Origin of the sequence: Nocardia sp. NPDC058640 (assembly GCF_042716995.1) — a bacterium.
GTDB lineage: Bacteria > Actinomycetota > Actinomycetes > Mycobacteriales > Mycobacteriaceae > Nocardia.
In genome coordinates, this window is the sequence record NZ_JBHXRG010000019.1 from 1 (window position 1) to 56,191 (window position 56,191).

Consider the following 56,191-nt stretch of genomic DNA (forward strand, 5'->3'; position numbering starts at 1 on the left):
GTCCGAGGCGAAGCCTCAAGCAACGGTGGCTAACTCGCGGCCCCTCAGGGGCCGCGCTCGAGCGCGCCAGCGCTCCAAAAACACAGCCTCAAACAACCCGGGACCACTCAAACCCCGTGGCTCTGCCAGACCAACCCGCCCCGGCCCCACCCAAACCCCAACCTCTAAACCTTCACCAGATCATCCGCATGAATCACCGGACGCTGCATAGTCTCCGGCAAATCCGCAGTAGACCGCCCGATCATCGCAGCAACCTCAGCACTGTCGTACTCGACAACCCCCCGAGCAACAACAACACCCTCAGGACTCACCAAATCCACCACATCCCCCCCGAAGAACCGCCCCCGAATCCCCGTGATCCCCGCAGCCAACAGCGAATGCCGCCCAGCCACCGCGTCCACGGCACCGGCATCCAACAGCACCGCCCCCCGCGGATCAGCAGCATGTCGCACCCAGAACTTGCGGCCAGACAACCGAACTGCGCGAGCAGCGAACGCAGTCCCCACAGCACCGTCGGTCAGCGCGGACGAAGCGTCACCGGCCGAGGCCAACAGCACCGGAATCCCCGCATCGGCGGCCAGCCGCGCAGCGGATAGTTTCGATGCCATTCCCCCGGTACCCAGCGCCCCACCGCTACCGGCGATCACACCGTCGAGGTCAGCGCTGCTGCGCACCTCGGGAATGAAGTTGGCGGCACCTTTACGCGGGTCACCGTCGTACAACCCCGCCACATCGGACAGCAGAATCAACGCGTCGGCCCCCACCAGATGCGCGACCAGGGCAGCCAGCCGGTCGTTGTCGCCGAACCGGATCTCCTCGGTAGCTACAGTGTCGTTCTCGTTCACCACTGCGATCGCACCGAGCGCACGCAACCGATCCAGCGTCCGCTGGGCATTGCGATGATGTTCTCGACGCGCGAAATCGTCTGCGGAGAGCAGGATTTGGCCGACTGTTCGGTCATAACGAGCGAAGGAGGTCCCCCAGGCGTGCGCGAGAGCCAGCTGCCCCACACTGGCCGCGGCCTGCTTGGTCGCCAGGTCCTTGGGCCGTTTCGACAGGCCCAGCGGTGCCAGCCCGGCACCGATCGCGCCCGAGGACACGACCACCACATCCGAACCCGCTCGCATCCGCGCTTCGACCGCGTCGGCGAGCAGATCCAGTCGCGCGGTGTCCAGCCCACCTTCGAGGCTGGTCAGCGCCGACGAACCGATCTTCACCACCACGGTGCGCGCCGACACGATCGCCGCGCGGCCCTGACTCACCTGCATCGCTTCACTCCCTGCACCACGATCACCGACGTACTACCGAACCCGCAGTATGCCGATCCCACGGTCGCGCCCGACACCGAATTTCGCCGGGCGCGACCGGTTTTCACTCTTTTCGTTCGCCGTTCTCGTCGAGCAGACCACGCCGTGCCTGCGAGGCGAGCTTGCGCTCGGCCGCACCGATGCGGTCGTTGGTCTCCAGGCGCAGGTCGGTGCCACGGCCGGTCGGCTGCATGTCCACACCCGCAGAGATCATCGGCTCCCATTCGAACGTGACGTTGGCGATGGTGACCGGGCAACCCGGCTGCGCACCCTGCTTGACCAGCTCGGCTTCGACACCCAGGCGTGCCAATCGGTCGGCCAGGTAGCCCACGGCCTCGTCGTTGTTGAAGTCGGTCTGCTTGATCCAGCGCTCGGGGCGGGTGCCGCGCACGATGAAACCGCCTGCCTCCTCCGGATCGGCGATGACGCTGAAGCCGGTCTCGTCGGTGGCGATCGGGCGGATGATGGGGCGCTTGGGCGCGGCCTTGGGGTGATCCTCGCGATACTGGCGAACCATGTCGGCCAGCGCGAACGTCAACGGGCGCAGGCCCGCCCGGCTCACAGCGGAGATCTCGAACACGGGCCAGCCACGTTCGGCGAACTCGGCGGACACCATTTCAGCCAGCTCGGCCGCATCGGGCACGTCGGTCTTGTTCAGGATGACCACGCGCGGGCGGTCGGCGAGGTCACCGAGGCTGGCGTCACCGGACAAGGCAGGCTTGTAGGCGGCGAGCTCGGCTTCCAGGGCGTCGACGTCGGAGACCGGGTCGCGGCCGGGTTCCAGGGTCGCGCAGTCCACGACGTGGGCCAGCACCGCGCAGCGTTCGATGTGGCGCAGGAAGTCCAGGCCAAGGCCTCGGCCTTCGCTGGCGCCGGGGATCAGGCCGGGCACGTCGGCGATGGTGAAGGTCGTGTCACCCGACAGCACGACGCCCAGGTTCGGGACCAGCGTGGTGAACGGGTAGTCGGCGATCTTCGGCTTGGCCGCGGACAGCACCGAGACCAGCGAGGACTTGCCCGCGGACGGGAACCCGACCAGGCCGACATCGGCGACCGACTTCAGCTCGAGCACGACATCGACCTCGTCGCCCTCTTCGCCGAGCAGCGCGAAACCGGGCGCCTTGCGGGCCTTGGACGCCAGCGACGCGTTGCCCAGGCCTCCGCGGCCGCCACGGGCGATGATGAACCGGTTGCCCGCGCCGACGAGGTCGCAGACCACCTTGCCGTCGTCATCGACGACGACCGTGCCGTCGGGGACCTGCAGCACCAGATCGGCGCCGTTCTTGCCCTCCCGGTTGCTGCCCTCACCCGGCTTGCCGTTACCGGCCTTGGCGTTGGGGTGGAAGTGGAAGTCGAGCAGGGTGTGCACGTTGGCGTCGACCTCGAGGATCACGTCGCCACCACTGCCGCCGTTGCCGCCGTCGGGCCCGCCGAGAGGCTTGAATTTCTCACGATGCACCGAGGCACAACCGTGTCCACCTCTACCGGCATGAACATGCAGCACGACGCGGTCGATGAATTTGGACATGGATTGATTCTCCTCCTTGTGCACCAAAAAGCGGGTCAGGGAAACAACCCTGACCCGCTCTGGTGTCTGTGGGGAGCAAAGCTCCAGGCGGTCAGGCCTGGACCGGCTCCGGTACGACGATGTTGATGGTCTTGCGGCCACGCTTGGTGCCGAACTCGACCGCGCCCGCTTCGAGAGCGAACAGGGTGTCGTCGCCACCACGGCCGACGTTCACGCCCGGGTGGAAGTGGGTTCCGCGCTGACGGACCAGGATCTCGCCCGCGCTGACCTTCTGGCCGCCGAAACGCTTCACGCCGAGGCGCTGTGCGTTCGAATCGCGGCCGTTCCGGGAGCTGGATGCGCCCTTCTTATGTGCCATTGCTTCGTCTCCTCGGGAAAATTCTTACTTGATGCCGGTGACCTTGATGACCGTCAGCGGCTGACGGTGACCCTGGCGCTTGTGGTAGCCGGTCTTGTTCTTGAACTTGTGGATCCGGATCTTCGGGCCCTTGGTCTGGTCGATGACCTCAGCTGCCACGGAGATCTTGGCCAGCTTGTCGGCGTCGGTGGTCAGATCGGTGCCGTCGACGACGAGAACCGGGGTCAACGCCACGGCGGTGCCGACGGGACCCTCGATCTTCTCGACCTTCACCAGGTCACCGACCGCGACCTTGTACTGCTTTCCGCCGGTCTTGACGATTGCGTACGCTGCCATCGGTCGGCTTCCTCCACTCACATTGGTGCTGCACATGTCCACGCCGCAGCTGCGACGTGTATTTCTGGGCTCATCCCCGCAAGAGCGGGGGAAGAACGTTTGCTGCCTGCGGTACGCATCCGGCCTGTTCGGCCAGACGCTCAATCACTGGGCAGCGACCGACCTAGGTTACCAGAACGGTATCCACTACCCCAATTCGGCCGGTCAAGGACCGAATTGGGGCAACGGTCGAGCTACTTCGTGTCGGCCGGCGCGCCCGCGGGGCGACCCACGGCGCGTCGACGCGGCTTGCGTTCGGGCACGACCACGGGCTCCGCGGCGAAGTCCACGACGGCCGCTGCGGGCGGCTGATCGTTGGCCGACAGCACGAACACGGCGCCCGCGCTGTCCTGTGCGGGTGCGGCCGTAGAGCGGGCTACGCGGCGCCTACGTGGTGCGCGCGCCGCGGGTTCGGCGGCAGCCGGTTCGGGCTGCGGAGTCTCGACAACCGCAGTCTCGACAACCTCGGGCTCGACAACCGGCGCCTCGACGACCGGGGCCTCGGCGACGGTCTCGACGGGTGCCGAGGTCACCTCCTCCTCGGGTTCGGCGGACATGACCCCGGTCAGCGGACCCTCGGTGCTCGGCTCGCTGTGCGCGGCCGCGGATCCACGGCCCGACCTGCGCGAACGCGACCGCGAACGCGACCGGGTGGCAGGCTCGACAGATGCTTCCTCGACCACCTCGACGTCCAACGGCTCGTCCTCGTGGTGGCCGGTCATCGCCAGCACCACCGGGTGAGCCCGCTTGACCGCGATCTCCTCCTCGGCGTGCTCGACGACCGGTGCGGTGCCGTTGGTCGCGGGTGCCGCGGCCACGGCGGGCTTGTCGCGATCCTTGCCGCGACGACGCCGCGCACTGTCCTTGGCCCGCGGTTCCTCCACACCCGACCCGGAATCCACCGGGTAGGAGTGCACAAGAATGCCGCGCCCGTGGCAGTGCTCACAGGTGGTGGAGAACGCCTCGACCAGCCCGGTACCCAGCTTCTTACGGGTCATCTGGACCAGACCCAGCGAGGTGACTTCCGACACCTGGTGGCGGGTGCGGTCGCGACCCAGCGCCTCGGTGAGACGACGCAGCACCAGGTCACGGTTGGATTCCAGGACCATGTCGATGAAGTCGACCACGATCATGCCGCCGATATCGCGCAGCCGCATCTGGCGCACGATCTCCTCGGCCGCTTCCAGGTTGTTCTTGGTCACGGTCTCCTCGAGGTTCGAGGAGCCCGAGCCGGTGAACTTGCCGGTGTTGACGTCGACCACGGTCATGGCCTCGGTGCGATCGATCACGAGGGTGCCACCCGAGGGCAGCCACACCTTGCGATCCAGTGCCTTGGCCAGCTGTTCGTCGATGCGGTAGGCGTCGAACACGTCGACGCCGTTGTTCTCGTGCCGGTTGACCCGCGGGAGCAGGTCCGGCGCGACGGTGCGCACGTACGTTTCGACGGTGCTCCACGCGCGGTCGCCTTCGATGACCAGCTTGGCGAAGTCCTCGTTGAACAGGTCGCGGATGACCTTGACCAGCATGTCGGGCTCTTCGTAGAGGGCCTTGGGTGCGTTGGTCTCCTTGGCGGCGGCCTCTTCGATGGTGCGCCAGGCGGCCTGCAGCCGTTCGACGTCGCGGGCCAGTTCGGGCTCGCTGACACCCTCGGACGCGGTGCGGATGATCACGCCGGCATCGGAGGGAACGATGTCGCGCAGGATCTCCTTGAGCCGCTTGCGCTCGGTGTCGGGCAGCTTGCGGCTGATCCCGGTCGACGTGCCACCGGGCACGTACACCAGGAAGCGACCGGCCAGGGAGATCTGGGTGGTCAGGCGGGCGCCCTTGTGACCGACGGGGTCCTTGGACACCTGCACCAGCACCGTGTCGCCGGGCTTGAGCGCCTGTTCGATCTTGCGCTCACGACCACCGAGACCGGCGGCCTCCCAGTTCACCTCACCGGCGTAGAGCACGCCGTTGCGGCCGCGGCCGATGTCGATGAACGCGGCTTCCATGCTGGGCAGCACGTTCTGGACCTTGCCGAGGTAGACATTGCCCACCATCGACGCCTGACCGGAACTGGTCACGAAGTGCTCGACGAGGATGTTGTCCTCGAGCACCGCGACCTGGGTGGTGGTCTGGTGGCCCGGCGCGTGTTCGGCGGGGTCGAACGCCTTCTCGCGCACGACCATCACCCGATCAACGGCTTCGCGGCGAGCCAGGAACTCCGACTCGGTCAGGATCGGCGGACGACGACGCCCGGCTTCCCGACCATCCCGGCGACGCTGACGCTTGGCCTCAAGGCGAGTGGAACCGGAGATGCCCTGCACTTCGTCGGGGTTGCTCGCGGTGGCCCGCTCGCGCCGCTTGTTGCGGGGCTCGCGCTCGTGCACGACGGTGTTGGGCGGATCGTCCTCGGTGACCGTCTCGGTCTCGGCGGACTCGCCACCGACCTTGCGGCGACGACGACGGCGACGGCGACGGCTGGCGCCATCGGAGGTTCCGTCCTCGTCGTCGGCATCCTCGGCCTCGGCGGCGACGCTGGTCGGCTCGGCCTCGGCGGCGACCGGTTCGGCCTGCTGCTCGGCCTCGTCGGTGTCGTCGTCGTCGGACTCGGTGTCCTCGCCGTCGGCGGACTGCTCGCCACGACCACGACCGCGGCCACGACGGCCACGACGGCGGCGGCGCGGCTGGCCGTCGGCATCGTGGTCGTTGTCGTCGGCGGCGTCGTCAGCGGACTCCTCGACGTCGACCTCGGCCTCGATCTCCTCGACCGGCGCGGCGACGGGCTCCTCGCGCTTGGGGGTCCGGTCCGCGCGACGGCGCTTGCGGGTCTCCTCGGCGGCGGTGGCGTCCGGGGGCAGGAACAGCGGCATACCCACCGAAGCGGGTGCTTCGAAGGCGGGTGCCTCGACCTGCGGGGTGGTATCGGCGGACCGGTGGGTGAACAGGTCCGTGTGGGCGTCCTCGCGCATGGCGGCGAACACCTCGTCGGTGCGCGCGACATGCGGTGCGGAGAACAGCGACGCGGGCGCCGCGGAAGTGTCGGCCGGCTGCTCGGCGACGGGGGTGGACGCGGCGCGCTGCTTCTTGGCGCGCGTCGCGGGTGCTGCGGGTTCGCTGGGGGCGCCCGGTTCGGCGTCAGCGGCGGCGATCGCGTCGCGCACCGTTTCGGCGACCGCGCGATCGACATTGGATTGCACACTGCGCGCCTCGGCGCCCAGCTCGGCCAGTTTGGCCAGGATGCGTTTGCTGGTCACTCCCAACCGTTTGGCCAGTGCATGAACTCGAATTCGCTCCGGCAATTGATCGGCATCCTGTTGTGTTGTGTCCAGCGGCTCTTTTTCGGCCACGAAGTCTCCTCGGGCCCCCGGGCGCGTCCATCCCCGGTACGGGAGTGACGCGGCCGACGCGGGGGCATCGTCCGTGCACCTCGCACCCGATGGTACGAGGGTCATCTGGTCTCGCCCCGCGTGTCCGGTCGCACCTTTGATCGATCATCTGGCGGGCCAACCGGTCACACGGCGCCTGGCTGTACGGCGTGCCACCGCGCTTACGAGCGCTCATCCAGCGTGCCACGCGGACAGCCCCAGCAACAGGGCCATTCTGTGGCAGCGATGATCGGCATCAACCGCGGTGTCATCCGGTCATGTCCGCCGCCGCGTCGCGTACCTGCGCAACAAGTCGACGTCGAACACATCCGTGTTCAGTATCCCATACCGTTCGCGCGGGGATCGCCATCGGCGCAACTCACGCGAACTGTGCCCCGCTCACGACCGGAGTATTCCTCGGTGGATCCCGTGAGCCAGGGCCACCCGGCCGGGCGGAGTCGATACCGCCTGACCGGGTGTCCTACTTGTTTCTGCCGCGGTGCGAACCTGCGAGGGTCAGGCCGGGAATTCGGGGAACCAGAGGGCGATCTCGCGCTTGGCGGACTCGGGCGAGTCGGATCCGTGGACCAGGTTGAACTGGGTCTCGAGGCCCAGATCGCCGCGGATGGAACCGGGCACGGCCTTCTCGACGGGGTCGGTGCCACCGGCGAGCTGACGGAACGCCGCGATCGCGCGGGGACCTTCCAGCACGGCCGCGAGGACCGGGCCGGAGGTGATGAATTCGATCAGCGAGCCGAAGAACGGCCGCTCGGCGTGCTCGGCGTAGTGCTCGGCCGCGAGCTCGGGGGACACGTTCTTCAGTTCCAGCGCCGCGAAAGTGAGGCCCTTGCGCTCGATCCGCGCGAGAATCTCGCCGACGAGGCCACGGGAGACACCGTCCGGCTTGATCAGTACCAACGTCTGCTCAGTCACGGGGGTAACCCTAGCGTCGGCCGTGTCAGCACGCGGATCGGGCCCTCGAGCCGGGGGCGACGGCTGTCAGGACGCGATGATTTTCGCCGACTGGGACTCAGGAATTCGAACGCATTCGCTGACTGGGTAGTAGTCCTGTGTACCCAGCAACCGTCAGGAATTCGAACGCATTCGCTGGCTCGGGAGTAAGCCTGCGTCCATCCGGCGCTGGACATCGGCGCGCAGAATCAGAATGAACGCCCATACCGCGATGAACACCACCGCGATCACGCCGATCGACAGGTGGATGAACGCACCGGCCAGCAGCAGCACCTGCAGACCCAGGTTGAACGGGATCGCCCACGGCTTCCGCTGCACACCCGCGCCCGCGATCATCAGCAACGACAGCACCACCAGGTAGGTGCCCGACAACCACGTCACACCGCCGCCGACATCGGCGACCACCGGCAACGCCAGCAGCACGACGATCGCCTCGAGGATCAACGTCCCCGCCATCACCCCGCGCAGACCCTTCCAGGGGTCAGGAACTGTGGGCGCCTCACTCATGCCGGTCCCTTTCCGAACAGTGCGCGCGCGGCACCCGCGGTGACGACCGACCCGGTGACGATCACGCCGGCGCCGGAGATCACGTCGCCTTCGTCGCCCGCCTGCTCGGCCAGCGCGATCGCCGACTCGAGCGCGTCGGGCAGGGTTTCGGCGGTGATCACGCGTTCGTCGCCGAACCGCTGCACAGCCAGGTCGGCCAGCGCGTCGACGTCCATGCCGCGCGGCGAACCGTTGCTGGTGACCACGATCTCGTCGAAGATCGGCTCGAGCGCGTCGAGGATCCCGCCCGCGTCCTTGTCGGCGAGCACCGCGACCACGCCGACCAACTTGCGGAAGTCGAACTCGCTGGTCAGCGTCTTGGCCAGGGCTTGCGCGCCGGCCGGATTGTGCGCGGCGTCGACGAAGATGGTGGGCGCGTTGCGCATTCGTTCCATCCGGCCGGGGCTGGCCACGCTCGCGAAACCGGTGCGCACCGCTTCGATATCGAGCTGACGATCCGCGCCCGCGCCGAAGAAGGCTTCCACCGCGGCCAGTGCGAGCGAGGCGTTGCGGGCCTGGTGTTCGCCGTGCAGCGGCAGGAAGATCTCGTCGTAGACGCCGCCCAGACCCTGCAGGGTCAGCAGCTGTCCGCCCACGGCGACCGCGCGTTCCAGCACCCGGAACTCCGCGCCCTCGCGGGCAACGGCGGCGTCCTCGGCCACGGCGCGCCGCAACAGCACGTCCATCACCTCGGGCTGCTGCTCGGCGATCACCGCGACGGTGTCGGTGGGGATCAGCGCTTCGGGGGCGCGCTTGATGATCCCGGCCTTCTCCTTGGCGATCGACTCGAGGTCGGGGCCCAGATAGTCGGTGTGGTCGAGGCCGATCGGGGTGATCACCGCGACCTGCGCCTGGATCACATTGGTGGCGTCCCACGTGCCGCCCATGCCGGTTTCGACCACGGCCACGTCGACCGGGGCTTCGGCGAACGCCGCGTACGCCATGGCGGTGAGCACCTCGAACTTGCTCATCGCCGGACCGCCGGTTTCCGCGGAACGCAGGTCGACCATGCCGATGTACGGCGCGAGTTCGTGGTAGGTCGCCACGTAGTCGGCCGGGGTGATCGGCGCGTTGTCGATGCTGATCCGCTCGGTCGCCAGCTGCAGGTGCGGGCTGGTGATCCGGCCGGTGCGCCGGTGCAGGGCGGTGAGCAGGGCGTCGATCATCCTGGTCACCGAGGTCTTGCCGTTGGTGCCCGCGATGTGGATGGCCGGGTAGTTGTGCTGCGGGTTGCCCAGCAGATCCATCAGGGTGGAGATCCGGGTGAGCGAGGGCTCGATCTTGGTTTCGGGCCAGCGCTTGTCGAGTTCGGCTTCGACCAGCGCCATTTCGGCGAGGTCGACCGGTGAGGGCCCGGTGTCGGGACGAGCCTCCTCGTAGCCGGTACCACCGAAGTCGCCGCTGTCGGGCTCGATGTCCTCGGGGTCGATATCGAAGGGGCCCAGGTCGCTCATTTGGCGCTCAGCTCCGCCAGGCGGGCGCCGATGCGCGCGACTTCGGCCGTGGCCACATCCCGACGCGCGGTGATCTTGTCCACGACCGGCTGCGGCGCCTTGGCCAGGAAGGCCTCGTTGCCGAGTTTGGCGGTGGTGGTGTCGAGGTCCTTCTGCGCCGACGCGAGATCCTTTTCCAGGCGTCGACGTTCGGCGTCGAGGTCGATCGCGCCGGAGGTGTCCAGCTGCACGGTGACGGTGCCGCCGGACAGGCGCACCTCCACCTCGGCGGTGGTGGCGAAGTCGTCACCGGGTTCGGTGAGGCGGGCCAGGTTGGCCACCGAGTCGGCGAAACCGCTCAGTCCGGCCTCCTCGATGCCGACCAGGGTGGCCTTGACCTTCTGCTTGTCGGCCAGGCCCTGATCGCCACGGAACCGGCGGATCTCGGTGATCAGGCGCTGGGTGTCGGCCACGCGCTGGGCGGCGAGTTCGTCGGTGGCGATGCCACTGGCCTGCGGCCACGCCGCGATCACCAGCGATTCGCCGCCGGTCAGTGCCTTCCACAGTGTTTCGGTGACGAACGGGATCACCGGGTGCAGCAGGCGCAACACCGCGTCGAGCACGGTGCCCAGCACCACCGCGGTGCTCTCGGCGCGCGCGTCGGATTCGGCGAACTGGACCTTGGACAGCTCCAGGTACCAGTCGCACAGTTCGTCCCACGCGAAGTGGTACAGCGCCTCGCAGGCCTTGCCGAATTCGTAGGCGTCGAACGCGGTGTCGACGTCGGCGCGGACCTCGTCGAGCCGGTCGATGATCCAGCGGTCGGCGTCGGTGAGGGTGTCGCGCGGGGGCAGGTCGCCCGTGCGCGCGCCGTTCATCAGCGCGAACTTGGTGGCGTTGAACAGCTTGGTGACGAAGCTGCGCGAGGCCAGCGCGTGCGCGTCGCCGACGGACAGGTCGCCGCCGGGCTGGGCGCCGCGGGCCAGGGTGAAGCGCAGCGCGTCGGCGCCGTAGGAGTTGATCCAGTCCAGCGGGTCGATGCCGTTGCCGCGCGACTTCGACATCTTCTTGCCGTGCTGATCGCGGATCAGACCGTGCAGGAACACGTCCTCGAACGGGACCTGTTTCTGCGCACCCTTACCGGCCGTGAGCACGGGATCGTCGCTGACGGACATGCCGAACATCATCATCCGGGCCACCCAGAAGAACAGGATGTCGTAACCGGTGACGAGCACGCTGGTCGGATAGAACTTCGCCAGTTCAGGCGTGGCGTCGGGCCAGCCCATGGTCGAGAACGGCCACAGACCCGAGGAGAACCAGGTGTCGAGCACATCGGGGTCCTGCACCCAGCCCTCGGGCGCTTCCTCGCCGGGGCCCAGGCACACGATCTCGCCTTCGGGGCCGTACCAGATCGGGATGCGGTGGCCCCACCACAGCTGACGCGAGATGCACCAGTCGTGCATGTTGTCGACCCAGTCGAACCAGCGCGGTTCCTGGCTGGCCGGGTGGATCTTCACGTCGCCTTCGCGCACGGCGTCACCGGCGGCCTTGGCCAGGGTGTCGACCTTGACCCACCACTGCATCGACAGGCGCGGTTCGATCGGCTCGCCGGAGCGCTCCGAGTGACCGACCTGGTGCTTGTAGGGGAACTTGCGTCCGACGATGCGGCCCTCGGCCTCGAGACGCTCGCGGATCTTCACACGGGCTTCGAACCGGTCCATGCCGTCGAATTCGGTGCCGGTGTCGGCGATCCGGCCGGCCTTGTCCATGATCGTGGGCATCGGCAGGCCGTGGCGCAGGCCGAGCTCGAAGTCGTTGGGGTCGTGCGCGGGCGTGATCTTCACTGCGCCGGAACCGAATTCGGGATCGACGTAGTCGTCGGCCACGATCGGGATCTGACGGCCGGTGATCGGGTGGTAGAGCGTGGTGCCGATCAGCGCCTTGTACCGCTCGTCGTCGGGGTGCACGGCCACGGCGGTGTCACCGAGCATCGTCTCCACGCGGGTGGTGGCCACGATCACGTGTGGCTCGTCATCGTTCAGCGACCCGAACCGCATGCTCACGAGCTCGCCGTCGACCTCCTTGTGGTCGACCTCGAGATCGGAGATGCCGGTCTGCAGCACCGGCGACCAGTTCACCAGTCGTTCGGCGCGGTAGATCAGGCCCGTGTCGTACAGGCGCTTGAAGATCGTCTGGACCGCGCGCGACAGGCCGTCGTCCATGGTGAAACGGTCGCGGCTCCAGTCCACGCCGTCGCCGAGGCGTCGCATCTGCCCCTGGATCTGACCGCCGGACTCGCGCTTCCAGTCCCACACCTTGTCGATGAACAGCTCGCGACCGAAGTCCTCTTTGGTCTTGCCGTCGGCGGCCAGCTGCTTCTCCACCACGGTCTGGGTGGCAATGCCCGCGTGGTCCATGCCGGGCAGCCACAGCACCTCGTAGCCCTGCATCCGCTTGCGGCGGGTGAGCAGATCCATGATCGTGTGGTCCAGGGCGTGGCCCATGTGCAGGGTGCCGGTGACGTTGGGCGGCGGCAACACTATCGAGTACGGCGGCTTGGCCGAGGAGGCGTCGGCGGTGAAGTATCCCGCGTTGACCCAGCCCTCGTACAGGTCGGCCTCTACCTCGCTGGGGTTCCAGCTCTTGGGCAGGGCATCGGCACGATTACGCGAGTTCTCCGGGGCTGTGGCGGTCACGTCCCAATCCTAAGGGGAGGCGGCGACACCTTTTTCCCCGCCTACCCGCGCACAAAAAAAGACGGAATCTTCGGTGGATGAGGGACACCGAAGACTCCGTCTACACCTGTGATCCTACCGGCGATCGCGCCCACCTCGAAGAATCCATATGGAATTCTCAGATTCGACCCCGCGCAGGTCAGCAAGGCCTATGACGCGCCACGGCGACACGCGGAAACCCTTGCGCGCCAAGCACTCCCCCGGACCCGCAGCGGCCTATCAGGGAAATCCCTGATTGCCGTTTTGTCCGCTTTACCGGATCCTGGAGAGGGTGACGCCCCCGCTCGATTCCGCCTCGGCCCCCACCCACCGATCGGCACCCCGAATCATCACCCCGGCCGCCCTGGTGGACCTACGCGCGGGCGAGGTCGACGAACTGCGCTACCCATCGACCACGGTGTTGGTGTTCGCCGGTGTGCCCGGCGCGGGCAAGTCCACCGCGCTACACCGGCTGTTCGGTGCGGGCCCTGATGCCGAGCAGTCGGTGCGGTCCGAGTCGGGCGCGCTGGTCCTGGATTCCAACCACACGCGCAACCGGTTGCGCCATCGTCTGGGGTGGGCGCCCTATTCGCTGTGGCGACCGCTGGTGCATTTGGCGCACTACCGCGCGATCCGCGACGCACTGCTCGCGGACAACGGCCCGGTGGCCATCCACGACTGCGCGACGTTCCGGTGGAGTCGCCGCCTGATCGTGCGCTGGGCCGCACAGGGTCGGCGCGAGTTGCACATGGTGCTCATCGACGTGCCCGCGATGCAGGCCAGGCACGGTCAGATCAGCCGAGGGCGCAGGGTCAACAGTGTCGCCTTCACCGCACACTGCCGTCGCTGGGCGGAGATGATGCGCGAACTCGACACGCTCGAACCCGAGACCGCGCCGCTGTCGGCGACGTCGGTGGTGATCATCGACCGGCCGACGTTGGCCGCGGTGTCACGCATCGGGTTCGACGCGGCCTGAGCTCAAGGCACCAACACAAGCCAAGCGCCCGGCATCGGTCACCTTGGCCTGAGTTCAGGGCACCAACACAGCCAACGCCCCCGGCCTCGCCTACACGTTGGCCTGAGGTCAGGGCACCAGCACAGCCAACGCCCCCGGCATCGCCTGCACGGTCACCGGCAACATTCCCGCCGGCTCGCCGTCAGCGGTGGCATACCCGCCCGGCGCGCTGACCGTGATCCGTCGCGCCCGGTACCGCTTCGTCGCGGGATGGTCGATGCGCTTGCCCGCCGACAGTGCCGGCAGCAACCGACCCATCTCCCAGCGCGACACCGCGCCGACCACGGTGATGTCGAGATACCCGTCGTCCGCCTCGGCTTCCGGGCACACCAGCATCCCGCCGCCGTAGGTGCGGGTGTTGCCGATCGGCGCCATCACCGCGTCGGTCATGATCACCACGTGTTGGTCGGGTGGGTTGTCCAGGGCGCCCGGTGCCAGCCCGGACATCTCGATGCGGAACGGCAGGGTGTAGCCGCGCAGCAGTTCCGCCACCGCCGCCACGGTGTAGCGCAGTGGTCCGCGCGGGTATCGCATGCCGTTGGCGCGCAACGTGACTCGCGCGTCGAAGCCGGTGCCGACCACGGTCGCGAACCAGGTGGGGGTGGCGTCGGGTGACTCGATCCGGCCCAGATCCAGCGTGCGGACGCGACCGCCGAGCAGGATCCGCACGGCTGCGCGCGGGTCGTCGGTGGGAATGCCGAGTTCGCGTGCCAGGTCGTTTCCGGTGCCGGCGGGCACCAGCCCCAGCGGCACCCCGCTGTGTGCGACCGCGGCCAGCAGGACGTTCATCAGTCCGTCGCCGCCCACGCAGATCACCGCGTCGGGCCGGTCGGGTCCCGCGAGCGTCGTTCTGACCTGCGCGACAGACGAATCCGCACTCGGCGCGCGCACCTGTGTCACGTCCACGCCCTGGGCGGACAGCTCCGCCAGCACCGCTTCCGTGACACCGTCGCCGCGTCCCGAGCCCGAATGCGGGTTGGTGACTATCAGGACCCGCCGCACCGAATGTTCGCTCACGGCACCAGCTTCCCAGGATTGAGCACCCCGGTGGGGTCGAGTTCGCGCTTCACCGCACGCAACACTCGAACGCCCAGCTCACCGATCTCCGCGCCCATCCACGGCCGGTGGTCCGCGCCGACGGCGTGGTGGTGGGTGATGGTGCCGCCCGCGGCGATGATCGCGTCGCCCGCCGCGGACTTGGCGATCTGCCACTGGGCGATCGGGTCGTCGAGCTGCTTGGCCACCACGGTGAAGTACAGCGAGGCACCGGTGGGATAGGTGTGCGAAATATGGCACATGACCAGGGCAGGTGTGCCCTGCGCACCGAGCGCGTCCATCAGCGCACCGGTGACCTTGATCTTGAGATTGGCCAGATTGGCCCAGCTGGTGGCGGTTTCGAGGGTTTCGCACAGCACGCCGACATCCAGCAGCGCGTCGCGCAGGTACGGCGCGGCGAACCGGCCGTGCTCCCACTGTTGCGCGGGCGCCTCGCCCAGCGCGGTGCCACCCGCGGCCGCGAGCAACGCGCTCGCCTCGGCCGACCGGGCGGCCACGTGCGCCGCGCTTCCTTCGAACGTGGTGATGGCGAGGCAGCCCGACACCGGGTCGCGGCCGACGTCGGCGGTGCGAGCCAGGTTCAGTCCCGTCTCCGCTTCGTCGGACAGTCGCAGCACCGTCGGCGCGGCCCCCGCCTGCACGACACTGCGCAGCGCCGCCGCGCCGGTGGCGAAGTCGGGGAACGACCAACCTTGGTAGGCAATGGTTTCCGGCACCGGATGCACGCGCACGGTCACCGAGGTGATGATGCCCAGCGCACCCTCCGACCCGACGAACAGCTCGCGCAGATCCGGCCCCGCCGCCGACGCGGGCGCGCGGCCCAGGTCGAGGGTGCCCTGCGGGGTGGCCACCACCAACGCCTGGACCATGTCGTCGAACCGGCCGTAGCCCGCCGACGCCTGACCCGACGACCGGGTCGCGGCGAACCCGCCGATGCTGGCGAATTCGAAACTCTGCGGGAAATGTCCCAGCGACAGCCCGTGCGCGCCCAGCAGTTGCTCGGCCTGCGGGCCGGTGAGTCCGGCGCCCAGCGTGGCGGTGCCGCTGGCCGGATCGACCTGCGTGAGGGTGTCGAGCCTGCGCAGATCCACCGCGATCACCGTGTCGAACCGCCCGCGCACCGGGTCGACGCCGCCGACCACACTGGTGCCGCCGCCGAACGGGACCACCGCGATGGCGTGCTCGGCGCAGTACCGCAGCAGCGAGATGACCTGCGCGTGGTCGGCGGGGTACACGACGGCGTCGGGGGCGCGCTGCGGCTGTGTGTCGCGGCGGCGCAGCAGGTCCATGGTGCTCTTGCCGCCTGCGTGGCGGAGTCGAGCGATGTCGGCGGTGGTGAGATGTTCGTCACCCACGATCGCGGCCAGGCCGGACTTATCAGTCAAGGTAAGCGTCGACGGAACGAGGGGCACGTCACCCTCGTCACGACGCGCGACCGGGTCACCCGAGATCCCGAAAACCTGTCCGAGCAGACCACGGATCTGCGCCGACAGCGGCTGGTGACCGGCGGCGACGCCCCACGCGTCCCACACCATGCTCGGCGCCACCGTGGCAGACCCGGATTGTTCGTGTTGCATCTCGACCATGCGTTACATAATGACATAAGATGTCAAGCAGTAACCACGCGATATGTCCTCGAGTCGGCATCGGCACCGCTGTCGGATGTCACTGCCGCACTTTCCCAACCGCAACCTGCCTGGTCCGCTCGATACCCTGGGGCGTTCCAGCTCGACCACGGCGCCACCACCCGGCGCCACCGAACACACCGGCGGTGAAGCACGATGATCGACCTCGCTACCCACGCTGACCAGCTTTCGCCAACAGACGTGGCGATTCTCGATGCCACGCGGGCCTGCGTCGTAGATTTCGGAGTTCGTCGCACCACGCTCACCGAGGTGGCGCGTCGAGCGGGCGTCAGCAGGCCGACGGTGTATCGCCGCTGGCCCGACACCGGCTCGCTGATCGCGGAATTGCTGGTGCGGGAACTGCGCACGATCATGGCCGAGACCATGCCCGACACCGGCCTAGGTCGGATTCGGCTGGTGCGCGGGATCGTGGACGGCGCGGCGGCGATTCGGTCGAATGCGGTGTTCGCCAAGATCTTCCGCACCGACACCGATTTGATGCTCACCTATGTGTTCGGTCGACTGGGTCGCAACCAGCGCACGCTGATCGAGCTGTTCGCCACCGTGATCCGGCTAGGCCACACAGATGGGTCGATTCGGGCGGGCGATCCCGAGCACATGGGCACCATGCTGCTGTTGATCGCTCAGTCGGCGGTGCAATCGGCGGGCACGGTCGCGGAACTACTGGCCGGTGCGGAGTTCGACGCCGAATTGGCAAGGGCTATCGAGGGTTACCTGCTCCCGCTACCCGAGAAGGACTGTGATGACCGCTGAACTCAATGCCGCACGCCGCACCGCCGAACTGGCCGCACTGCACGCCAATCCCGAGGTCGACCTGGTGGTGATCGGCGGCGGCGTGACCGGCACCGGCGTGGCTCTCGACGCCGCCGCGCGTGGCCTGCGCACAGTTCTGGTGGAGCGCAACGACTTCGCGCACGGCACCAGCCGGTGGAGTTCGAAGCTGGTGCACGGCGGGCTGCGGTATCTGGCGGGCGGTCGGGTGGGCATCGCGCACGAGAGCGCGGTCGAGCGCGGGATCCTGTTGCGCACCACCGCACCGCATCTGGTGCGCCCGATGCCCCAGCTGGTGCCGTTGCTGCCGGGGATCAAGACAGCCCAGAGTTCGCTCATCCGCGCGGGTTTCGCGGCCGGTGATGCCTTGCGGATCAGCGCACGCACTTCCGCCGATACCCTGCCGCGTTCGCGTCGGGTGACCGAGGCCGAGGTGCTGCGGTTGGCGCCCACGGTGCGGCGGGAAGGACTGCGCGGCGGGCTGCAGGCCTGGGACGGGCAGCTCGTCGACGACGCGCGACTGGTTGTCGCGCTGGCCCGCACCGCGGCGGACCTCGGCGCGACCGTGCTCACCCGCATGGCAGCCTGGACGGCACGCGGCGATTATGTGCTGCTGCGGGACAGCATCTCCGGCGAACACCTGGAGGTCACCGCCCGCGCGGTCGTGAACGCATGCGGCGTGTGGGCCGACGAGATCGACGACAGCATCGAACTGCGCCCCAGCCGCGGCACCCACCTGGTCTTCGATGCCGCCGCGTTCGGGGGCCTCACGGCCGCGCTGACCGTGCCGGTGCCCGGCAGCATCAGCCGATTCGTGTTCGCGCTACCCGCCGCGCACGGCCGCGTCTACGTCGGACTCACCGACGAGGCCGCCCCCGGCCCGATCCCGGACGAGCCACAGCCCACCGAATCCGAGATCGACTTCCTGCTCGAAACAATCAACACGGTCTTGCGGGAACCGTTGACCCGCAAAGACATTCGCGGCCAGTTCGCCGGCCTGCGCCCCCTGCTCAAAACCGACGGCGACAGCACCGCCGACATCTCGCGCGAACACGCGGTCATGATCGCGCCCGACGACCTGATCACCGTGGTCGGCGGCAAACTCACCACCTACCGCAAGATGGCCGAAGACGCCGTCGACGCCGCCATCGCCCACGCAGGACTCACCGCCGCCCCCTGCCGCACCAAGACCCTCCCCCTGGTCGGCGCGGTCACCGGCGCCGCCCGCGACCGCATCGACGCCCCGCCGGTCCTGATCGAGCGCTACGGCACCGAGGCCACCCAGATCGTCTCCGCCTGGCTGTCCGACCCCGCCCTGGCCGAACCGGTAGCCCCCGGAATCGACGTCACCGCAGCCGAATTCGACTTCGCCATCACCCACGAAGGTGCCATGACCGTCGACGACCTGCTGGACCGCCGCACCCGAATCGGCCTGGTCCCCGCCGACCGAGCAGCGGCAACCCCCGCCGCCGAAGCCGCCTTCGCCCGCCACACCACCCTCACCACCTGACTGCCGGTTCAGTCGAATACCCAGGAGGCGAGCTCCGCGCGCATGGACGCGCGGGGCCATTCGTCCAGCCCGTGGGCCAGTTCGGTGGCCCGGATCGCGCGCAGGCCCGGCGGTTCGTCGGCAGCGGCGATATAGGCGAACCCCAGGCGTTCGTAGTACGGCCCGTTCCAGGGCACCTGCGTGAACGTGGTCAGCGTGATCTGGTGCAGCCCACGGTCTTTCGACCACCGCACCGCGTAGTCGATCAACCGCTTCCCGATCCGCGCACCCGCGTACGCCGGGTCCACCGAGACCTGTTCGATGTGCGGCACACCGTCGACGAAGTCCAACACCAGATACCCGATCGGCCGATCGTGCTCATCGGGCCACACCCACGCCCGACCCTCGATGACGAAGGCGCGCAACATCTCTCGCGACGGCGGCTCGTCCTCGGCCACCGCGATCATCCCCACCTGCGCGAACGGCGCTCCCGCCCGCACCTCGATCTCCTGCAACGCCCCGATCTCGTCCTCGCGCGCCGGTCGCACCGGCCCGCCGGTCACTGCAGGCCGCTGCGTGCGCACGCGACCATCTCCGCGCGGGGTGGCGAGAATCCCGTTGAGCAGAGCATTCAGCGCCCACCGTGCACGATCGAGTGAGTCCTGCGACGCCCCGAGCGCCACCCGCTCCACAGCCTCCGCGGCGATATGCCGTTGGATCAGCCGCACAGCCCACCCCGCCGTCTCACCATCCAGTCCCCCTTCACGCAACAGCACAACCAACCGCTCGACCAGCGCACGGGCGTGATCGGTAGTCGGGGTCCGCCCGAACCCCACCAGCGCCAGCCCGTCATGCCGCCCCAACGCCTCGATCGCCGCGTCGACCAGCGCGGTCAGCCGCCCCCGCCAGTCCCCTGAAGTGGGCACCGGGATCTGCGCCAACACGTGGTCGAGCATCGCGGTCATCAGGTCGTCGCGATGCGCCACGTACACATACAGCGACGCGGCCCCGGTATCGAGTTCCTGGGCAACGCGGCGCATGGTCAGCGCGGCACAGCCGTCGGTGTCGAGGATGCGCAGGCCGGTCTCGATGACGAGTTCGCGGCTCAGGGGTGGTTTCGCCGGTCGTGCCCGGCGACTCACGGGTGCGGCATTCATGTGCCGATCTTACGCGGCGCACGAACACCGTTTGGCACGAACACTGTTCGAAATTGTGCTTCGAGCCTTATCCGAGGGCGCCGCGCCCTCTATGCTGGCGACACAGACCTCGGTCGCGGTCTACCGCGCAGCGGGGCGGCCACAGCGGGGAGCAGGCCAGTCCGAGAAGGAGGCGTTGATGCACGCGCATTCGTCCACCGTGGCCATCGTGCCGGGGACCGGGATCGTCGCCCGTTTCGGCGATGTCGTGGTCTATCTGGCCGGTGAGACGCCCTCGACCGACCGCCTGCTCGGCGCGGTCGAAACCGTCGCCAACAACACCGCGGCCTCCGCGCCGGGTGCGGCCCTGGCGCAGCGGTTGGCGGGCGTGGTCTTCGGCGGCGCTTCCGCCCCACCACCTTTCGGCGTGCTCGCCCCCACCGCCGACGGCATGTTGATCCTGTTGCGCGGCGCGGTGATCGCGGAGATCTCCGGCGCGGAGGGCAACCGTCGCCTGGCCGGTGACCGGGCCTTCACCTGGGTCGACGAGATCATCCGCGAACCGGTGCGTCGGATCGCGGTCGGCGCGGAGATGGCCGACCCCACCAGCGCCAACCCGCGCACCGACCTGCGCGCGGGCATCGTCACCGGCAACGGTTTCGTGCTGAATCTGGGCCGCCGGCGCAATCCGCCGCCGCGCCGCGTTGAGTCCATCGACGAACCCGCACCCACCGAGGCCACCGGTTTCCAGGCCGTGCGCCCACCCACCCGTTCCACCGACCCCGGCGACGCACTGCCGCCCACCCAGGGCTTCCCCGCCGAGGCGCCCCAACCCGACGGTGAACCGGCAAGCGCGAACACCGGCGATCCCGTCAACTCCGACGGCGTCACCGTCAGCACCGGCCCCCGCAACTCCCCCGCCGCCAACGCCCCGCGCGCCTGGTCGCAGGCATTGAACGCCGCCAAACGGGCCGAACCGGTCGCGTTGAGCAAAGGTGGTGCGAGTTCGCGCGGCGCCCTGGTCACCGAAGACGGGATGAGCTACCCGCTGGACCGGTCGTATGTGCTGGGCCGCAACCCGTCGGGCGAAGAATCGGTGCGCGCCTCCGCGGCGACGCCGATACTGATCGAACGTGATCGTCTGGTCTCGCGGGTCCATGCCTTCGTCGCCCCCGACCGTGGCAAGGTGTTCGTCCGCGAAGCCCCCGCGACCTCGGGAACCTTTTTCGCCGCCCCCGACAGCGAGCGTTGGTCACGCGTGGGCACCCTCCCGATCGAGTTACAACCGGGCTGGCGCCTGCGGATCAACGACTTCCTGCTGACCTACTGCGTGTAGATATCCCTGAAAGACCATCCCGACGCCCGTGCATCGCGCACCACGGGCGTCGGATCGCGAATCGGCTCAGGCCTCGAGGGCGTCGAGCAGTGCCGCGCGCTGACGAGCACCAAGGCCACCGATACGACGATCCTCGGGAATCTCGGCCTGATCCATCAACTTCGCGGCCTTGACCGGACCCACGCCCGGCAGTGCCTTGATCACGGCAGCGACCTTGGTCTTTTTCACCAGGTCGTCGCTGTCGGCTTTCTTGAGCAGATCGGCGACGGTGACCTTGCCCTCCTTCACCTTGCCGATCAGTTCCGAGCGCGCCTTGCGCACGGCAGCCGCTTTGGCCAACGCCTCGGTGCGCTGTTCGGCGGTCATCGTAGGCAGTGCCATGTCTCCTCCGCTTCCACTCGTCACTCGAACATCTGATTGACGGACCGAGTAAACAGCACGAAATCAGCAGTACCAGTCCGACACACCGCGAGGATACGCCGATGAGTTTTGCGTGCCGAACCCGTCGTATCTGGTGAAGGCCCTGCGAGACGGACCAAACGGACGAAAGGACGGTTTCGAAGGAACCGATCCCCTATCCATTTCTCCACCTCCCAAACATCTGAGTAACACGGCGATGACCAGCAACGACACACCATCAGAAGCACTTCACGGGACCAAGGTTCAACGGCGAACCACGGAGGATCAACGAAGCTCCTCGACCCCGGGCGCGACGGTTTCACCACCGTTGTCACCGATCCCCGTTCTGGTGCATCCACGGCAACACCGCTTGTGCGCCAGACCCTTTGAGCCCCCGCGGGCCGGTTGATTCGGGCCCGCGGGTGTAGTTCCCCCGCTCCATGCGCAACAATGACGCGACCCGGCGAACCCTTTTGCTACTGGAGTTGCGATGCGCGAGGAACACCCGCTCGACCACGAGGTCACCGCCTTGCCCGTGCGGGTGGAACGGGCCAGGCGTCGGATCGCCTACCAGTCCGATCCGGCGTTGACCGACGCACTGTCCGAAGACGAACTGCGCGCCGAACGCGAGCTCGCCGAAAAGATCCGCACCTACGAGCGCGATCAGCGCTGGAAGCAGATCAAGGCCGCCTCTTCGCACGCCGACCGCTTACGCGACACCACCGCGGAGCTCGAGCGCGCCGAGATGTCGGACCTGATGCTGGCCCGCAAGGCCATCGCCGCGCAACGCCGCGAGTCCAACCCGCGCGCTCGCCTGGCGTCGCTGTATCAGCACCGCACCTGGTCGCTGCGCGGGTTGGCAGGCGTGGTGCTGGTGGGGATGCTGTGGTCGGCGGTGAACGTGCAGCACAACATCGCCCCCGGCGGGCCGAGCGATCCGCTGTACTGGGCCAGCTTCGGCCTCGAGGCGATGATCAGCGTGTGTCTGATCATCATCATGATCGGGACCACGCGGGTATCGGAGTGGGGGGTGATGGGCAACCGCAACCAGGTGCTGATCGCCGAGGGGTTCCTGCTATCGCTGACCATCGCGCTGAACACCTACCCGCACCTGAGCGCGCGGCACTGGTACGACGCCGCTGTGCACGCGGTGGCCCCGATCATGATCGGTGTTGCCCTGCTCATCCACAATGCCGCCAGCGCCCGCTACAGCACCGCCATCGCCCGTGCCAGTGCGGACATCCCCGCCGACGACGCCGAGGATCTGCTCGCGGCGCCGAGCCTGGGCAATCCCACCCACTGAGCACACGAAAAGGGCCCCTTCGGATTCGAAGGGGCCCTTTCGCGTAGGTGTCCTATGCCGACTTGTCGCGACGCTCGGGCCGCTGCGCCTTGCGGGGCACGATCGTCGGGAGGACGTTGTCGATGACGGTATCGGCGTTCACGACCACCTTGGCGACGTCGTCGCGACCGGGGATGTCGTACATCACCGGCAGCAGGACTTCTTCCATGATGGCGCGCAGGCCACGAGCGCCGGTGCCGCGCAGGATCGCCTGATCGGCGATGGCCTCGAGGGCGTCGGAGGTGAACTCGAGGTCCACGCCGTCCATTTCGAACAGTCGAACGTACTGCTTGACCAGCGCGTTCTTCGGCTCGGACAGGATGGTGACCAGCGATTCCTTGTCCAGGTTGGTCACCGACGCGATCACCGGCAGACGGCCGATGAACTCGGGGATCAGACCGAACTTGATCAGATCCTCCGGCATCACGTCGGCGAAGTGGTCGTCGGTGTCGACCTCGGCCTTGGAGCGCACCTCGGCGCCGAAGCCGATACCGCGGTGACCGGTGCGATCGGACACGATCTTCTCCAGGCCCGCGAAGGCGCCGGCCACGATGAACAGCACGTTCGTGGTGTCGATCTGGATGAATTCCTGGTGCGGGTGCTTGCGACCGCCCTGCGGCGGGACGCTGGCCTGCGTGCCTTCCAGGATCTTCAGCAGCGCCTGCTGCACACCCTCGCCCGACACATCGCGGGTGATCGACGGGTTCTCGCTCTTGCGGGCGATCTTGTCGACCTCGTCGATGTAGATGATGCCGGTCTCGGCGCGCTTGACGTCGTAGTCCGCGGCCTGGATCAGCTTGAGCAGAATGTTCTCGACATCCTCGCCCACGTAGCCGGCCTCGGTGAGCGCGGTGGCGTCGGCGATGGCGAACGGCACGTTCAGCATCTTGGCCAGGGTCTGCGCGAGGTAGGTCTTACCGCAGCCGGTGGGGCCCAGCATCAAGATGTTGGACTTGGCCAGCTCCACGGTCTCGCCGCGGCTGTCTCGGCCCTTGTCACCGGCCTGGATGCGCTTGTAGTGGTTGTAGACCGCCACCGCCAGCGTCCGTTTGGCCGTGTCCTGGCCGATCACGTAGTTCTCGAGGAAATCCCGGATCTCCGAGGGCTTGGGCAACTCGTCGAGCTTGACCTCGCTCGATTCGGCCAGCTCTTCCTCGATGATCTCGTTGCACAGGTCGATGCACTCGTCGCAGATATAGACCCCAGGGCCCGCAATGAGCTTCTTGACCTGCTTCTGGCTCTTTCCGCAGAACGAGCACTTGAGCAGATCGCCGCCGTCTCCGATGCGCGCCATCTCGTAGGTCCCTACTTCCTTGTCCGAGTGCGACCGTGCACCCCCGATTGGGCCGTCAAACACGTCTCGGTGCCGTCAATCAGAGCAATGGTCCCTGAGTCGACCGTACCTGTTGTGCGCGAATGAGGTCGACAACTCGCGCATGTTTGCGGTCTGCGTTGTGCGGGTTCTCACCATTGTGAGCCACCCCGGGTGAAAAAGGTGGGCCCGCCGCCCACATCAGGGCAGCGGGCCCGGGCGTGTCACTTCTGACCGCTGAGCTTCCGGTAGTCGAAGACCTGGTCGATGATGCCGTATTCCTTGGCTTCGTCGGCGGTCAGGATCTTGTCGCGGTCGGTGTCCTTGCGGACCTGCTCCTCGGACTTGCCGGTGTGGCGCGAGATGGTGACTTCCATCAGGCGACGCATCCGCTCGATCTCCGCCGCGGCGATCTCGAGGTCGGACACCTGACCCTGCACCCCGCCCGAGGACGGCTGGTGGATCAGGATGCGGGCGTTGGGCAGCGCCGCGCGCTTGCCGGGCGCACCGGCGGCCAGCAGCACCGCGGCGGCGGAGGCGGCCTGACCCAGGCAGACCGTGACCACGTCGGGGCGCACGTACTGCATGGTGTCGTAGATGGCCATCAGCGCGGTGAACGAACCACCGGGCGAGTTGATGTACATGGTGATGTCGCGGTCGGGGTCCTGGGACTCCAGCACCAGCAGCTGCGCCATGATGTCGTTGGCGGACACGTCGTCGACCTGGTTGCCCAGGAAGATGATCCGCTCTTCGAACAGCTTGTTGTACGGGTCGGATGTCTTGACGCCGAACGAGGTCTGCTCGGTGAACTGCGGCAGGATGTAGCGCGACTGCGGGGTGGCCGCGGCAGCGCCACCCAGGCCTGCGCGCGGGTCGATCAGATTGGCCATCTTGGTCTCCAAGCTTGTCTCGAGTGTGTGGGGCGCGCGGGTGCTACTTCTTCGCCTGGTTCGCGTGGGCGACCACGTGGTCGATGAAGCCGTATTCCAGGGCTTCCTTCGCCGTGAACCAGCGGTCGCGGTCCGCGTCCTCGGTCACCTGCTCCACCGACTTGCCGGTGTGCAGCGACTGCAGCTCGTTGAGCTCACGCTTGGTGTGGGCGAACTGCTCGGCCATGATCGCGATGTCCGCGGCCGAACCACCGATGCCCGCCGACGGCTGGTGCATCATGATCCGGGTGTGCGGCAGCGCGAAACGCTTGCCCTTGGTGCCCGCGGTGAGCAGGAACTGCCCCATCGATGCCGCCAGGCCCATGCCGTAGGTGGCGATGTCGCACTCGGCGAACTGCATCGTGTCGTAGATGGCCATGCCCGCGGTGACGGAGCCGCCGGGCGAGTTGATGTAGAGGGCGATGTCCTTGGTCGAGTCCTCGGCCGAGAGCAGCAGGATCTGCGCGCAGATCTTGTTCGCGATGTCGTCGTCGACCTGGCTGCCCAGGAAGATGATGCGCTCGCGCAGGAGCCGCTCGTACACCGAATCACTGAGGTTGAGGCCAGCGGTAGTGGCTGTCATGACCCCTGCCTGGTTCATTGTCACGGATACCTGCCTTCTCTTCTCACCGATAGCTACGGCCATACGAATACGGGTCGTCGTCACAAACACTAACGAAGCAGGGCGGCACCGAACTCCCGGTACCGCCCTTCTTCGCTCACAGCGCAATCAAATCACGCCGCAGAAACTTACTCAGCAGCGGCGTCGGCCGACTCGGTCTCGGCGGAATCCGCAGGGTCACCGAACATTTCGGTGGTGTCCACGACGTTGCCGTCGGAATCGGTGACCTTGACCTGGCCCACGATGCCGGCCAGCGCCTTGCCGCGCTTCACGTCAGCGAAGACCGCGCCGAGCTGGCCTGCCTGCTGCACCTGCTGGATGAACTGCTCGGGCGCCATGCCGTAACGCTGCGCCTGGAACAGGATTCGCTCGGTGAGCTCCTGCTGGCCGACCTGAGTGTTCTCGGCCTCGGCGATGGCGTCCAGCAGCAGCTGGGTCTTCACCGACTTCTCGGCGGCTTCCTGGGTGTCCTTGTCGAACTCTTCGCGCGACGAGCCCTGCGCCTCGAGCGCCTCGGCCAGCTTGGCCTCGTCGTGGTCGAAACCGTGCACGGCGTCGTGGATCACGGCGTCGACCTCGGCCTTGACCACGGCTTCGGGCAGCGGGACCTCGATGGTCTCGAGCAGGGTGTCCAGCACCTTGTCGCGGATCTCGCCGGCCTGCTCGACCTTCTTGACGCGCTCGACGCGGCCCTTCAGGTCTTCCTTGAGCTCGTCGATGGTGTCGAACTCGCTGGCCAGCTGGGCGAACTCGTCGTCGGCCTCGGGCAGCTCGCGCTCCTTGACCGACTGCACGGTCACGGTGATCACGGCTTCCTTGCCCGCGTGGTCGCCGGCGACCAGGTTGGAGGTGAACTCGGCGGACTCGCCGGCCTTCAGGCCGATGACCGCGTCGTCGAGGCCCTCGATCAGCTGACCCGAACCGACCTCGTGCGACAGGCCGGTGGTGGCCGCCTCGGGGACGTCCTCACCATCGACGGTGGCAGACAGGTCGATCGACACGAAATCACCGTCGACGACCGCGCGCTCGACACCGGTGAGGGTGCCGAAACGCTGACGCAGCGACAGCAGCTGCTCTTCGATGTCGTCGTCACCGATGGTGAAGGAATCGACGGTCACCTCGATGCCCGAGTAGTCGGGCAGGGCGATCTCGGGGCGCACGTCGACCTCGGCGGTGAAGGCCAGCTCTTCGCCGTCTTCGATCTTGGTGATCTCGATCTCGGGCTGGCCGATGACCTTGATCTCGCCGGTCTGGATCGCCTCGGCGTACTTGTTCGGCAGCGCCTCGTTGACGACCTGCTCGAGCACGGCGCCACGGCCGACACGGGTTTCGATCAGCTTGGCCGGGGCCTTGCCGGGACGGAAGCCGGGGATCTTGATCTGCTGTGCCAGTGCCTTGTACGCCTTGTCGAAGTCGGGCTTCAGCTCCTCGAAGGGCACCTCGACGTTGATCCGGACCCGGGTCGGGCTCAGCTGCTCGACGGTGCTCTTCACGGACATACTCCTTGGTTCGTAGTTCATGGTGTTGGCCCCGGACAGGGGCGTCGCGTCCTGAGACAGGTGCGACGTACGCATCCCGACCAGGTTAGTTGACCGCGTGCGCGGTCGTGCAATCGGTGTTTGGTTGGCGGTGCCGCTAGCGGCCGACCTGCACGGCGTCGGTCACGAAGACCAGTGTCTCGTTGGGTGCGACACCGTTGCCGCCCTGGCCGTAGCCCAGGTTGGGCGGCACGATCAGCAGTCGGCGGGTGCCCTGCTGCACACCGACCAGTCCTTCGTCCCAACCCTGGATGACCTGGCCGGTGCCCAGCGTCAGCCCGAACGGCTTGCCGCGCTTGAAGGAGCTGTCCAGCACCTGCTTGTCCGACCAGGTGACCAGCTCGTAGTTCATGGTCAGCGGCTGTCCGGCGGCCGCGCCGGGACCGCTGCCGACCACCAGGTCCTTGGTGATCAGGGTGGTGGGCGCGTCGCAGGTGTCGGGGATGGTGATGGTGGGTGCTTCGCCGTAACCGCCGGTGACTTTCACGTCGTCGGCGGTGCATTCGCGGCCGGTGCTCGCGGCGGGTGCACCTTGCACGCTCGTGCTCGGCGAGCCGGTCGAATCCGAGTCCGAGCCGCAGGCAGCGGTGGTGATCGCGGCGGCCGCGACGAGTCCGATTCCGAAGATCTTGCCGAGAGAATGCATGGCCCGCACAGTAATCGACCGTCGTTGCGGCCCACGGAACCGGCACGACGGTAGGCTCGGCGATGCGTGTCTCACCGGTGTTGCCGCGTGTTGGGCGGTGCGCCGGGCAGGTCCCGCGGCTCCGACGGCGCCGCGAACTCGGTCGAGTACGAGGAGTCCGCGATGACCCGGTCCAGCGACGACACCGCCGCGGATAATCTGGAGGGCGGCCAGGGCGAAACCATCCCGCCCAAGCCGTACGTTCTCACCGACGCGCCGGGCCCGCTGTCGCGCGCGGAGCTCGTCGCGGTCGACGCGTGGTGGCGCGCGTCGAACTATCTCGCGGTCGGCCAGATCTATCTGATGAGCAATCCCCTGCTGCGCACCCCGCTGATCCCCGACGACATCAAGCCGCGCCTGCTGGGCCACTTCGGCACCGTGCCGGGCCTGAATCTGGTGTGGGCCCATGCCAATCGAGTGATCAGGAACCGCGAGCTGAACGCGGTCTACGTGGCGGGCCCCGGCCACGGCGGCCCCGGCCCGAACGCCTGTGCCTGGCTCGAGGACGCCTATTCCGTTCTAGAGCCCGATATCCCCCGCGACGCCGACGGTATGCGCCGCTTCTTCCACCGCTTCTCCTTCCCTGGCGGCGTGCCCAGTCACTGCGCGCCGGAGACGCCCGGTTCGTTCCACGAGGGCGGTGAGCTGGGCTATTGCCTGCTGCACGCGTACGGTGCCGCGCTGGACAACCCGGATCTGGTGGTGTTCTGCGTGATCGGCGACGGAGAGGCCGAGACCGGTCCGTTGGCGGGCAGCTGGCACGCGAACAAGTTCCTCAACGCCGGGCGCGACGGTGCGGTGGTGCCGATCCTGGCGTTGAACGAGTACAAGATCGCCAACCCCACGATCTTCGCGCGCATCCCGAAAGAAGAGTTGGTCGAACTGCTGCGCGGGTACGGCTACGAGCCGCTGGTGGTCTCGGGCAACGACCCCGCGCCGGTGCATCAGGCGATGGCCGCGGCGATGGACACCTGCATGGACAAGATCGCCGAATTCCAGCGGGCGGCGCGCGAGGACGGCGATATGAAACGTCCGCGCTGGCCGATGATCGTGATGCACACGCCCAAGGGGTGGACCTGTCCGCCGGTGGTCGACGGCTTGCGTGTGGAGGGCACGTTCCGCGCACATCAGGTGCCGTTGCCCGACGCGCGCACCAATCCCGATCATCGACGGGTGTTGGAGCTGTGGTTGCAGTCGTACCGACCCGAGGAACTGTTCGAACACGACGGCACGCCGGTCTCGACATTGCTCGAGCAGGTTCCCGCCCACCCGATGAGTTTGAACCCGGTTGCCAACGGCGGCTTACTGATTCGCGATCTCGACCTGCCCGACTGGCGCGAATATTGCGTGGATGTCGTGGCACCGGGCGCGAGTCAACACGAGGCCACCAGGGTGCTGGGAAGCTGGTTGCGCGATGTCACCGCCCGCAACCCGCACAACTTCTTGACCTTCGCCCCCGACGAACTGGTGAGCAATCGCCTCGGCGACATCCTCGAGGTGACCGGTCGCGACTGGCAGGAGGAGGTCGGCCGCTGGGACGTGGATCTGTCGCCGCACGGCCGCGCGGTGGAGGTGCTGTCCGAGCACATGTGTGAGGGCCTGCTCGAGGGCTATCTGCTCACCGGCCGCCACGGCGTTTTCACCTGCTACGAGGCGTTCATCCACATCGTCGACGCCATGTTCAACCAGCACGCCAAATGGCTCGACGCCAGCCTGAAAGTGCCGTGGCGGCGCAAGATCCCGAGCCTGAACTACCTGCTCACTTCGCATGTGTGGCGCCAGGACCACAACGGCTTCACCCACCAGGACCCCGGTTTTCTCGATGTGGTGGCGAACAAGAGTCCCGATATCGTGCGCGTGTATCTGCCGCCCGACGCCAACACTCTGCTGTCGACCTACGACCACTGCCTGCGGTCACTGCACTACGCGAACGTGGTCGTGGCCGGGAAACAGCCTGGGCCCGACTGGCTTTCGGCCGAGGAGGCGGGACTGCACTGCACGCGCGGCCTCGGCATCTGGGAATGGGCTTGTCACAACGACGATTTGGGCACCACACCCGATGTGGTGATGGGTTGCGCGGGCGACATCCCCACCCTGGAAACCCTGGCCGCCGTGGCCATCCTGCGAGATCGACTGCCGGACTTACGAGTTCGCTTCATCAACGTCGTCGATCTGATGCGCATGTTGCCCGCGGCCGATCACCCACACGGCCTGCCCGATGCCGAATTCGACGCCCTGTTCACCACCGACCGCCCGGTGATCTTCGCCTTCCACGGCTATCCGTGGCTGGTGCACCGCCTCACCTACAGCCGCACCAACCACCACAACATGCACGTACGCGGCTACCAGGAGAAGGGCACGACCACCACCCCTTTCGACATGGTGATGCTCAACGATCTGGACCGCTTCCACCTGGTCATCGACGTGATCGACCGCGTCCCCGGCCTGCGCGAACAGGCCGCGGGCCTACGTCAGGAGATCGTCGACGCCCGGCTGATCGCACGGCGTTGGACCCGTGAACACGGCGCGGACATGCCCGTGGTCTCGAACTGGGCCTGGCCCGACGCCACGATCCCCACCGAGCAGTAACGCGGTTGCGGGCGCGCGCGTGCTGCACAACGATGGAAGCGAGATGACCCAACCCCGCCGCCCCGAAGCCCTGCCCCGCGACCGCCGTGACCTGCGCGGACCCTTCGACGTGATCGGCGACGTCCACGGCTGCCGCAGCGAACTGGAAACCCTGCTGCGCGAACTCGGTTACGAGCTGGCCCGCGACGACCAGGACCGCCCGATCGGCGCCACCCACCCGCAGGGCCGCACCGCGGTGTTCGTCGGCGACCTGGTCGACCGCGGCCCCGACACTCCCGGCGTGCTGCGCCTGGTCATGGGTATGGTCGCCGCGAAATCCGCCCTGTGCGTCACCGGCAACCACGACCACAAACTGATGCGAGCGCTGGACGGCCGCAATGTGCGCATCGCCCACGGCCTCGAACAGTCCCTGGCCCAACTGGCCGACCAGGACCTCGAATTCCGCACCGCCGCACACGCTTTCCTGACCGACCTGCCCACGCACTACCTGCTCGACAAGGGCAATCTCGTCGTCGCGCACGCGGGCCTGCCCGAAAGCCTGCACGGCAGCACCTCGGGCCGCGCCCGCTCCTTCGCCCTGTACGGCGCCCCCACCGGCGAACTCGACGAACACGGCTATCCCATCCGCTACGACTGGGCCCGGGATTACCGCGGCACCCCCACCGTCCTCTACGGCCACACTCCGGTCGCCACCCTGATCTGGGTCAACAACACCCTCTGCCTCGACACCGGCGTGGTGTTCGGCGGCACGCTCTCCGCCCTGCGCTACCCGGAGATGACTACTGTGTCGGTTCCCGCGGAACGAGTCTGGTGCGAACGCGCGGGCATCACGCCGCAGTGACCGACTGGATCGTTTCGCGGCGGCGAGCCGATCCGGGAATGGCTCGAGCTGCGGCCGTTCTACACCCCGATGCCCACTGTCACCGCACCAGCGAACCCGAACGCGACCACCTCACCCGCGAGGCGGCCGGGTGCGGCGAAGCTAGTCCTGCCCGCGGTCCTTTTTGATCGTGCGCCAGCCACCCGCCCGGTTGTTCGCGATGATCTGTTTCAGCATCGCGGTCAACGCTCGTTTGTTGAGGGTCTCCCCCTCGTAGACGGCGACCGTGCGGGCGGTTTTGTTGTCTTGACCACCAGTGATGATGTGGTCGGGGTCCGGGACGATCGCGCCGTCGTACAGGAAAATGTTGACGTGGGTCTTGGCGGCCAGCAGCGCGCAGATATTGCCGTCGAGCTCGAAATACGGCCGGACCCGGCGCTTCACGGTTTCGGTCACTGCGGGGTCGGCGGCGTGGACGAGGTCGCGCACCTCACGGCAGATCTGCTGCTGCCAGGCGGGGAGCTCGTCGATGTAGGCATCCACGCGCGGATCCTTGACGTAGGTCATCACCCGATCCTGGCATCGATCGTCGCCGAATCGTCAACGCGAAACCTGCGTGTGACATCGGATCTTTCGGCGAACCGGGCCTACCATCGGCGCACCGTACGACCGGAACTCATTGTCTGAGGAGAGGTTCATGCGCCGAACACTGCTCGCACTGTCCGTGCTCTGTCCGTTGGTGGTCGCCGGTGTCGCGGCCGCCGAACCCACGCCGCCGGGGACCGGCTCCTCGACGGCACCGGGGACCAACCCGTCGACACCCGCGCAAACAGGCTCGTCCGCACCACAGGGGACGGGCACGTTGACGGCGTGGGCATTCACGGGTTCGGAACCGATGCCGGTCAACCGGGCCGATATCGCGGTCACACCGTGCGATGCCACCCAGGTCGTCGCCACGTTGGTGAGCGGGGCCGACGGGCGGGCGACGGTGGCGCTGCCCGTCGGCTGCTACGAGGCGAAGGTGGTGACGGTGCCCGGTGGGTGCGGGTTGGCCGTCACCGACCCGGTCAAGGTGACAGTGTCCGCGAGTAGGGAAGCACGCGCGGACTTCCGTTTCCGCTGCGCCTGAGCCGGGCTGCCCGGCACGGAGCGCACGTGACTCAATCCTTGGGGCCACCGGCCACGTAGAGCACCTGACCCGACACGAAGCCGGCGCCCTCGCTGGCGAAGAACGAAGCGGCGTTGGCGATGTCGGCGGGGGTGCCGACCCGGTTCACCGGGATCTGGCTGGCCGCGGCGGCCTTGAACGCCTCGAAGTCGGCGCCGACACGCGCAGCGGTCGCCGCGGTCATCTCGGTCTCGATGAAGCCGGGCGCGATCGCGTTGGCGGTGACACCGAATTTGCCCAGTTCGAGGGCGAGGGTCTTGGTGAAGCCCTGCATGCCCGCCTTCGCGGCGGAGTAGTTGGCCTGGCCCCGGTTGCCCAGCGCCGAGGTGCTCGACAGGTTGACGATGCGCCCGAACTTCGCGTCCACCATGTACTTCTGCACCGCGCGGGTCATCAGGAACGCGCCGCGCAGGTGCACGTTCATGACGGTGTCCCAGTCGTCGACCGACATCTTGAACAGCAGGTTGTCGCGCAGCACGCCGGCGTTGTTGACCAGCACGGTCGGTGCGCCGAGCTCGGCGGCGATCCGCTCCACCGCGGCGGCCACGGCGGCTTCATCGGAAACATCGGCCCCGACAGCCAGCGCGGTGCCACCCGCGGCTTCGATGGCGGCGACGGTGCCCGCACAGGCGGCTTCGTCGAGGTCGATAACACCGACAGCATTGCCGTCAGCAGCGAGTTTGATGGCGACGGCCGCGCCGATTCCGCGCGCGGCACCGGTGACGATCGCGACCCGAGATGTGGAGGACATGAGCCTCACCTTAACTGTCGGGGTGACAGGATTTGAACCTGCGACCCTCCGCTCCCAAAGCGGATGCGCTACCAAACTGCGCTACACCCCGATACCGCGGCGGCGGGAAAGCCGTTGCGGCAATACATGTTTGAGCGGGTGACGGGAATCGAACCCGCACCATCAGCTTGGAAGGCTGAGGTTCTACCATTGAACTACACCCGCAGGCAAACGACATCGATGGGATCGCCACGATGTCGCGTGCGCCACGACTGTACCGAACGCCGCGCGCAAAATGCCAATCAGGGCCCCCACGGGCCGGGCTCGCGCCGGCGGCCAGTCGTCGCCGTGCCCGATTAGGGCCTAATGACCCTATCCCCGAAACACCCTCCCGGCGACGATGGTTGGGCGCCCAGGGGGACCGGCGTCGGCTCCACCGGGGGAATAAATAGGAGAATTTTCCTTAAAAACCTGGCACGTGGGCGGCGAATAGGCCACCATGAGAGTGCGCGTGACGACTACCGCCTCATCGTCACGACCGACTCCCGTGCAGGAGGAACCATGGCGACACAGCGTCCACCACCCGCGTAGAGGGCTCTACGCTGCACGTTTCGGGCTACCGAAATCTTTTTCGGAAAATGTGTAACGCCGGAGACTGCGTAGCGATGTCATAGCCGATCGCCATTCGCGAGAGACCTGAGAACGCGTCTAGAACGCGACTTTTCGGTCTCGGGTGGCTTGCTAGGATCCTTTTTGCCGGACGGGGGTATCTGGAAAGGGGGCGGTGAGCGTGTGCCGAACTCGGTGGACCCAACCGCGTAGCAGTGCGAATGAACGCCGGTGATGTCGATGACCCACATCGAGCCACCGGTCGCCGCGATGGCCCGCGCCTGGGCCCGCGCGGTCTGTGCCGAACCGGGCTCTTCCACGGCCCCGCACCAGCTGGAGCCGGTGCTCGTCGACATCGTCGAGCGGCTGCTGCACCTGGCCAGGACCGAACCGTTCCCGGTGCCACAGGCGCGCAAGCTCGGCGCACGCCTGGCCGAGGCGCCGTTCGAACGAACCAGAATGCTGGCCCACGCCAGTCGCTGGCTGCTCGGCTTCCCCTCCGGGGTTCCGGGTTCGCTGGTGGCCACGCGGTGGCCGCTGGTGGCCAGCCAGGCCATCGATAGCTACGCCCAGGCGCTGCAAGAACGCGCCCTGGTGCAACAGGAACAGAACATCTCGGCGAAAGTGTCGCTGCGCGTACAGGAGATCGCCGCGCTGCAGCACCGCTTGCGCCACGAGGCGACCCACGACGCCCTCACCGATCTGGCGAACCGCACGCTGCTGCAAGAACGGGTGCGCGCGTTCGCCGCCGACCCCAGCCGGGGTGTCGGCGTGCTGGTGGTGGACTTGGATCGCTTCAAACAGATCAACGACGGCTACGGACACGCGATCGGCGACGAGGTTCTGGTAGAACTGGCCCACCGTTTGCGTGAGGTGTGCCCGCCCGACACGGTGATCTGCCGGTACGGCGGCGACGAGTTCGTGGTGGCGGCCAATCCGCGCCGCGACACCCTCGGCGAGTTGGCCCACCGTGTGGTCGCGGCACTGCGCGACCCGGTGTGGTCAAGCGCGGGTCCGGTGCCGGTCTCGGCCAGCGTGGGCACCGCTTTCTGCCCACCGGGAAAGACGTGCGATTTCACCGACTTGCTACGCCGCGCCGACCGCGCGATGTACTCGGCGAAATCGGCGGGCGGGCGGCGTTTCGCGCTCGCTGAAACGGGCGACCCCGAACTGGGAACGGCGGTCGCCGGCTGAGTCGGATCGCGAAGCCTGCACTTCGCGGTCCGGCTCAGTCGACTTTCATTCCAGCTCTTAGTCGGGCTGACAGGTGGGGCACCAGAACAGGTTTCGGCCCTCCATGACCTTGTGCGCGATGGGGGTTGCGCAGACTCGGCACGGTTCGCCCTGGCGGCGGTAGACGTAGGTGCGGGGGCGGTCTTTGTTGTAAGACGGTGCGCCGGTGTCGTGTTCGGGGCGCACGACGTGCATGCGCCCGGTGGTGACGCCGATCGGCATGAGTTCGACCAGGTCGGCCCACAGGGCGTCCCATTCGGCGGGGGTGATCGAGGTGCCGGGTCGGAATGGTGAAATACCGTGGCGGAACAGTACTTCCGCGCGATAGACATTGCCCACACCGGCGATCAACGCCTGGTCCATCAACAGGGCACCGATTGCCCTGCGGGAGCGGCGGATTCGCGCGCCCGCTCGTTCGTGATCGGCGTCGGCGCGCAACGGGTCGGCGCCCAGACGTGCGGTGAGCGCGTCCACTTCGGGCGGCAGCAGCACTTCGCACGCGGTAGGTCCACGCAGGTCGGTGCCGAAATCGGTTGCGGCACCCAACATTCGCATCCGCACCTGCCCGACCGGCGCGGCCATCGGCAACTCGACTTCACTGAAAGTCCCATACAACCCCAGATGCACATGCACCGTGAGCCCGGACGAATAGTGGTGCAGCAGATGCTTTCCGAAGGCTTCGGCCCGCTCGAGCACCTGCCCGTCCACCAGCGCGGCACCTTCGACGAACCGCCCCTGCGGACTCGAAACCCGCACCACCCCACCGGAAAACCGCTGCTGATGCAGCGCGGCGATCCGGTGGAGGGTGTGTCCTTCGGGCATTACCTCAGTACGCGGGAATCTCGGGAACGATGCCGGTCTTCTCGAAGTCGGCCAGGATGTCGATGCGACGCTGGTGCCGCGCCTCCTCCGACCACGCGGTGGCGATGAACGCGTCCACGATCGCCAGCGCCTCGGCGGTGGAGTGCATCCGGCCGCCGATGCCGATCAGGTTGGCGTTGTTGTGTTCGCGGGCCAGCACCGCGGTTTCGACACTCCAGGCCAGGGCGCAGCGGGCGCCGGGGACCTTGTTGGCGGCGATCTGCTCGCCGTTGCCGCTGCCACCGAAGACCAGGCCCAGCGAACCCGGGTCGGCGACGGTGCGCCGCGCGGCTTCGATGCAGAAGGCGGGGTAGTCGTCGAGAGCGTCGTATTCGAGGGCGCCACAGTCGACAACCTCTAGTCCGGCCTCGAGCAGATGGGCCTTGACGTGATTCTTCAATTCGAAACCGGCATGGTCGGCACCCAGGTAAACGCGCATACCTGCGATTCTTGCAGGCCCACTTAGAGTCGTTTCATGCACCCGCACGAACCGCATCCCCCGCATTCGGCAGGCTATTACCCACCGAGCGGTCCGCCGCCGGTTCCCCCGCAGCATCGCCCGCGCGGTCTGATGCCGTGGGATCGCCCCGCTCGGCATCCGTGGGAGATCCCGCTGCTGATCGTGGTCATCATGATCACCGCCGTGGCGTATCTGCTGGCGTTGCTGCTCACCTCGTTCGAACTGTTCGCCGATCCCGTGGTCGACGAGAACGGGATCGAGCAGTCCGGTTCGGTGCTGTCCAGCCCGTACGTGCTGCTGCTGTTGTTCGCGCCGATCCTGCTGTGGGCCGGTCGTGGCCTGAACTTCGCGACCCAGCGCGTGAACGGCGTGCGGATGTCGCCCACCCAGTTCCCCGAGGGGTATCGGATGGTGCAGGAGGCGGCGGCGCGATTCGGGATGTCCACGGCGCCGGACGCGTACGTGATCCTGGGCAACGGCCAGATCAACGCCTTCGCCGCCGGGCACGGATTCCGCCGGTTCGTGGTGGTCTACAGCGACCTGTTCGAAATCGGTGGCGCCGCCCGCGAACCGGAGGGTCTCGCGTTCATCATCGGCCACGAGGTCGGGCATATCGCCGCCGGTCACGTGTCGTATTGGCGGCAACTCGGCATGTTCGCCGCGCCGTATCTGCCGATTCTGGGTTCGTCGCTGATCCGTGCCCAGGAGTACACCGCCGACAATCACGGCTACTGCTTCCGCCCGCAGGGCGCACCCAGCGCGATGGCCACCCTGGCCGCGGGCAAGTACCTCAATGTCGATGTCGGCGTCGACGAGATGGCCGATCGGGCCGCGCTCGACAAGGGCGGTTTCATCTGGCTGGTCAACGCCATGGCCAGCCACCCGGTACTCACCTGGCGGATGTGGGCGCTGCGCGACCGCAGCAAACCGGGTTCGATGTTCTGGCGCCCGCGCCCACCGCATCCGGGCATGATCCCGCCGCCGGGCGGTTATCCGCTGAACTCGGCGCCGCAAGCGTTGCCGCCCAAGCCCGTCTGACCGGTCAGGGGTGCCCGCTGCGACACCCCCCGACCTGCGCGGATCAGTCGAAGACCGGGTCCTCGGTGCGGGTGCGCTTGAGCTCGAAGAAGTGCGGGTACGAGGCCAGCGCGACCACGCCGTCCCACACGCGGCCCGCGTCGTCACCGCGCGGGATGCGCGACAGCACCGGCCCGAAGAACGCGGTGCCGTTCACGTGAATGGTCGGGGTGCCCACATCGGGGCCCACCTTGTCCATGCCCGCGTGGTGGCTGATCCGCAGCGCCTCGTCGTAGTCGGCGTCGGTGGCCGCCTGCGCGAGTTCGGCGGGCAGGTTCAGCTCCGCCAGCGAGTCCGCGATCACCGCGTCGAAGGTCTCCTGCAGCGTGGCGCGCTCGTATTCGGCCTTGCGGTCGTGGATGCGCGTGCCCATGGCGGTGTACAGCGGCGACAGGATCTCGTCGCCGTACTTCTGCGCGGCGGCGATGACGACCCGAACCGGGCCCCACGCGGCAGCCATCATCTCCACGTACTGCTGCGGCAGATCGTCTTTGCCCTCGTTGAGCACCGCCAGGCTCATCACGTGGAAGCGCACGTCGATATCGCGCACCTTCTCCACTTCCAGGATCCACCGGGAGGTGATCCAGCACCACGGGCACAGCGGGTCGAACCAGAAATCGGCGACATCCTTGGTGGCCTGTTCGCTCACGATGGGTTCCTCTCGGGTCAGCTGCGGCGAGTCGGATCGCCCCGCCGACTGGTGCAACCGCATCGCCACCGGAATCGTTCCCGCGCACGAATTGCGGCACTAGGCTCGGGTGGTCCGGCTCGTTGCGCGAGAAGGGATCGTTCATGAGTTCGAATCAGCATTTTGTCGTCATCGGCGGGGGTCTTGGTGGCGCGAAAGTCGCCGAAGCCTTGCGCGCCAACGACTTCGACGGCCACGTCACGCTGCTGGCTGCCGAGGAGGAACTGCCGTACGAGCGCCCGCCGCTGTCCAAACAGCATCTGGCAGGCACCGAACAACTGCCCGATTTCACCGTCGACCCGGCCGCTTGGTACCGCGACCACAATGTCGACCTGCGCCTTGGCACCACCGCGACCGCGTTCGATCCGATCGCCAAAACGGTGACGCTGCCCGACGGTTCCACCCTCGACTACGACAAACTCGCCCTTGCCACCGGTTCACGCGCCCGCAGGCTGGACATTCCCGGTGCCGACGCGCCGAACGTCTACACGCTGCGCACCATCGGCGATTCGAACGCGCTGGTGCGGGTGTTGCGCACGGACAAGCGCCTGGTGATCATCGGCGCCGGGTGGATCGGTCTCGAGGTCGCCGCGCAGGCCCGCGCCAAAGGCGTCGAGGTCACGCTGATCGAGTCGGCGGACCTGCCGTTGATCAACGTGCTCGGCCCCGAGATGGGCCGGTTCTACGCCGACCTGCACCGCGCGCACGGCGTCGACCTGCGCACGAACACCACCGTCGACCTGATCCTGACCGAAAACGGCGAGGCCACCGGCGTGCAGTTGGGCGACGGCACGGTGGTGGGCGCGCAGGCGGTGCTGGTCGCGGTGGGCGCCCAACCCAATATCGAGACCGCGACCGCGGCCGGCCTGGCGGTGGACGGCGGCGTGCTGGTGAACGCGGCGCTGTGCACGAGCAACCCCGATGTGGTCGCGGTGGGCGATATCGCCGAGGAGGAACATCCGCTGCTGCACCGGTTGATCCGGGTCGAACACTGGGCGACCGCACTGAATCAGCCCGCCGTCGCCGCGAAGACGATGTTGGGCAAAGTGGCTGTGTACGACCGGCTTCCGTACTTCTTCAGCGATCAGTACGACGTCGGGATGGAGTACACCGGCTATGTCGGGCGCGAGGACGACGTGCGGGTGGTGGTGCGCGGCGACCTCGACAAGCGGGAGTTCGTCGCGTTCTGGCTCGACAAGGACAATAAGCTGCGCGCGGGCATGAACGTCAATGTCTGGGACGTCACCGACCGGATCAAGGAGCTGATCCTGTCCGAGGAACCCGTCGATCCCGCACGGCTGACCGACCCGAATATCCCACTGTGATCCAGTTCACATCTCAGGTTGTGTCGAAGACGGCTGATCGGCTCCGACCATCCATCGAGAGCGCCACCGGGGCGCACCGAGAAGGAGCCGGATCATGAAGTTCATGCTGGTCAAGACCTATGCAGACGCCGCCTACTGCACCACACCCTTCCCGGAGTGGGCACCCGAGGACATCGCCGCGCACATCGATTTCCAGCGCATGCTGGGCGAACAGCTCGCCGCGGCGGGCGAGCTCGTCGACGCCCAGGGCCTGGCAGGGCCCGACCAGGCGATGATCGTGTGCTCCGACGGCCGTTCGGCGCCGGTGGTGACCGACGGCCCGTTTCCCGAAACCAAGGAGTTCCTGGCCGGGTACTGGGTGATCGACGTCGATTCCGTCGAGCGCGCGGTCGAGATCGCCGCGCAGGCGTCGGCGGCGCCGGGCCCCGGCGGCAAGCCGATCGGCGAGTACATCGAAGTGCGCCAGATCATGAGCGCGCCCGAGGTGCAGTGACCGTACGCATCGAGGACCTGCTGCGAGAACTCTCGCCGCAGGTCCTCGGCATCTTGGTGCGCCGCTTCGGCGATTTCGACCTGGCCGAGGATTCGGTGCAGGAAGCCCTGCTGGCGGCGGCGACGCAATGGCAGCGTGACGGGCTGCCAGAGAATCCGCGTGGCTGGTTGATCCAGGTGGCACAGCGGCGCATGGCCGACTCGGTGCGGGCGGAGGCGGCTCGGCGGCGCAGGGAGACAACGGTTTTCGAACGGGATGTGCCTGTCGAACCGGTGGCGCGTGACGACACTCTCGACCTGTATTTCCTGTGCTGCCACCCCGACCTACCGCCCGCAGGGGCCGTCGCGCTGACGTTGCGTGCGGTTGGTGGATTGAGCACCGCCGAGATCGCCGCCGCGTTCCTGATTCCCGAAGCGACTATGGGACAACGTATTTCACGGGCAAAGAAGCGCCTGGCCGAATCAGATCGACCGTTCGCCGACGGGGCGCACGACAGCGCGCGGGTGGGTGCGGTGCTGCAGGTGCTGTACGTGATCTTCACCGAAGGCCACACCAGTACTTCGGGCGCGGGCTTGCGTCGCGCCGACCTGTCCGCCGAGGCGATCCGTCTCACGCGCACGTTACTTTCCCTATTGCCCGAAAATACCGAGGTGGCAAGCCTTCTCGCGCTGATGCTACTCACCGACGCCCGCCGAGCCGCCCGCTGCGGGCCCCACGGCGAACTGATCCCCCTCACCGAACAGGACCGCTCCCGCTGGGATCGCCCGCAGATCACAGAAGGCTTGCGGTTACTCACCGCGACCCTACCGGCGGGACTGACGGGGCAGTACCAACTTCAAGCCGCGATCGCGGGAGTGCACGCCGATGCCGCACGCGCTGAAGACACCGACTGGCCGCGAATCCTGCTGCTATACACCATGATCGAGCGCCTGTACCCCAACCCTATGGTCACCCTCAACCGCGCCGTCGCCACCGCGATGGTCCACGGACCGGCCGCCGGTCTCGCCGTAGCCGACACCGTCGCCGAACCGCTGTCGCGCTCCCATCGCCTCGCCGCCGTGCGCGGGCACCTGTACGAAATGGCGGGTGAGCGGGCTGCGGCCGTCGTCGAGTATCACCGCGCCGCCGAGCAGACGGCGAGCGCGCCCGAACGCGACTACTTGCTGTTGCGTGCCGCTCACCTGCGCGCGGCGACCGGTAATGACAGCTGACGCCGCGACCAGGTCACAGCACCGCGCCTGGCAGACTCACGGTCATGACGGACGTAATCAGTGCTGGCCTGCTCGTGTATCGCCGAGGCGAAGCCGGGGTCGAGGTGCTGCTCGGGCACATGGGCGGGCCGCTGTGGGCGAAGAAAGATGCGTCGGCGTGGTCGATTCCCAAGGGTGAGTTGGCGTCCGAGGAGGAGTCGGCGCGTGATGCGGCCGGCCGGGAGTTCACCGAGGAACTCGGGCTGCCCGCACCCGAGGGTGAGTGGGCCGAGCTCGGTCAGGTGACTTACCGCAGCGGGGCCAAGCGCAAGATCCTCAAGGTGTGGACCGTCGAGGGCGATCTCGACCCGGCCGACGTGGTGCCCGGCACCTTCGAGATGGAGTGGCCGCCGCGATCGGGGCAGGTCGCGGAATTCCCCGAGATCGACCGGGCGGAATGGTTCGATCTCGCCACCGCGGCGGAGAAGCTCGGCAAAGGCCAGCGGCCGTTCCTGAACCGCCTGGTGATCCAACTCGGGTGAGATCGGCGGCGGTGGGGGTAGATTCGCGGTATGCCCAGTGACCTGCAGCTGAAGATCATGAACGCCGTCCACCGCGCGTTGCTCACCGTGAGCGGCGGCCGCATCGGCACGTCGTTCATGGGAATGGCCTCCCTGGAACTGACCACGATCGGCCGCAAGTCCGGCACCCCACGCAAGTCCATGCTGACCGCGCCCGTCATCGACGGCGACACGATCGTCGTGGTCGCCTCGCGCGGTGGCGACGACACCCACCCGGCCTGGTTCCTGAACCTGCGCGACAACCCCGACGTCGAGGTCTCGCTGCGCAACGGGCCAGAGCGGCCGATGCTGGCCACCATCGCCACCCCCGAACAGCGCGCGCAGCTGTGGCCGCGTGTCGTCGCCGCGTACAAGGGCTACGGCGACTACCAGAAGAAGACCACCCGCGAGATCCCCCTGGTCCTGCTCACCCCACGAAACTGAGCCTGTGGCCTTTCCTCGGTCAGCCCGGCGCCGGTCCAGCCGCACGCTATGACTGAGTCGCCACGGTGCGATCCCCACAAGCGCAACTTTCCCCAGGCAGGCTCTCCACGAGTGGGCAACCTCGGGTCGGGCGCATCGTCCGCCCGGCACGAGGCGTCCGCTACACCCGCGCGGCCCGGAACTCGGTCGGGCTGGTCCCCCGCAAACGTTTGAATGCCGCGCTGAAGCCGAAGGCGTCGGAGTAGCCGACCGTGGTCGCCACCTGCGCGACGCTGCGGGCCGGGTCGGCGAGCAATTCCTCGGCTTCGGCCATCCGCCATTCGGTGAGGTAGGCCAGCGGCGGTTCGCCCATCACCTCGGTGAACCGTTTGGCGAACAGGGCGCGCGAGACCGCCGCCTCGGTGGCCAGGCTCGCCACGGTCCAGCGGTCGAACGGCCGATCATGGATGGCAGTCAGGGCAGGCCCGACCACCGGATCGGCCATGCCCCGATACCAGGCGGGCGCGCAATGTTGCTGTTCGGACAGCCAGGACCGCAGCGTGCAGACCAGTGCCCAGTCCAGCAGCCGGTCCATCAGTGCCTGCGAGCCCGCGCTCATGCGGACCGCGTCGGCGGCGGATTGTTCCAGCCACCGGCACATTTCGGGGTCTTCGTGCACGACCATCACCTGCGGTAGCGCGCGCAGCAACCGTTCATGACGCCGTCCCGACGCGCGGTAGGCGCCGACGAGCAACGAAGTCTCCCCTGGCACACCAGTTCTCGTCGGTACCTCGATCAATTCCGGTGTCGCGCAGGTGAAATCGGCGGGGCCGAAGCCGTCGGGCACGAAGCAGGACAATTCGTAGCGCTCGTGCGGGCGGTCCAGCGCGGCGGGCGTATCGGCGAGATGGAACGGATCACCGGCCTGCACCAGCGCGGTATCGCCCGCGACCAGACTCGTGCGCGATCCATCGGCGAGCACCAACGTGCCGCCGCCACGCAGCACCGTCACCATGATCAGCGGCGCCCGGTCGGCGAAGCGAATCGTCCACGGCGGGCGCAGCACCGCATGGGCCACGACCGATCCTTCGGCACGAATGCCGCTCAGCAACGAACTCAACGGGTCCACTCCCCCAGCATAGACGAATTCCTATCGACCGGAGATGATCACCCATAGATCGTCCACATGATTCGCGGTTGACTGAACACATCGGGCCGAACAGCCCGCATCACCGAACAGGAGCCCACCGTGACCCAGTCCGCCGCCACCACGACTGCCACCGCCGAACTGACCACCACCGACTCCTCGACACCGGGCACGTCGCCGGCCACCCTCGACACGGCGACGCATCATGCCGCCCAGCCCACCACCACTGCGCCGACCAGCGGTGAGCCCAACGCCGAGCAGTCCGCACCGACCGCACTCGTCGTTCTCGGCCACCATCGCGCCGACTCGCTGTCGGCCCATATCGCCGCCAAGGCCGTCGACCGGCTCACCGCAGCCGGCTACGCCATCGACTACCTCGACCTGCAGGCGGAGAACTTCGACCCGCGCATGACCGTGGCCGACCAGCCCGAGTGGGGCAACCGCGACAAGCAGTACTCCCCCGACGCCGAAGCCCACATGCAGCGAATCCTGGCCGCCCAGGTCGTGGTCGTGGTGTTCCCGGTCTACTGGCAGAGCGTGCCCGCCCTGCTCAAAGGGTGGATCGACCGCATCTGGAACTACGGTTTCGCCTACGGCCGCAGCAAGCCACGTCTGGCGGGCAAGCGCATTCTGTGGCTCGGATTGGCCGGGGCGACAGCCGATGACGCGATCCTCCCCGGCATGCAACAGCTACTGGAAGCCCAGCTCAACGAGGGTCTGGCCTACTACAGCGGTTTCGCGGAGTCCCGAGTCGGCCTACTCCCCGATGCCGAGGAGCAGCCCCAAAGTATCGATGCCGCAGGCAATCTCGTGATCGGCGAGGCGATCAGCGGCGACGCGCGCACCACCCACTACGCCGCCTTCGACGCGAAAGCCGAGGCCTTCGTCGACGACTTGCTCGCCGTCGACCTCGTCAACGCCTGAACCACAGTCACGCAGGGACCGGTCCCCGCGCGCTCACCCGTTGCGACGACGTCGCAACCCGGCGTAATCGACCAATCTGCCGCCACCACAGTCGGAAAAGCGACTATGCGGCGCCGTTCTGGTCGATTACGCCGGTCGGATCCGGCAAGTGGCTACGGGCCATCGACGGCAAGGCGACCAGTCACAGGCCGGTGAGGTTGTGGCGCAGCACTCGGTAGAGCTCGGTGGGGTTGCCGGATTCGGCGGCGGACTTGTCGATCAGGTCGATGGCGGCGGCGGTGAACTCGTCGCTTTGGGGCTGCACATAGTCCGCCGGGTTGTCGATGCCGGGGGCGTATCCCGCGAGCAGGTTCGCCATCGCCTGCAGGAACGGCCCCATCAACTCGGCAAGGCGCGCAGCCGAGCCGCCGGTGGCGTGAACCATCGCACCACCCTGGCGGAACGCGGCGAACATGGCGTACATGCCGCCCAGGATCGAGACGTCGTACATGGCGGCGGCGCCCAGATCCTCGCCGACGAACTCGGCACGACCGAACAACTCCAGCACCGCACGGAACCGCTCGAACCCCGCGGCCGCACCGCTGTACAGCACGAAAGCCGCAGGCCCACCGATCATTTCGGGCACGGCCATGATCCCGCCGTCGATCAGCTCGACCTCGTTCGCGTCAGCCCAGCGCCCCAGCGAGCGCGCCTGCTCCGGCGAGGTGGTGGTCAGGTTCACCACGACCTTCCCGCGGACCTGGTCCGCGGCGGGCTCGAGGTGTTCGCGTACTGCGGCGTCGTCGAGCACGCACAGGATCACCAGGTCCGACGCCGCCATCGCCTGCGCGGAGGTCGCCGCGAGCTTCGCACCGTCGGCCACCACGGCGTCGGCCCGCGCCGCAGTACGGTTCCACACCGTCACCTCGTGGCCGCCCGCCAGCAACGCCTTCGCCAGCGCGGTGCCCATCGCCCCGAGTCCGATCACCGAAACATGCTGTGCCGAAGTCTGATTGGGCATTGTTCTCCTAGTCCCGAAGCTCTTCGCTGCCGATCGGCAACGCCCTCCTAGAATCGCCGGTTGCACTACACTCGACAAGTACCGACTATCAAGTGCAATACCCACCTAAAAGTAAGTAAGGCGAGCATGAAGCAGCGAGAGCGTCCGTATTCCTGCGGTATCGACGCCGCGTTGGACGTCGTGGGCGGCAAATGGAAAGCCCTGATCCTGTGGGCCCTGTCCACCGGCACCCAACGCTTCGGCGACCTGAAACGCCTGGTCCCCGGCGTGACCGAGAAAATGCTGATCCAGCAGCTGCGCGAACTCGAGCACGACGGCATCATCGCCCGCGAGGTCTACGCGCAGGTGCCCCCGAAGGTGGAGTACTCGCTCACCGAACGCGGGGTGTCACTCAACGCGGCGCTGGTCACGCTCGGCGCGTGGGGCAACGAGAACATGGTCCATATCTGCGCGGTCAAAGGTGTTGAGGCCCCCGTGCACTGACACGACACTCCAACACATCTGCGCGGTCAAAGGTGTCGAGGCACCCGTGCACTGACGTGGTGGATATCGGGTGCGGCGCCGGCTCGGCGCCGCGTCGGATCAAGCCTGGATTCCGGCCCATTTCTGACCGGTGATCAGCTCATAAGCCTGTTCGTACTTGCGGCGAGTTCCCTCGACGACATCAGCGGGGATCTCGGGCCCCGGGTATTCCTTGTTCCACCCGGTGGAGGTCGACCAGTCGCGCACGAACTGCTTGTCGAAGGAGGCCTGCGGACGACCCGGCTCCCAGTCGTCAGCAGGCCAGAACCGCGAGGAATCCGACGTCAGCACCTCGTCACCGAGAGTGAGAACCTCACCGTCCCAACCGAATTCGACCTTCGTATCGGCGACGATCACACCCGCCTTCGCCGCATGCTCGGCCCCCCGCGAGTAGATCTCCAGCGTGAGATCACGCAACTTCTCCGCCACCTCACGACCTTCCTGATTCACCACATCGGCGAAACTGATCGCCTCGTCATGCCCCTCGGAAGCCTTGGTCGACGGCGTGAAAATCGGCTCGGGCAGCTTGTCGCCGTCACGCAGCCCCGCGGGCAGAGCGATCCCGGAAACGGTCCCCGACCGCTCGTACTCCTTGAGACCGGACCCCGTCAGATACCCGCGCGCGATGCATTCCACCGACAGCATCTTCAACGGCTTCACCCGAATCCCCCGCCCCGCGAACTCCGCGGGCACATCGGTCGCGGACACCACATGATTCGGAATCCCCGTGAAGTACTCGAACCACCAGTTCGACAACTGCGTCAGCAACGCACCCTTGTCCGGAATCGGCGTCGGCAACACCACGTCATAGACCGAAACCCGATCCGACGCGACGAGCAGCAAGGTATCGCCGTCCTCATAGAGGTCGCGAACTTTCCCCGCGTGCACATGCTTCACCGTGGGCCTCCGAATCCGTGGAACCGAACCTGTCGTGGGCAAACGATACCGTCGCCTATTCCGCGACCATCAGCGTGGCACCGGCGACGAGCGCGATGAAGCTGGCCGCACCCGCCACCACGGGCAGGTACTTGATCGGAATGAAGAACAGCGACGACGACGGCGCGTACTCGATCGGCTCCCCGGTCTCGGGATGGGTCACCGCGACCATGGTCGCGCCGTCGGCACTGACGACCTCCAGACGACGAGGCTTCTCCAGCCCGTCGATCAGGTACCACAGCAGCGCCCACACCACGGTGACAATCAGCGCGTTCACCCCGAACAACAGGAACGCGCCCGCGCCGCGCACCGGCCCACCGATCAACGCCTCCTCGGCCGCGAGCGCGGGCAAGATCACCACCGGGATGAGCAGAAAGAACAAGATTCCCCAGCGGGTCCAGACGATCACGAGATTCCCTACGAGCGTGGCACCAGCGCGCCGATCGAGCGACCACGATCGTTCGTGGTCATCGGGAATGTACTCGGCTGACCAGGAGCCGACACCACCGCGCCGATAACTCGCGCGCGCCGCCGTGGCGAGGGTGGCATTGTGGACGCCGAAGAGCCGTGTTCGTCGAAGAGCGAAGGAGATCAATGTCTGCCCCGAATCTCACCCGCGATCAAGCGGTCGAGCGTGCCGCCGTGGTGGCTGTGCGGAACTACCAGATCGAACTCGACCTCACCGATCAGCCGCGTGGTGCGGGGTCTGAGGTGTCGGACGCGTTCGGATCGAAGACCACCGTTACCTTCACCGCTACGCCCGGTGCGAGCACGTTCATCGATCTGGTCGCGCTGCGAGTGCGGTCCGCGGTGCTCAATGGGGTTGCCCTCGACGTGAGCGCCTACGACGAGTCGACCGGGATCGCGCTGGCGGGCCTGGCCGAGGACAACGAACTGATTGTCGAGGCCGAGTGCGAGTACTCGCACACCGGTGAGGGTTTGCACCGGTTCGTCGATCCGACCGACGACAAGGTGTACCTGTATTCGCAGTTCGAGACCGCCGATGCCAAGCGGATGTTCGCCTGCTTCGATCAGCCCGACCTCAAGGCCACCTTCGACGTCGTGGCTACCGCGCCCGACGACTGGGAAGTCATTTCCAATGGCGCCGAGGTCGAGCAGGAGAAGATCGGCGCGGTCGTGCGTCACACCTTCGCCACCACGCCGCGGATGAGCACCTACCTGGTCGCGTTGATCGCTGGGCCGTACGCGAAGTGGACCGACACGTTCAGCGATGCCAGCGGTGAGATCCCACTGGGGCTGTACTGCCGTGCGTCGCTGGCCGAACACATGGACGCCGAACGGCTGTTCACCGAGACCAAGCAGGGTTTCGAGTTCTACCACAACAACTTCGGCGTGCCCTACGCGTTCGGCAAGTACGACCAGCTGTTCGTGCCGGAGTTCAACGCGGGCGCGATGGAGAACGCGGGCGCGGTCACCTATCTCGAGGATTATGTGTTCCGGTCCAAGGTGACCCGCGCGTCCTACGAGCGTCGCGCGGAGACCGTGCTGCACGAGATGGCGCACATGTGGTTCGGCGATCTGGTCACCATGAAGTGGTGGGACGACCTGTGGTTGAACGAGTCGTTCGCGACCTTCGCCTCGGTGCTGTGCCAGGCCGAGGCCACCGAATACACCAGTGCCTGGACCACTTTCGCGAATGTGGAGAAGTCCTGGGCCTACCGTCAGGACCAGCTGCCCTCGACCCACCCGATCGCCGCCGACATCCCCGACCTGCACGCGGTGGAGGTCAACTTCGACGGAATCACTTACGCCAAGGGCGCTTCGGTGCTCAAGCAGCTGGTGGCCTACGTCGGACTGGAGCCGTTCCTGGCCGGTCTGCGTGACTACTTCGCCGAACATGCTTACGGCAACGCCACTTTCGACGATCTGCTCGCCGCGCTGGAGAAGGCGTCGGGCCGCGATCTGTCGGATTGGGGCGCGCAGTGGCTCAAGACCACCGGCCTGAACATCCTGCGCCCCGATTTCACTGTCGCCGACGACGGCACCTTCTCGAGCTTCGCGGTCGTGCAGGAAGGCGCCGCGCCCGGCGCGGGGGAGTACCGCGTGCACCGGATCGCGATCGGCGTCTACGACGATGTCGACGGAAAGTTGGTGCGCACCAAGCGAGTCGAGCTCGACCTCGACGCCGCCCCGCGCACCGAGGTGCCCGAACTGGTCGGCGTGCCGCGCGGTGCGCTGGTGCTGGTCAACGACGACGACCTCACCTACTGCTCGCTGCGTCTGGACCCCGAATCCCTGGACGTGGTCGTGCAGCGAGTGGGTGACATCGCCGACTCCCTGCCGCGCACCCTCGCCTGGTCCGCCGCCTGGGAGATGACCCGGCAGGCCGAGATGAAGGCCCGCGATTTCGTCGCGCTCGTGCAGCGCGGCATCGGCTCCGAAACCGAGATCGGCGTGGTGCAGCGCCTGCTCATGCAGGCCAACACCGCCATCGCCAGCTACGCCGATCCCGCGTGGGCCGACGCGGAGGGCTGGCCGGGATTCGCCGACCGGCTGCTCGAACTGGCCCGCGACGCCGAGGCCGGTTCGGACCACCAGTTGGCCTTCGTCAACGCGCTGACCGGCTCGAAGCTGGAAGCCCGCCACCTCGACGTGCTGGCGCAACTGCTCGACGGCGACCCCGCCGCGGCCGGCCTGGCCGGCCTCACCATCGACACCGACCTGCGCTGGCGCGTGGTCACCGCGCTGGCAGCAGGCGGCCGCATCGACGCCGACGGCCTCGAAACCCCCACCATCGACGCCGAACTCCAGCGCGACCCCACCGCCGCAGGCAAGCGCCAAGCGGCCACCGCCGCCACCGCTCGCCCGATCCCCGAGGCCAAAGCCAAGGCCTGGAACACCGTGATGGCCGACGACTCCGTCCCCAACATCACCGCCCGCGCCATCGTCGGCGGCTTCGCCCCCGCAGGCCAAGGCGAACTGCTGGCACCGTACGTGGACAAGTACTTCGCCGACATCCCCGCAGTCTGGGACCGCCGCTCGAGCGAAGTAGCCCAAACAGTGGTCATCGGCCTGTACCCCCATTGGGCAATCACCGAAGAAGCGGTAACCAAAGCCGACGAGTTCCTCGCAGGCAACCACCCACCGGCCCTGTACCGCCTGGTCTCCGAAGGCCGCTCCGGCATCGAACGCTCCCTCCGCGCAAGAGAATTCGACGCCAAGTAGGTAACTGGACCCGAGAGCCCGGTGCTGCGACTTCGCACACCGGGCTCTCGGCCGTATCCGCGGCCCGCACCCGGCGCAATCACACACTTCGTCGCCTTACAGTCAGAAAACTGATTCTCGGCAGGCCGATTGCGTGATTACGCCGGGTTCGACGGCTAGGCGCGACGTGAAGTCGGCTCGCTGCCGTGAGCAGATCTGCTGAGGGCAGCGATCGCGGCGAAACATGGTGTCCGCGAGGCACCGTGGACTCATGGCACACGACGACAAGACCCCGATGTTCACCTGGCGAGCCCGCGAACAACTGTTCGCCCGCCGCATCCTCGTCCTCGACGGCCCCCTCGACGACGACAACGGCACCCTGCTCATCACCCAACTACTCACCCTGGGCGCCCAAAGCCCCGAAGCCGGCATCTCCCTGTGGATCCACTCCCCCGGCGGGTCCGTCCCGTCGATGCTGGCGATCCGCGATGTGATGCGCCTCGTCCCCTGCGAAGTCTCCACTCTTGCCCTCGGATTGGCCTGCAGCGCAGGACAATTCCTGCTCTCCGCCGGCGCACCCGGCAAGCGCTACGCCCTCCCGCACGCCCGCGTCCTCATGCACCAGGGTTCGGCGGGGATCGGCGGCAGCGCGGTCGAGGTCGAGGTCCAGGCCGACGACCTGCGCTACACCGTCGACACCGTGCTCGGTTTGATCGCCGCCGACACCGGCCAACCCTTCGACCGCATCTACGAGGACTCCCTGCACGACCGCTGGTTCACCGCACCCCAGGCACTGGAATACGGGTTCATCGACCACATCGTCGAATCGTTCGATCAGGTCGTGCCCAACCGTCACCGCATCGGAATCACCGCATGAGAAACACTGCCGCACACAGGTTCCCGTCGCTGGTACGCAAGGTACTCGCTGCCACGCACCGCGAGCGCGGCCCACAGCGCGGGGTGGGCATCGTCGCCTCGGTGCCGTTCGGTGGCGGACTCGCCGCAGCGGACCTCCCGTACTCCACGTCGTTCAGCTACCTCCGGAAGGCCAGCGCATGACCTACACGATCCCCAACGTGGTGTCACAGCACCCCGGCGGCGGTGAGCGGATCACCGACATCTACTCACACCTGCTCAGCGAACGCATCGTCTACCTGGGCACCCCCATCGACTCCGGCGTAGCCAACGCCCTCATCGCCCAACTCCTGCACCTGGAATCCGACAGCCCCGGCCAGGCGATCAGCCTCTACATCAACTGCGAAGGCGGCGACCTGTCCGCCATGCTTGCGGTCTACGACACCATGCGCTTCATCAAAGCCCCCGTGCACACCACGTGCGTCGGCCAGGCGATCGCGGTCGGCGCGGTCCTGCTCGCAGGCGGCGCCCCCGGACACCGCGCGATGCTGCCCCACACCCGAATCGTGTTGCACCAGCCCGCAACTCGCGGCCAGGGCACCATCCCCGACCTGATCCTGCAGGCCGACGAAATCGTACGCATGCGCGCGTCGATCGAGGCGATCCTGTCCAGGCACACCGGCCAAACCCCGGAAACCCTGCGCCGCGACACCGACCGCGACCGCGTGTTCACCGCCGAGACCGCCCTGGAATACGGCCTGGTCGACCAGGTCCTGCACGAACGGGAGTGAGCGGCCGCAACTCGAAGAGACGGTTCGGCGGCGGGCGTGCTCGACGGAGTCGGACTCGATCCCTTCCACGCCGACGCCGACGCCATCGGACTGCAGTGACCCGATTCGGCCTCACGCGTCCGGTCGACGTCGAGCTTGTCCGGCGTAATCGACCACTTCAGCCGTGTTCAGTCGAAAATATCGACTCGGACGCGACGAAGTGGTCGATTACGCCGGGCGCAGGCGGTCCTGCTTGGCGCGACTACTCGACACTCACTGCTTTTCGATGCGATCCAGGTAGACCCGACGCACATCGTCGTCCACCCGCGAGATCGCGGCGTCATCGTGAGCCACCTTGCGGAAGGCCCGCATGACCGGCCCCGGGATGAGCCCGTGCGCGTTCGCCAACACCCCGACATACCCGGGAACCGACGTCTCGCCCGCCCGAGTCTTCACCGTGCGCACCACCGCGGCGGCGATGTCCTCGGGGTCCACCGTGGGCAGGAAACCCAGGTCGATGCCGGAGCTGAGCTCGGTGCGCACCGCCGACGGCAGCACCGTGCTCACGCTGACGCCGGTACCTTCCATCTCGAGGCGGGTGGCCGCGGTCAGACCGACCACCGCGAACTTGCTGGCGTTGTACACAGCCAAACCCTGCAGTGGGAACTTGCCCGCCAGCGACGCCACGTTCACCACGTGCCCGCACCCGCGCTCGACCATGCCGGGCAGCGCCAGGCGCATGCCGTGGATGACGCCGTAGACGTTGACGTCCATGGTGAGCTGGTCGATCCGGTCGGACTGTTCCAGGAACGCCCCGTTGGGCATCACGCCGGCGTTGTTCACCAGCACGTCCAGCGGCAGCCCGCGCCACTGTGCCGCGGCGTCGAGAAATGTTGCGTACGAGGACTTGTCGGTCACGTCGAGAGCGTGACCCATCGCGTGATCACCGAGGTCGGCGGCGGCTTGCACGGCCAACGCTTCGTCGAGGTCGCCGAGCGCCACGTACGCGCCGGCTTCTATGAAGGCTTTGGCCGTGGCCAGTCCGATGCCACGGGCGGCACCGGTGATCGCGATGGTGGCGCCTTCGAGGTCGATCCGTGGGTAGTTCATGTCGTGGCCTCTCGTCGAGTACGTACGTGCGCGACCGAGCAGGTAGCGCGAGTGGAAACGACCGGTATCTCGGCGAGATCGATCGGAGGACTGCTCATGGCGTGGTGACCCGGTTTCGCGGGTAGGTCGTGCGCACGGCACTCATGCGGAGACTGCCGCGGCGTGGGTGATGGTGAAGTCGGCGGGGTCGAACGTGCTCACGCGGGAGGTGAGTTCGCCGGTGGACCAGGGCCAGCTGAAGCTGTTGCGGCCGTTGACGTCCATGTAGTAGCTGCGGCAGCCGCCGGCGTTGTAGACGGTGGTCGCCAGCGCTTCCTGCACCTGGTCGACGTAGCCCGACTGCACCTCGGGGCGCACGTCCAGGGCCGCCCAGCCTTCGCGACGGGCGGCGGAGATGGCCGAGGTCAGGTAGGCCACCTGGGCTTCGAGGATGGCGAACGCCGACGAGTGCCCGGTGCCCAAGCTGGGGCCCAGCACCGTGAACGAGTTGGGGAACCCGGTGGTGACGGTGCCCAGATAGGCCTCGGGCGAGCCCTTCCAGTGCTGCGCCATAGTGCGGCCGTCAGCGCCGACCACCACGTCCGACAGTGGGGAGTCCAGGATGTGGAAGCCGGTGCCGAGAATGACGGCGTCGACTTCGGCGGTGGTGCCGTCGGCGCCGACCACGGTGTTGCCCCGGAATTCGCGCACCGCGGTGGCGTGCACGTCGACGTTGTCACGGGTCAGCGACTGAAGATAGTTGTTGGAGAACAGGATTCGCTTGCAGCCCAGCAGGTAGTCCGGCGTGAGCTTGGCGCGCAGTTCCGGATCACGCACCACCGCACGCAGATACGCCGAACCGATGGACTGCACGACCTGCATCAGCGGACGCGGATGCCGGAACGCGACACCCAGACCCTCCATCATGCCGTATTCGAGCGAGCGCAAAACCTTGTGCGCGAACGGGATTCGTCGCATCACCCGCTTCTCGACGTTGGGCACGCGATGGTCGGGCTTGGGCAGCACCCACTGCGCGGTGCGCTGGAACAGGTGCAGCTGGGCGACGTCGGGCGCGATCGCGGGCACGAACTGCACCGCCGACGCACCGGACCCGACCACCGCGACACGCTTGCCGCGCAGGTCGTAGTCGTGATTCCAACGGGCGGAGTGGAACACCTCGCCGGGGAAGTCGGCGAGGCCGGGGATCGACGGCAGGTTCGGTTCGTTCCACGGGCCCGCCGCCGACACCACGAAACGCGCCGTCATCTCACCCTGGTCGGTTTCGACACGCCACAGGTTCGCGGCGCCGTCCCACCGGGTGCCCACCACCGAAACGCCGAAGCGGGTGCGTTCGACCAGCCCGTGCTCACGCGCGACCTTGTCCACGTACTCGAGGATCTCCGGCTGGGTCGCGAACAGCCGCGACCATTCACTGTTGGGCGCGAAGGAGAACGAGTACAGCCCCGACGGCACATCGCACGCGCAACCCGGGTAGGTGTTGGCCCGCCAGGTGCCGCCGTACGCGTGCGCCTTCTCCACGATCACGACATCGTCGATGCCCGCATCGGCCAGTTTGATCGCGGCGGCGATGCCGGAAATGCCGGCTCCGATCACGATTACTTCGTGGTGCACGGTCATCAGATTTCTCCTTCGAGCGAAACAGAGCCAACGGCGTGAGCGCGCGAGAAACGCACGGCCTCAACACAACTGGTCGAAACTTGGTTGCCGATCATGCGGATACCCGGTCGGCCGTGTGGATCGCGGCGGCGACCCGCGCATCGATAGCGCGACGGGCCGCGGCCAGGGTGGCGGGGCGCCGGACGGCGTCCATGAAGTTGGGGCCCATCGCGGCGAGTTCCTCGCGACCCGGTTCGACACGGATCACGCGGGTGCCCGCCGCCCGCAGCAGGGCGATTTCACGGTCGAGGCCGCGGGTCATCTGTGCGCGCAGCAGCCGCTCGACGCGGTCGACACCGGTGGCCGGGGCGCCACCTTCGGACGTCATCGGGGCGATCACCACCACCTCGTCCAGCTGCAACGGCGCCAGCAGATCGGCCGAGACCGAGGACACCGAACCGCCGTCGACGTAGTCGCGCCCGCCGATCCGCACGGTCGGAAACCAGCCGGGAATCGCCCACGAGGCGGCAATCGCGTCACCGATGTCGACCGCGTCCTGTGCGCCGACGCCTCGCCCACCGGTTGCCTCGTCGCGCACATCAGCGGCGGCTCGCGCACTCTTCGCCACATCGCGCACGTCAACGGCGGCTCGCGCGCCCTTTCCCGCATCGCGCACATCAGCGGCGGCTCGCGCACCCTTCGCCGTTTCGGCGATGTCGTGCGCGTTGGCGCCGAAAGCCACTCGCTCGCCCGTTGTCGCGTCGGCGGCGACTACCCACGTCGAGGGGTGGCTGACCCAACCCCCAGGTTCAGCCAGCGCTTGGCCGTACCGGCGCAGCCAACTCGCGTCGCCGCGGCCGCGCGGGAGCAGGCCGGCCAGGGCGGTATAGGGCGAGCGGGTGCGCAAGCCCGCGCCGACCAGGCCGATGGCGGGGAAGGCGAGGGCGGGCAGTGGGGGGAGTTTGCCCGGGTCGACGGCGACGTGAGCGGCCAGGATCGGGTCGGCGTCGGGGGTGGCGTCCAGGGCCGCGAGCAGGTCGGTGGGTGTGCGGCCCGAGCCCAGCGCGGCGACGAGTTCGGCGCCGGCGGACGTGCCGATCAAGACCTCGGCGGTGCGGATATCCCAGTTCAGCGCGCGTTCGACGGCGTCGAGGGCGACGGCGGTCCAGGCGAAACCGAGCAGCCCTCCGCAACCGATGGCCACGCCACGTCGTGTAGTCATGTTTCGAATACTAACGGTATTCGAGTTCCAGCGGTAGCCCATTTGCTAAACTCCTGCACATGGCCAGGATGACGCGCAAGGAGTCGCACGCACTCACTCGTGAGCGTCTGGTCGAAACGGCCACCCGCCTGTTCCTGGCCGACGGCTACAACGTGACCTCGCTGGAAAAGGTCGCTACCGAGGCCGGGTTCTCCAAGGGCGCGGTCTATTCCAACTTCGCGACCAAACACGAACTTGGCCTGGCCGTGCTCGACGTGGTGCACGTGCAGCGGGCGGAGTCGCTGATCGCCGCGATGCTGGCGCACGACACCATGGCCGAGCGCATCGAAGGTTTCGCGCGGTGGGCCGACGAGAATATCGGTGATGTCGGCTGGACCGCGCTGGAAGTCGAGTTCGCCACCAGCACCCGGCACATGCCCGAGGTGCGCGCCGAGCTCGCGAAACGGCGAAGCGGCCTCACCGCGATGCTGGCCACGGTGGTCCGCGCACAAGCCGACGAGCACGGGCTCGAGCTCACGATGTCGCCGGAAGACGCTGCGCTGCAATTACTTTCGATGGGCATCGGCCTAGGCGTGCAACGCGCGATCGACCCCGAACTGCCGGTCAGCGCGATCGTGGACCTGCTCCGCAGCCAGATCGCTTCGGTCCGCACAGCCTGAGCCGCACCGACCTGGACGATTGATCACCAGGCAACCACGCAAACATCGCGCGAGAGAGAAAATCCCTCATAGCCTGGTGATCTTGATCCGCCGATCAGGCGGCCAGCAAGACCGCGTTCGGCGCCATCGGAACGGACCTGATCTGCGCGATCTGACGTTGTCCGCCCAGCACCACCGCACGCGCGGGCACCAGCGCGGAC

53 protein-coding genes and 2 tRNA genes (1 of these 55 cut by a window edge) are annotated in these 56,191 nt (G+C 67.5%); 22 read left to right on the forward strand and 33 right to left on the reverse strand.

Translation table 11 applies throughout. The annotated features are described in order from the left end of the window. Positions 1-164: 164 nt before the first annotated feature. The 9 genes from proB to ACFWU5_RS19760 form a co-directional block, all read right to left on the reverse strand. A complete protein-coding gene (gene proB / locus ACFWU5_RS19720; RefSeq protein WP_379268169.1) occupies positions 165-1,268 on the reverse strand; it encodes a glutamate 5-kinase in 1,104 nt (367 codons plus the stop codon). A 103-nt stretch (positions 1,269-1,371) separates the two neighbouring features. Further along, complete coding sequence (gene obgE, locus ACFWU5_RS19725; protein ID WP_379245124.1) at positions 1,372-2,835, reverse strand: GTPase ObgE; 1,464 nt, start codon at positions 2,833-2,835, stop codon at positions 1,372-1,374. A gap of 91 nt (positions 2,836-2,926) precedes the next feature. Beyond that, a complete protein-coding gene (gene rpmA, locus ACFWU5_RS19730; RefSeq protein WP_379245122.1) occupies positions 2,927-3,193 on the reverse strand; it encodes a 50S ribosomal protein L27 in 267 nt (88 codons plus the stop codon). Positions 3,194-3,217: 24 nt separating this feature from the next. Beyond that, on the reverse strand, positions 3,218-3,529 hold the full coding sequence (rplU, locus tag ACFWU5_RS19735) for a 50S ribosomal protein L21 (protein WP_194828727.1): 312 nt from the start codon (positions 3,527-3,529) through the stop codon (positions 3,218-3,220). 233 nt (positions 3,530-3,762) lie between these two features. Further along, positions 3,763-6,900 (reverse strand): translation initiation factor IF-2 N-terminal domain-containing protein, encoded by a 3,138-nt coding sequence (locus ACFWU5_RS19740; RefSeq protein ID WP_379268170.1) that lies wholly within the window; start codon positions 6,898-6,900, stop codon positions 3,763-3,765. A gap of 534 nt (positions 6,901-7,434) precedes the next feature. After that, complete coding sequence (gene ndk / locus ACFWU5_RS19745) at positions 7,435-7,851, reverse strand: nucleoside-diphosphate kinase (protein WP_379245118.1); 417 nt, start codon at positions 7,849-7,851, stop codon at positions 7,435-7,437. A gap of 153 nt (positions 7,852-8,004) precedes the next feature. Next, complete coding sequence (locus ACFWU5_RS19750) at positions 8,005-8,397, reverse strand: DUF4233 domain-containing protein (RefSeq protein WP_379245116.1); 393 nt, start codon at positions 8,395-8,397, stop codon at positions 8,005-8,007. Further along, complete coding sequence (locus ACFWU5_RS19755) at positions 8,394-9,764, reverse strand: bifunctional folylpolyglutamate synthase/dihydrofolate synthase (RefSeq protein ID WP_379268235.1); 1,371 nt, start codon at positions 9,762-9,764, stop codon at positions 8,394-8,396. The genes ACFWU5_RS19750 and ACFWU5_RS19755 overlap by 4 nt, the downstream gene beginning before the upstream one ends. 122 nt (positions 9,765-9,886) lie before the next feature. Continuing rightward, entirely contained in the window at positions 9,887-12,565 is a 2,679-nt protein-coding gene (locus tag ACFWU5_RS19760) for a valine--tRNA ligase (protein WP_379268171.1), read from the reverse strand. 310 nt (positions 12,566-12,875) lie between these two features. Here ACFWU5_RS19760 and ACFWU5_RS19765 point away from each other — a divergent pair, with 310 nt between their 5' ends. Continuing rightward, positions 12,876-13,559, forward strand: coding sequence for an AAA family ATPase (locus ACFWU5_RS19765; RefSeq protein WP_379268172.1), 684 nt, complete (start codon positions 12,876-12,878; stop codon positions 13,557-13,559). 108 nt (positions 13,560-13,667) lie between these two features. On the opposite strand, the gene ACFWU5_RS19770 is transcribed toward ACFWU5_RS19765, so the two are convergent. Together ACFWU5_RS19770 and ACFWU5_RS19775 are read right to left on the reverse strand one after the other, a co-directional pair. Further along, complete coding sequence (locus ACFWU5_RS19770; RefSeq protein WP_379268173.1) at positions 13,668-14,615, reverse strand: diacylglycerol kinase family protein; 948 nt, start codon at positions 14,613-14,615, stop codon at positions 13,668-13,670. Continuing rightward, on the reverse strand, positions 14,612-16,189 hold the full coding sequence (locus ACFWU5_RS19775) for an FAD-binding oxidoreductase (protein WP_379245138.1): 1,578 nt from the start codon (positions 16,187-16,189) through the stop codon (positions 14,612-14,614). Before ACFWU5_RS19775 ends, ACFWU5_RS19770 begins: the two co-directional genes overlap by 4 nt. A gap of 246 nt (positions 16,190-16,435) precedes the next feature. On the opposite strand from ACFWU5_RS19775, the gene ACFWU5_RS19780 reads away from it, so the two are divergent. Together ACFWU5_RS19780 and ACFWU5_RS19785 are read left to right on the forward strand one after the other, a co-directional pair. Then, a complete protein-coding gene (locus ACFWU5_RS19780) occupies positions 16,436-17,053 on the forward strand; it encodes a TetR/AcrR family transcriptional regulator (protein ID WP_379268174.1) in 618 nt (205 codons plus the stop codon). Next, positions 17,043-18,581, forward strand: coding sequence for a glycerol-3-phosphate dehydrogenase/oxidase (locus ACFWU5_RS19785; RefSeq protein WP_379268175.1), 1,539 nt, complete (start codon positions 17,043-17,045; stop codon positions 18,579-18,581). Before ACFWU5_RS19780 ends, ACFWU5_RS19785 begins: the two co-directional genes overlap by 11 nt. An 8-nt stretch (positions 18,582-18,589) precedes the next feature. Here the strand turns inward: ACFWU5_RS19785 and ACFWU5_RS19790 are convergent, their stop codons facing one another. Beyond that, on the reverse strand, positions 18,590-19,717 hold the full coding sequence (locus tag ACFWU5_RS19790) for a GNAT family N-acetyltransferase (RefSeq protein WP_379268176.1): 1,128 nt from the start codon (positions 19,715-19,717) through the stop codon (positions 18,590-18,592). Positions 19,718-19,808: 91 nt separating this feature from the next. Between ACFWU5_RS19790 and ACFWU5_RS19795 the strand changes: the two genes are divergently transcribed. Continuing rightward, positions 19,809-21,032, forward strand: coding sequence for an FHA domain-containing protein (locus ACFWU5_RS19795; RefSeq protein WP_379268177.1), 1,224 nt, complete (start codon positions 19,809-19,811; stop codon positions 21,030-21,032). 66 nt (positions 21,033-21,098) lie between these two features. On the opposite strand, the gene mihF is transcribed toward ACFWU5_RS19795, so the two are convergent. After that, a complete protein-coding gene (gene mihF, locus ACFWU5_RS19800) occupies positions 21,099-21,413 on the reverse strand; it encodes an integration host factor, actinobacterial type (protein WP_019045768.1) in 315 nt (104 codons plus the stop codon). A gap of 508 nt (positions 21,414-21,921) precedes the next feature. Between mihF and ACFWU5_RS19805 the strand changes: the two genes are divergently transcribed. Then, on the forward strand, positions 21,922-22,734 hold the full coding sequence (locus ACFWU5_RS19805; protein WP_379245100.1) for a hypothetical protein: 813 nt from the start codon (positions 21,922-21,924) through the stop codon (positions 22,732-22,734). A 52-nt stretch (positions 22,735-22,786) separates the two neighbouring features. Here ACFWU5_RS19805 and clpX read toward each other — a convergent pair whose 3' ends face one another. From clpX to ACFWU5_RS19830, 5 genes are all read right to left on the reverse strand, one after another. Then, entirely contained in the window at positions 22,787-24,067 is a 1,281-nt protein-coding gene (clpX, locus tag ACFWU5_RS19810) for an ATP-dependent Clp protease ATP-binding subunit ClpX (protein WP_379245098.1), read from the reverse strand. Positions 24,068-24,309: 242 nt separating this feature from the next. Further along, positions 24,310-24,975 carry an ATP-dependent Clp protease proteolytic subunit gene (locus ACFWU5_RS19815; protein ID WP_379245096.1) on the reverse strand — a complete coding sequence of 222 codons (666 nt, stop codon included), beginning with the start codon at positions 24,973-24,975 and terminating at the stop codon, positions 24,310-24,312. Between the two features lie 43 nt (positions 24,976-25,018). Further along, positions 25,019-25,615 carry an ATP-dependent Clp protease proteolytic subunit gene (locus ACFWU5_RS19820; protein WP_379245094.1) on the reverse strand — a complete coding sequence of 199 codons (597 nt, stop codon included), beginning with the start codon at positions 25,613-25,615 and terminating at the stop codon, positions 25,019-25,021. 149 nt (positions 25,616-25,764) lie between these two features. Further along, positions 25,765-27,129, reverse strand: a complete 1,365-nt coding sequence (tig, locus tag ACFWU5_RS19825; protein WP_379268178.1) for a trigger factor — start codon at positions 27,127-27,129, stop codon at positions 25,765-25,767. Positions 27,130-27,271: 142 nt separating this feature from the next. Continuing rightward, on the reverse strand, positions 27,272-27,820 hold the full coding sequence (locus ACFWU5_RS19830; protein WP_379245090.1) for an FKBP-type peptidyl-prolyl cis-trans isomerase: 549 nt from the start codon (positions 27,818-27,820) through the stop codon (positions 27,272-27,274). A gap of 162 nt (positions 27,821-27,982) precedes the next feature. Between ACFWU5_RS19830 and ACFWU5_RS19835 the strand changes: the two genes are divergently transcribed. Both ACFWU5_RS19835 and ACFWU5_RS19840 read left to right on the forward strand, forming a co-directional pair. Continuing rightward, on the forward strand, positions 27,983-30,448 hold the full coding sequence (locus ACFWU5_RS19835; protein ID WP_379268179.1) for a phosphoketolase: 2,466 nt from the start codon (positions 27,983-27,985) through the stop codon (positions 30,446-30,448). A 43-nt stretch (positions 30,449-30,491) separates the two neighbouring features. Beyond that, a complete protein-coding gene (locus ACFWU5_RS19840) occupies positions 30,492-31,289 on the forward strand; it encodes a metallophosphoesterase (protein ID WP_379268180.1) in 798 nt (265 codons plus the stop codon). A 141-nt stretch (positions 31,290-31,430) separates the two neighbouring features. Here ACFWU5_RS19840 and ACFWU5_RS19845 read toward each other — a convergent pair whose 3' ends face one another. Then, positions 31,431-31,835, reverse strand: coding sequence for a DUF1801 domain-containing protein (locus ACFWU5_RS19845; protein ID WP_379268181.1), 405 nt, complete (start codon positions 31,833-31,835; stop codon positions 31,431-31,433). Between the two features lie 130 nt (positions 31,836-31,965). On the opposite strand from ACFWU5_RS19845, the gene ACFWU5_RS19850 reads away from it, so the two are divergent. Next, positions 31,966-32,397, forward strand: a complete 432-nt coding sequence (locus ACFWU5_RS19850) for a hypothetical protein (RefSeq protein WP_379268182.1) — start codon at positions 31,966-31,968, stop codon at positions 32,395-32,397. A 31-nt stretch (positions 32,398-32,428) separates the two neighbouring features. On the opposite strand, the gene fabG is transcribed toward ACFWU5_RS19850, so the two are convergent. The 3 genes from fabG to ACFWU5_RS19865 all read right to left on the reverse strand — a co-directional run bounded on the left by fabG (position 32,429) and on the right by ACFWU5_RS19865 (position 33,391). Continuing rightward, positions 32,429-33,187, reverse strand: a complete 759-nt coding sequence (fabG, locus tag ACFWU5_RS19855) for a 3-oxoacyl-ACP reductase FabG (RefSeq protein WP_379268183.1) — start codon at positions 33,185-33,187, stop codon at positions 32,429-32,431. Between the two features lie 17 nt (positions 33,188-33,204). Next, a tRNA-Pro gene (locus ACFWU5_RS19860) sits at positions 33,205-33,278 on the reverse strand. Positions 33,279-33,320: 42 nt separating this feature from the next. Continuing rightward, positions 33,321-33,391: transfer RNA gene (locus ACFWU5_RS19865), tRNA-Gly, on the reverse strand. A 624-nt stretch (positions 33,392-34,015) separates the two neighbouring features. On the opposite strand from ACFWU5_RS19865, the gene ACFWU5_RS19870 reads away from it, so the two are divergent. After that, a complete protein-coding gene (locus ACFWU5_RS19870) occupies positions 34,016-34,969 on the forward strand; it encodes a diguanylate cyclase domain-containing protein (protein ID WP_379268184.1) in 954 nt (317 codons plus the stop codon). A gap of 57 nt (positions 34,970-35,026) precedes the next feature. On the opposite strand, the gene ACFWU5_RS19875 is transcribed toward ACFWU5_RS19870, so the two are convergent. Both ACFWU5_RS19875 and ACFWU5_RS19880 read right to left on the reverse strand, forming a co-directional pair. Continuing rightward, positions 35,027-35,830 carry an Fpg/Nei family DNA glycosylase gene (locus ACFWU5_RS19875; protein ID WP_379268185.1) on the reverse strand — a complete coding sequence of 268 codons (804 nt, stop codon included), beginning with the start codon at positions 35,828-35,830 and terminating at the stop codon, positions 35,027-35,029. 4 nt (positions 35,831-35,834) lie between these two features. Further along, positions 35,835-36,308 carry a ribose-5-phosphate isomerase gene (locus ACFWU5_RS19880; protein ID WP_379268186.1) on the reverse strand — a complete coding sequence of 158 codons (474 nt, stop codon included), beginning with the start codon at positions 36,306-36,308 and terminating at the stop codon, positions 35,835-35,837. Between the two features lie 36 nt (positions 36,309-36,344). Here ACFWU5_RS19880 and ACFWU5_RS19885 point away from each other — a divergent pair, with 36 nt between their 5' ends. After that, positions 36,345-37,367 carry a M48 family metallopeptidase gene (locus ACFWU5_RS19885; RefSeq protein ID WP_379245074.1) on the forward strand — a complete coding sequence of 341 codons (1,023 nt, stop codon included), beginning with the start codon at positions 36,345-36,347 and terminating at the stop codon, positions 37,365-37,367. Positions 37,368-37,410: 43 nt separating this feature from the next. Here ACFWU5_RS19885 and ACFWU5_RS19890 read toward each other — a convergent pair whose 3' ends face one another. Then, complete coding sequence (locus tag ACFWU5_RS19890) at positions 37,411-38,055, reverse strand: DsbA family protein (RefSeq protein WP_379268187.1); 645 nt, start codon at positions 38,053-38,055, stop codon at positions 37,411-37,413. 143 nt (positions 38,056-38,198) lie between these two features. Here ACFWU5_RS19890 and ACFWU5_RS19895 point away from each other — a divergent pair, with 143 nt between their 5' ends. The 5 genes from ACFWU5_RS19895 (at position 38,199) to ACFWU5_RS19915 (ending at position 42,106) form a co-directional block, all read left to right on the forward strand. After that, positions 38,199-39,419 (forward strand): NAD(P)/FAD-dependent oxidoreductase, encoded by a 1,221-nt coding sequence (locus tag ACFWU5_RS19895; protein ID WP_379268188.1) that lies wholly within the window; start codon positions 38,199-38,201, stop codon positions 39,417-39,419. 94 nt (positions 39,420-39,513) lie between these two features. Beyond that, positions 39,514-39,912, forward strand: a complete 399-nt coding sequence (locus tag ACFWU5_RS19900; protein WP_379245068.1) for a YciI family protein — start codon at positions 39,514-39,516, stop codon at positions 39,910-39,912. Continuing rightward, positions 39,909-41,123 carry an RNA polymerase sigma factor gene (locus ACFWU5_RS19905; RefSeq protein WP_379268189.1) on the forward strand — a complete coding sequence of 405 codons (1,215 nt, stop codon included), beginning with the start codon at positions 39,909-39,911 and terminating at the stop codon, positions 41,121-41,123. The genes ACFWU5_RS19900 and ACFWU5_RS19905 overlap by 4 nt, the downstream gene beginning before the upstream one ends. Positions 41,124-41,167: 44 nt before the next feature. Next, positions 41,168-41,644 (forward strand): NUDIX domain-containing protein, encoded by a 477-nt coding sequence (locus ACFWU5_RS19910; protein ID WP_379268190.1) that lies wholly within the window; start codon positions 41,168-41,170, stop codon positions 41,642-41,644. Between the two features lie 30 nt (positions 41,645-41,674). After that, positions 41,675-42,106: a nitroreductase family deazaflavin-dependent oxidoreductase gene (locus ACFWU5_RS19915; protein WP_379245062.1), complete on the forward strand. Its 432-nt coding sequence runs from the start codon at positions 41,675-41,677 to the stop codon at positions 42,104-42,106. A 160-nt stretch (positions 42,107-42,266) separates the two neighbouring features. Here ACFWU5_RS19915 and ACFWU5_RS19920 read toward each other — a convergent pair whose 3' ends face one another. Further along, positions 42,267-43,214, reverse strand: a complete 948-nt coding sequence (locus ACFWU5_RS19920; protein ID WP_379268191.1) for an AraC family transcriptional regulator — start codon at positions 43,212-43,214, stop codon at positions 42,267-42,269. A gap of 120 nt (positions 43,215-43,334) precedes the next feature. Between ACFWU5_RS19920 and ACFWU5_RS19925 the strand changes: the two genes are divergently transcribed. Continuing rightward, the gene (locus tag ACFWU5_RS19925; RefSeq protein WP_379268192.1) at positions 43,335-44,156 is read left to right on the forward strand and encodes an NAD(P)H-dependent oxidoreductase; all 822 of its coding nucleotides are present in this window, start codon (positions 43,335-43,337) and stop codon (positions 44,154-44,156) included. Positions 44,157-44,337: 181 nt separating this feature from the next. On the opposite strand, the gene ACFWU5_RS19930 is transcribed toward ACFWU5_RS19925, so the two are convergent. Beyond that, complete coding sequence (locus tag ACFWU5_RS19930; protein WP_379268193.1) at positions 44,338-45,261, reverse strand: NAD(P)-binding domain-containing protein; 924 nt, start codon at positions 45,259-45,261, stop codon at positions 44,338-44,340. A gap of 21 nt (positions 45,262-45,282) precedes the next feature. On the opposite strand from ACFWU5_RS19930, the gene ACFWU5_RS19935 reads away from it, so the two are divergent. Beyond that, on the forward strand, positions 45,283-45,639 hold the full coding sequence (locus ACFWU5_RS19935) for a winged helix-turn-helix transcriptional regulator (RefSeq protein WP_379268194.1): 357 nt from the start codon (positions 45,283-45,285) through the stop codon (positions 45,637-45,639). Positions 45,640-45,738: 99 nt separating this feature from the next. Here the strand turns inward: ACFWU5_RS19935 and ACFWU5_RS19940 are convergent, their stop codons facing one another. Together ACFWU5_RS19940 and ACFWU5_RS19945 are read right to left on the reverse strand one after the other, a co-directional pair. Then, complete coding sequence (locus tag ACFWU5_RS19940) at positions 45,739-46,575, reverse strand: phosphoribosylaminoimidazolesuccinocarboxamide synthase (RefSeq protein WP_379268195.1); 837 nt, start codon at positions 46,573-46,575, stop codon at positions 45,739-45,741. 55 nt (positions 46,576-46,630) lie between these two features. Beyond that, entirely contained in the window at positions 46,631-47,023 is a 393-nt protein-coding gene (locus ACFWU5_RS19945; protein WP_379245052.1) for a hypothetical protein, read from the reverse strand. Positions 47,024-47,208: 185 nt separating this feature from the next. Here ACFWU5_RS19945 and pepN point away from each other — a divergent pair, with 185 nt between their 5' ends. The 4 genes from pepN to ACFWU5_RS19965 all read left to right on the forward strand — a co-directional run bounded on the left by pepN (position 47,209) and on the right by ACFWU5_RS19965 (position 51,425). Further along, the gene (gene pepN, locus ACFWU5_RS19950; protein WP_379268196.1) at positions 47,209-49,800 is read left to right on the forward strand and encodes an aminopeptidase N; all 2,592 of its coding nucleotides are present in this window, start codon (positions 47,209-47,211) and stop codon (positions 49,798-49,800) included. Positions 49,801-50,050: 250 nt separating this feature from the next. Next, on the forward strand, positions 50,051-50,656 hold the full coding sequence (locus tag ACFWU5_RS19955) for a ClpP family protease (protein ID WP_379245048.1): 606 nt from the start codon (positions 50,051-50,053) through the stop codon (positions 50,654-50,656). Beyond that, positions 50,653-50,838 (forward strand): hypothetical protein, encoded by a 186-nt coding sequence (locus ACFWU5_RS19960; protein WP_379268197.1) that lies wholly within the window; start codon positions 50,653-50,655, stop codon positions 50,836-50,838. The genes ACFWU5_RS19955 and ACFWU5_RS19960 overlap by 4 nt, the downstream gene beginning before the upstream one ends. Then, positions 50,835-51,425 (forward strand): ClpP family protease, encoded by a 591-nt coding sequence (locus ACFWU5_RS19965; RefSeq protein WP_379268198.1) that lies wholly within the window; start codon positions 50,835-50,837, stop codon positions 51,423-51,425. Before ACFWU5_RS19960 ends, ACFWU5_RS19965 begins: the two co-directional genes overlap by 4 nt. Positions 51,426-51,677: 252 nt before the next feature. On the opposite strand, the gene ACFWU5_RS19970 is transcribed toward ACFWU5_RS19965, so the two are convergent. From ACFWU5_RS19970 to ACFWU5_RS19980, 3 genes are all read right to left on the reverse strand, one after another. Then, positions 51,678-52,514, reverse strand: coding sequence for an SDR family oxidoreductase (locus ACFWU5_RS19970; RefSeq protein WP_379268199.1), 837 nt, complete (start codon positions 52,512-52,514; stop codon positions 51,678-51,680). Between the two features lie 141 nt (positions 52,515-52,655). Further along, complete coding sequence (locus tag ACFWU5_RS19975) at positions 52,656-54,131, reverse strand: flavin-containing monooxygenase (protein ID WP_379268200.1); 1,476 nt, start codon at positions 54,129-54,131, stop codon at positions 52,656-52,658. 91 nt (positions 54,132-54,222) lie between these two features. Then, entirely contained in the window at positions 54,223-55,332 is a 1,110-nt protein-coding gene (locus tag ACFWU5_RS19980; RefSeq protein WP_379268201.1) for a patatin-like phospholipase family protein, read from the reverse strand. Between the two features lie 59 nt (positions 55,333-55,391). Between ACFWU5_RS19980 and ACFWU5_RS19985 the strand changes: the two genes are divergently transcribed. Further along, on the forward strand, positions 55,392-55,991 hold the full coding sequence (locus ACFWU5_RS19985; protein WP_379268202.1) for a TetR/AcrR family transcriptional regulator: 600 nt from the start codon (positions 55,392-55,394) through the stop codon (positions 55,989-55,991). A 94-nt stretch (positions 55,992-56,085) separates the two neighbouring features. Here ACFWU5_RS19985 and ACFWU5_RS19990 read toward each other — a convergent pair whose 3' ends face one another. Beyond that, on the reverse strand, positions 56,086-56,191 hold the end of the coding sequence (locus ACFWU5_RS19990; protein ID WP_379268203.1) for a helix-turn-helix domain-containing protein. The gene runs 284 nt beyond the window's last position; the window shows 106 of its 390 coding nt (coding positions 285-390); its start codon lies beyond the right edge, outside the window; the stop codon is at positions 56,086-56,088.

Excerpts from the sequence above, each read along its gene's own strand:
- proB (WP_379268169.1), bottom strand. The coding sequence starts at position 1,268 with ATGCAGGTGAGTCAGGGCCGCGCGGCGATCGTGTCGGCGCGCACCGTG.
- obgE (WP_379245124.1), bottom strand. The coding sequence starts at position 2,835 with ATGTCCAAATTCATCGACCGCGTCGTGCTGCATGTTCATGCCGGTAGA.
- rpmA (WP_379245122.1), bottom strand. The coding sequence starts at position 3,193 with ATGGCACATAAGAAGGGCGCATCCAGCTCCCGGAACGGCCGCGATTCG.
- rplU (WP_194828727.1), bottom strand. The coding sequence starts at position 3,529 with ATGGCAGCGTACGCAATCGTCAAGACCGGCGGAAAGCAGTACAAGGTC.
- ACFWU5_RS19750 (WP_379245116.1), bottom strand. The coding sequence starts at position 8,397 with ATGAGTGAGGCGCCCACAGTTCCTGACCCCTGGAAGGGTCTGCGCGGG.
- ACFWU5_RS19755 (WP_379268235.1), bottom strand. The coding sequence starts at position 9,764 with ATGGCGCTGGTCGAAGCCGAACTCGACAAGCGCTGGCCCGAAACCAAG.
- ACFWU5_RS19775 (WP_379245138.1), bottom strand. The coding sequence starts at position 16,189 with ATGGTGTGGGACGCGTGGGGCGTCGCCGCCGGTCACCAGCCGCTGTCG.
- ACFWU5_RS19780 (WP_379268174.1), top strand. The coding sequence starts at position 16,436 with ATGATCGACCTCGCTACCCACGCTGACCAGCTTTCGCCAACAGACGTG.
- ACFWU5_RS19785 (WP_379268175.1), top strand. The coding sequence starts at position 17,043 with ATGACCGCTGAACTCAATGCCGCACGCCGCACCGCCGAACTGGCCGCA.
- ACFWU5_RS19790 (WP_379268176.1), bottom strand. The coding sequence starts at position 19,717 with ATGAATGCCGCACCCGTGAGTCGCCGGGCACGACCGGCGAAACCACCC.
- ACFWU5_RS19795 (WP_379268177.1), top strand. The coding sequence starts at position 19,809 with ATGCTGGCGACACAGACCTCGGTCGCGGTCTACCGCGCAGCGGGGCGG.
- mihF (WP_019045768.1), bottom strand. The coding sequence starts at position 21,413 with ATGGCACTGCCTACGATGACCGCCGAACAGCGCACCGAGGCGTTGGCC.
- ACFWU5_RS19805 (WP_379245100.1), top strand. The coding sequence starts at position 21,922 with ATGCGCGAGGAACACCCGCTCGACCACGAGGTCACCGCCTTGCCCGTG.
- clpX (WP_379245098.1), bottom strand. The coding sequence starts at position 24,067 with ATGGCGCGCATCGGAGACGGCGGCGATCTGCTCAAGTGCTCGTTCTGC.
- ACFWU5_RS19815 (WP_379245096.1), bottom strand. The coding sequence starts at position 24,975 with ATGGCCAATCTGATCGACCCGCGCGCAGGCCTGGGTGGCGCTGCCGCG.
- ACFWU5_RS19820 (WP_379245094.1), bottom strand. The coding sequence starts at position 25,615 with ATGAACCAGGCAGGGGTCATGACAGCCACTACCGCTGGCCTCAACCTC.
- ACFWU5_RS19830 (WP_379245090.1), bottom strand. The coding sequence starts at position 27,820 with ATGCATTCTCTCGGCAAGATCTTCGGAATCGGACTCGTCGCGGCCGCC.
- ACFWU5_RS19835 (WP_379268179.1), top strand. The coding sequence starts at position 27,983 with ATGACCCGGTCCAGCGACGACACCGCCGCGGATAATCTGGAGGGCGGC.
- ACFWU5_RS19840 (WP_379268180.1), top strand. The coding sequence starts at position 30,492 with ATGACCCAACCCCGCCGCCCCGAAGCCCTGCCCCGCGACCGCCGTGAC.
- ACFWU5_RS19845 (WP_379268181.1), bottom strand. The coding sequence starts at position 31,835 with ATGACCTACGTCAAGGATCCGCGCGTGGATGCCTACATCGACGAGCTC.
- ACFWU5_RS19850 (WP_379268182.1), top strand. The coding sequence starts at position 31,966 with ATGCGCCGAACACTGCTCGCACTGTCCGTGCTCTGTCCGTTGGTGGTC.
- fabG (WP_379268183.1), bottom strand. The coding sequence starts at position 33,187 with ATGTCCTCCACATCTCGGGTCGCGATCGTCACCGGTGCCGCGCGCGGA.
- ACFWU5_RS19870 (WP_379268184.1), top strand. The coding sequence starts at position 34,016 with ATGACCCACATCGAGCCACCGGTCGCCGCGATGGCCCGCGCCTGGGCC.
- ACFWU5_RS19875 (WP_379268185.1), bottom strand. The coding sequence starts at position 35,830 with ATGCCCGAAGGACACACCCTCCACCGGATCGCCGCGCTGCATCAGCAG.
- ACFWU5_RS19880 (WP_379268186.1), bottom strand. The coding sequence starts at position 36,308 with ATGCGCGTTTACCTGGGTGCCGACCATGCCGGTTTCGAATTGAAGAAT.
- ACFWU5_RS19885 (WP_379245074.1), top strand. The coding sequence starts at position 36,345 with ATGCACCCGCACGAACCGCATCCCCCGCATTCGGCAGGCTATTACCCA.
- ACFWU5_RS19895 (WP_379268188.1), top strand. The coding sequence starts at position 38,199 with ATGAGTTCGAATCAGCATTTTGTCGTCATCGGCGGGGGTCTTGGTGGC.
- ACFWU5_RS19900 (WP_379245068.1), top strand. The coding sequence starts at position 39,514 with ATGAAGTTCATGCTGGTCAAGACCTATGCAGACGCCGCCTACTGCACC.
- ACFWU5_RS19910 (WP_379268190.1), top strand. The coding sequence starts at position 41,168 with ATGACGGACGTAATCAGTGCTGGCCTGCTCGTGTATCGCCGAGGCGAA.
- ACFWU5_RS19915 (WP_379245062.1), top strand. The coding sequence starts at position 41,675 with ATGCCCAGTGACCTGCAGCTGAAGATCATGAACGCCGTCCACCGCGCG.
- ACFWU5_RS19935 (WP_379268194.1), top strand. The coding sequence starts at position 45,283 with ATGAAGCAGCGAGAGCGTCCGTATTCCTGCGGTATCGACGCCGCGTTG.
- pepN (WP_379268196.1), top strand. The coding sequence starts at position 47,209 with ATGTCTGCCCCGAATCTCACCCGCGATCAAGCGGTCGAGCGTGCCGCC.
- ACFWU5_RS19955 (WP_379245048.1), top strand. The coding sequence starts at position 50,051 with ATGGCACACGACGACAAGACCCCGATGTTCACCTGGCGAGCCCGCGAA.
- ACFWU5_RS19960 (WP_379268197.1), top strand. The coding sequence starts at position 50,653 with ATGAGAAACACTGCCGCACACAGGTTCCCGTCGCTGGTACGCAAGGTA.
- ACFWU5_RS19965 (WP_379268198.1), top strand. The coding sequence starts at position 50,835 with ATGACCTACACGATCCCCAACGTGGTGTCACAGCACCCCGGCGGCGGT.
- ACFWU5_RS19970 (WP_379268199.1), bottom strand. The coding sequence starts at position 52,514 with ATGAACTACCCACGGATCGACCTCGAAGGCGCCACCATCGCGATCACC.
- ACFWU5_RS19975 (WP_379268200.1), bottom strand. The coding sequence starts at position 54,131 with ATGACCGTGCACCACGAAGTAATCGTGATCGGAGCCGGCATTTCCGGC.
- ACFWU5_RS19980 (WP_379268201.1), bottom strand. The coding sequence starts at position 55,332 with ATGACTACACGACGTGGCGTGGCCATCGGTTGCGGAGGGCTGCTCGGT.
- ACFWU5_RS19985 (WP_379268202.1), top strand. The coding sequence starts at position 55,392 with ATGGCCAGGATGACGCGCAAGGAGTCGCACGCACTCACTCGTGAGCGT.